Source organism: Rhizobium sp. FKY42 (assembly GCF_005222835.1).
In the GTDB taxonomy this organism is placed as follows: Bacteria; Pseudomonadota; Alphaproteobacteria; order Rhizobiales; family Rhizobiaceae; genus Neorhizobium.
On sequence record NZ_STGA01000059.1, the window covers coordinates 1 to 48,705 of the forward strand.

A 48,705-nucleotide genomic window follows, 5' to 3' on the forward strand; every position below is an offset into this window, starting at 1 on the left:
CCGAGTGATGCGCCGCAAGCCAGGGCAGAAACCGCACAGGCGTCTGGTACGGGTCCATGATCTGCGCATAAGGCACTGGCAAATCATCCGACATTCCCGCAGCCAAAGCATACTCAAATGCCCCGGAAGAGGATGGGAGAAGCGGTTTTACCTCAGCCATCATCTTCTCCACTGCGAGCTTGCCGCAAGGATTCAGCGATAGCTGAAACATTCAGTTTCGGAGCCGAAGAAATGTTGATCACAGACGTAATTGATTGCTGGGTGCGAGCAGAAGCAGCAAAATGCAGCAACCGAAGGAACGCGGCATCATTCTCCATATCTTCCAAAAGCTCCAAATCCTCGCCTGATAGACGAATGAGCTCTATCTGTTGGGCATATCGTTCAGCCATGCGCTTCACAGCAGAGAGATCAGCAAGCTGCTGCTCCAGGCTGTATTCTGGCTCAGCACTCATGTTCGCACCTCCGGCGTAATCGTCAGGCCAGTCATCACCGGCACTTTGTAGGGATCAGGGAATATCGAGACCGGCGACAGGTCACGCACCCGAATGACATTCGAGCCATAGGCGCTACCCGCCAGCAAACCGTCTGGGATTTCGCCGCCGATGATGGTGCGTGACAGTGCGGCCGCACGCACCCGCGCCTCCGCTTCCGCCACCAGAACCGAGGGAGCCGGACCCATGCCCGGAACCTCAATCACCAGCGAGACGGTATATTCCACCCGCGTGGCAGCCAGCACCGAAACGGCAACGCCCTCCGGTACTCGGTTGACCGAGCGAACCGCGCTCCGAACCGTCGCCAGCTCCTCAGACGTGGGCACTCGCCCCGATGGGCCGATGATAATAACATCCGTATCGCCACGCCGACCGTGAACATCAAACCCGTTCACCCGCGCATCCCAAAGACCAAGCGCCTTGTCTTCGGACTGAGGCCATGCGCCCCAGGCATCGAAAAGATATCGTCCGGCAGAACCGGCAGCAGGGGCGTCAAACGAGAGCAGATATCGCTGCAACAGCGACGCATCGCCTTCCAGTATGGCGGGAGCGTTCGCCGTTGCCTCAACGATCGTTAGCCGCTCAATATTGCGGCCAGCCACCAGGGCATCGAGATTGCTGCCCGTCGAAAGTGGCGCCAGCAAAGCCTTCAGCGCATCGTTGACGCGGTTGCGATCGAGGTTTCGCAGATAGCGCCAGGCTCGCGCCACGACGATTGCCGGGTGCGTTTCAAGCTCCGCCTCTGTGAAGTCCTCCAGCGTCGGGTCCAGCTGCTGCTGGGCTGCCCATTCCAAAAGGAAACGGGCCTTGAAATCGGCCTGAAGCTGATCGAGCGAGACGGCTTCAATCGCCTGCGGCGCTGGCAGGCGCGACAGGTCGATCGCTGTTGGCGCATAGGTCATTGCAGCGTCACTCCGCCATTAAAGCCCAAGCCGAACGTTACGACACGCTCGACCGTGAAATCGCCAAGATGCCCGCGCGGGCGGAAATCGGCTTCGATGAGGAGGCCAGCCTGCCCCATTCGGAGCTTTTCAGCGGAACCCGTGACCAGCACGCGCCGGACCTTGAACCTCGGTTCCCACAGGTCGATTGCGGTGGCGATGAGCTGCTTCCAGGCGGCAAACAGGGCAGGCGTTACCGCCCGCCCCAGAAGCTCGACGACACCGCCGCCGAATTCCCGCAATAGCGGCACATCGCCCATGCGGGTCGAGAGGATGAAAATCACCGCCTGGGTGGCGCTATCGAGGTTGCTGATCCGCTTGCCGGTATGCCGGTCAATTCCCGCCATCGGGGGCTTCTGCCTTCGGCTTCGGGTCGATCAGACGTCCGAGCGAAAGATCATAGAGCGCCTCGGCAGGCGTCAGCTCCACCGTTTTTCCCTCGACCTTCTTGCCATTGATGAGGGTGACACCCTCGGACACCTGATAGGTGGTCACGCCGGTTCGTTCGCGGGCAGCGGGGGCTGCCACGGTTTTTTTCGCCATTGCTGGGCTCCTTCGAGTTAGTTGGACGGCACAGCCGTGTCTTCTACGCCCTTGCGCACACCGCCGTGGATGTGGGTCGAGCCGATGTTCTTGCCGTCATGGGTGACCTTGCCACCCTCAATCTTCATGCCAGCGCCGCTGATCGTGATCGTGACACCGCCTGCCTTGATGACCAGAGCACGATCCTTGATCGAGATCCGCACGCCCGCATCCTCGAAGACATTGGCCTCCAGATCGTCACTCGGCGTCTTGTGCTCATCCGAATAGCCGCCGCGCAGCAAAAAGCCCTGACGCGGATCGCCGCCCGGATTGATGGCCATGGCGATCTGGTTTTTCTTCAGCGGGATCGAGGTCTTGCCTGTTTCGGGATGCGGCAGCCAGGGCGAAAGCACCGGCTTGCCATCAGGACCGGGACCGAGATTGAGCCGGTAGCCCTTTGCCGCGTCCAGCTCCTCCACCGTGCCCACCTGCACCATGCGGGCGACGGTGTTTTTCAGCGCCTCCAGCTCCTGGCGCATTACGAGGATGTCGTTAATCACTGCCAAACTCCATGGGCTGCATGCCACGAACGTTCAAGCGGGCGTGCGTAAACGGCACCAGCTCATCAATATCCAGCGGGCCAAGGCCAATGGTTGCCATATCCTTGCGGGTGGCAAAAAGGCGCGATTGCAGTTTGCGCCATTCCGGCCAGTCTCGACCTTTGGCCAACAGCGCCCGCCAATCGGCTGCAAGCTCTGCATACTCCGGATCTGCCGCCATCAGGGCGAGCCCGCGCTCGATCGCCTCCGGAAGCTCATCACCGGGCAGTGGATCTGGCAGCACATCAAGATCGATCTGTACGAAGCGGGCGGCATGCTTGCGCTTGGTATCAGGATCAGCCGCTCGCGTATCCTTGACGCTATGGGTAGCCAGGACCAAATCGCGGAAAACCTCGGCCCACTCGCTTTCCGGCGTGTGCAGCACATGCCGCCACTGCCGGTCGAGAATATTGAGCGCGCCCTCCAGTGCGGCATCGGTTTCACCGATGCCCTGGCGGATGACCGTGCCATTATCATCCTTGACCTTGCGGGCCGTCACAACAGCCGTCTGGATCAGCACACTGAGTGAGGTGTCGCGTCCGAGCAGGCCAATACCGCCGGGGGTCTGGTCTGATTGATCCGCCGTTTCGACCGAAACGACGATGACAGGCACTGCCTGCTCTTCAGCGAGACCGGAAATCCGCTCCATGCGGCTATCAAAGACACAATCACCGGCCATGGTCTGGTCGCGCAGGGCCTCGACGATGGACAGCTGTATCAGCTGGCGCACAATGCTCATGGGTCAGATCCTCGACAGGTCACACACCACATTGCCGGGGTACGGCTCATAGGTGCGGTCAATGCGGTAATGCTCCACCGCCTTTGTAATGGGATGGGTGCGGGTGAGATGGCACCCGGTATCCGGGGGCCATATGAGATCAGCCTGGGCGAAAGACACGGTGCGATGGTCGCTCATGAATTTCGCGTGGCCGGGACGTTCGCGGCCACCGCCCAGCTGCTCAAGCTGCGGCTCGGCATCCATCCGCCCCTTCAAGGTCTGGGGCGCGCGATCGGGATCCGGCCGCATCCCCATTTTGCCCTCCTTCATGGCGGTGAGGGTCACTTCCTCGCCCATGCGCTCCCGCGTCATGGAAGGCAGGAAACCGCGAACGCTTTCCAGATCCATGGTGGTTCAAGGCTGCTGCTGAGAGGCTTCCGCCTTCAGCTCATCGACCGTGGCGGTGAGCAGAGCATCCCGGTCTGCTTGCGGCAAAGCGTTCCAGTCCTCAATCGAAAGGCCGGATTTCTCATGTGCCTTTGCGACGATCTCGCCAAGCGGCACGCTCTTGCCCGGTGCGATCTCCACCTGATCGGGCAGGATGTTGGAGCCGATGAGGGTCACGATGCCAGGATCCGGCTGATCTGGCGTTGGAGCAGCAGCAGGAGCCGGCTCTTTCGACTTTGGCGTCGAGCGGTTGTTCGTGGAAGCCTTGGGCTTTTCGACAACAGCTGATGGCAACTCTGCCGGGATCGCAATCCGATCCTGAATAAGGCTTTTGCCGTAGAATTCTGGAACCTCGATCGGCTCGCGCGCATCGCAGTGCCGATCCTTTGCAAGGTTCAGGATTGCGGCAGGAATAATTCCGCCTTGCAGGAAGGCGATGGTCATTTTCTTGGAAGCCATGGTGTGATCCTTACCGTTGGCATACTTGCAAATAGACATCAGGATGCCGCGAGAGGGGCGGCATCCTGATGCTCACAAGCGCCATTCAGGCGAGAGTGAGTTTGCGCAAAACCTGCGGGCGGGTGCAGAGCGAAATGGCGTTCATCTGAACTTCCAAGTCGTAGCCCTTGCCGTTCCGCATCTCGATCAACTTCGCATAGAAGGGCAGGCCCGGCGTGTTGACGGTCTCGTTGTAGTCAGCCGGTGCGAAGCGCGTGATGAACAGGCCAGGAACACCCTTCGGAATGACGCGCGCTTCGTCCGATGCGAAATAAGGGGAGCCGAGATCCGCCGTGGCCTTCGCGCCGGTTCTGTACCGCTCCCAGGTCGCGCCACCCCACTCGAAAACGTCAGGTACATCCTGGCGCAGTACTGCGGCTCCGTTGTTGTACAAGAATGTTTCGCGCACGGACTTGTGTCGCCACAGGGCTCGATGAAAATCGCGCCCGGTCCAGACATGCAGGCCGTCATAAGGCTCATCAAGGGAATCCTCGATCGAGTAAATGACGTCCTGAAACCTGTCACTGACTTGGGTGCTTTCTGTCGACAACTGCATCGAGACCGGGGCCGGAACCGCAATGCCAAAAGCATTGTAGCAATTGGCCAGGATCTTGCCGTTCTTCGAAAGAATGACACCTTTGACACCGCCGACGCGCTGGTGTTCCAACGTCATCGAGAGGTCCGCCGCGTGGCGCTGCGCCTTGCGATTGACGCGGCGCGTGACGGTTTCAAGCGTGCTTTCAGTACCGAACTCGCGCACGTTCTGGACCTCATCTGCCAGAACGGAATCGTCACGCTGGTAATGTGGAACCTCAACCGCGATCTTGGTGCGATCGTCGTCGCCGGTCGTTTCACCAGCACCGCCGCGTGCAGTCGGCTCAACAAGAGCAAGTTTGCCGTCGCGCAGCTCAACAGAAATCATTGTCGTGCTGACGCTGTCTTCCTCGAAGATACCGCTCGCAGAAACTTGGCCGGGACGGTAGGGCACGGAGTTGACGGCGGCTGTCATGCTTTCCAGGCTGAAGGGGTCGCCGGTATGAACATTCACTGTGGACATTGAAGCGGTCTCCTTATCGAGCCTTGATGTTGACGGCGCGCAGCTGGGTCAGCTTTGCCGTTTGTTTGGTGGCATCATCGACGCTCGCGTCGAAGATCAGCATCGGGCGCTTGACCTCGGCATCGTTGGCGATGATGACGGCAGGTACATCGTCGTTGGTTGCGTCGACCTCGTAGCCGAGGATTGCGATGGCCGTTTCCGCGCCTTCCTTGCCTGCAACCTGTGCAGCGGGTGATGGAACGAACTTGCCGGATGCAGTGATCTTGCCGAGCACTGTACCAGCCTTCACCTTGCCGGACCCAGCGAGGATCACGACGGTGTCTCGCGAGAGGTAGCCGTTTGCTTCCGTCAGAAGAAACGCGAGATCGCGGGGGGTTTCCGTGAATTTGCTCTGCATTGCTTACGCTCCCTTCAAAGCGTTGCGGCGCATTTCGAAGATGCTGGATGCAGAGATCTTCGGTTGTGCGGAGTTAGCTGAGGTGCCGCCCGGCTGTGCCAGTGCCGCCGCATTGAGGCGCTGCTGCTCGTAGGATACGGCTGGCGCTGTTTTTGCTGCCGGGGCAGGAGCCGGAGGCGGTGGATCGCTTGCAGGTGCGCTGGAATTCGCGCCTGCCGCAGGAACATGGGTTGCCACAAAGCTGACGACTGCATCCGCTGTCATGCCAGGGGCGCTTGCAGCAAGATCGAAAGCGGCGCTCATGCGGCCTGCATCCCCCTTGATGCCGTCTGCGGTGAAGACTGTCATCAAGCGATCGGTTGCGGCCTGTGCGCCATCCTGACCACCGGGGGCGGCGGCGCTGGGTGTTGTTGCGGGCGAGGCAGGAGATGCCGCGCCGGTCAAAGTCTGGATACCAGACATGATACCTCCGGGGGAGTTTGCCTCGGCTTGAGGCGGTTCGGAAATGGACGCGTTGGCGTCCGGCTCACCTTCGATCTGTTCGAGGGCATGGGTTTGCGCTCCGGAGCCAACGGCAAGCCGGATTGCAGAGAGAAGACGGGCCATGGGGTTAGCTCCTGTTGACTTCGTTGACGAAGGCTTCGAACGCCTCCAGCGGATCCGCGATCGCATCGACCAGACCGAGCGAAAGCGCCTCGCTTGCGTTGTAGACATCGGCTTCGGTGGCGAGCGCCTTTGCCTTGGTGATGCGCCCGCGCCGCCCTGTGGCAACCGTTTGCGCGAACTCCAGCCGCATGGCATCGGCCATTGCCTGCCAGCGGGTCGCCACAGCATCGGGCAAGGCCTCGTAGGGATTGCCATCGGCCTTCTTCTTGCCTGCCCGGATGATGGTGAGGCGGATGCCCTCATTCTCAAGCGCCTGGCTGTAATCGGCGTGGATCATGATCACGCCGATCGAGCCTGCGCCGCCAAAGCGCGGCATGATCACGCTGCGCGCCTGAGACGCGAGCAGATAACCAGCCGAATAGGCAAAATCCGTCAGGATCGAGATTGTGGGCTTTTCCGCAGAAAGGCGCGCAATGTCTCTGGCCGTTTCAAAACCGCCATTGACCTCGCCGCCATAGCTATCGGTTTCGAAGGCGACGCCTTTGACCTCTTTCGACTGACGGGCCAGGGCGATCTGCGCCTGAAGGCCTTGATAGGAGGTCTCGCCGGAATAGCTGCCCACCCAGCCGCCTTTATGGACCAGCGTGCCCTCGATCGGGATGATCGCGACACTGCCGACCATATCGAAGGGCAGCAGGTTGTTGGCTGCGAAGCGCCTTTCCATTCGGTTGCCGACCTTGCCGGCAAGCGGTCGACCATTGGCACCGGCCACATGATCCACCGCACCGGCCGCATTGGTGACCACGATGGTATCGCCAGCAATGCGGCTGCCGAGGCCATGTAGAAAAGCCGCGGCCTTTCGTTCGTCATACATCAGCGGGGTGTTGAACACCCGCTGCGAGACCTGCGCATATCTAAAGCTCATGGCCTGTCCTCAATAGCGGAATTTCCAGCGTCGGCCACAGGTGCGAGTGCCCTGCTTTTCCGCGCAGAGGCGCTCGTATCGCTGGATTTCCTGCTCCAGCAGCGCCGGTTTTGCGGGGGTAAACCGCACGCTTTCCTGCGTGGCGGTGGACTTGATCGAGAACTCCTCGACGTTTTCGCCCGCTGCCAGTTTGGTTTTGACCAGGCGCAGCGCAGCAAGCACCTGGCACGGGTCATCGACATCGACGGGAGCGCCGCCGATTTTCTGCATGTTTGCCATGGTGGATCAGGCTTTCTGCTTTTGCCGTTGGTTGTCGTTCTGCTGTGTCGCGGAGGGCCTGCTGCCAAACCCGCGTTCAAACGGGCTTTGCATACCTGCCTCCTTGTAGCGGGCATCCCAGCGGGCGCGGCTTTCGAAGACTTCTTCCGGATCCTGCCCCAGCTCGGCGCATTCGGCTTCCAGCGTCGAGGTGCCGTTTGCCAGCCGTTCACTGGCCGCATTCGCCCGCTTTTCGTCGTCTGCCGTGGGCTTTGATGGCCCGTGGCAGATAGCGTACTGGATCGCATTGCGGTTTGCCCGATAGACATCCGCGCCGCCCTTGAACGGTATCTCGCCTTCCTCGATCATTTCATCGAGCCAACTTTCATAAGGCAGCAGCACATGGGGTGCCGCGATACGATCCGTCCTGCGCTGCGCGATCGGCCAGAGCGACGAATTTTCCATGTTCGTTGAGGCGTAGCTCGCATCAGTATAGTCGAGGGTGTAACCGCCATAGGACATGCTGAGCGCACGGGCGACTTCCCGATCGAGCTTGGCGAGGAAAGCCTTTGTATCTGGGCCTACGCCGCTGATGTTCTTGAATTCAAGATCTTCACCAGGCGCGAGGTGAGACACGCCGGAAAAGCCAGGCCCCATCTTGATTTCCGATTCCGCAGCACGATCGAGCTGGGCCTTGAAGTAGTCAAGCACATCGCCCGCCACCTCCTTGGCGCTGGTTGCACCAAGGCTATCGAGGTTTTCCAGAAACTCGAAAGCCTCTGCGCTGGGCTTCTCGCTCTTGATGATGATCGAATAGATCGTCTGCAAAAACAGAAGCTGCGCGGTCGCATCATCAGAATTTTCCGCCATCAGGAACTTGCGGAACGTTGGCGCTAGCGGCGAGATGCCGCGTACATCCTCCGCCGTAAAGGGGTCGAAAGCATGCATGAACATGGGGCGGCCTTCGATATCGCGGGCAGCATAGTCCCGCTTGATCGTCAGACCGTCGCGGCGCTCTTCGCAGCGATAGGCAATCGGGCGGTGATAGGCATCATGCACCACGCCCTGGTAAAGCCCCTCGATCTCATTGGTGTCCTGCACCAGTTTTGACGGGGTGAACACCAGAAACTTTGTGCCGGTGCGGGTGCCAGGCAGGCGCTGGCTGCGGGGCAGGTAGACGATGACGCCCGTGCTTTCGCCAAAGGCCAGCCAGTTGCGCAGGCCAATGTCAGTCTGCTGCGGATTGGTGAGCTTTGCCCGCAGATCGCATTCCAGCGGGTTCCACGCCCAGACTTTGTGCTTGGCCTTGACCAGCCGCACCCATTCGATTGCCTCCTTCTGGGAGTAACCGAAGCGAGTCAGATCCGGCTTCGGGTTGAGCGCCAGTTCGACGCCCACCGTATCGGCCAGGATCTGATCTGCAGCACCGCGCAGTTTGCCGCTGTTTTGCAACATGTCCATGGCCAGCCCGGCCGCGCGGGTCCACACCCGGCGAATTTCGTCGCGGTGCTCGCGCAGCGAGGCTGGCCGGGCTGCGATCACGCCCGATTGCGTGTCGCGCATATACGCCGCACGGGCGCGCGGCTGCGACGGCAGGCCCTGCGGCCGGACGGATGGCGCGGGAGATGACCCGGCTTTGACCCGAACGCGTTGCTTTTCCGTCATTTGCGTTTCTTCCACCTGTTTTCACGTTTCGCCGGGGCAGGTTTGCCCGGCTGCTGCTGCACCGGCAGCGGTGCTGCTGTGGGGTCTGCCTTGGCGGCAAAGCCGAAGAGACCTTCCTCGAAATCGAGCTGGGCCTCTGGCATCGGGCTTTCCCGCTCTGCCTCAAGACGATCCCAGATCGCGTCCGGCATATCGCGAATGCCGTAGAGGATAGCTGCGACCTCGGCCTGGTTCATGGTGTCGAGAGCTTCGTTGGCTTGCGCCGCATCCTTCTCCCATTTGTATTCGGTGTGGCCGTCTTTCCGTTTCTTCGGCACGCGCCGCTCGGCGGTAAGCATCCGGAAATATTCGTCGTCCAGCCCTGTGGGGAACCCGACGAAGCCGCGCTCCAGCGGGTCGATTTTCCCAACATTGCGGTACAGCGCCATTTTCAGCACCGAGCCGTTGAAGGTGTAGAAACGGCGCGAATACTTGTTCACCTTGCCGGTGCGGTGGTTACGCTCCTTCTTGACCCGCTGGGTCAGCGGGGCCAGATCGCTATTGGCACCACGCACCATGACCAGCTTGCTGGCTGGATGACGCCGAACCCATTCCCACACCTCTTCGGTGAAGGCGTTACCGTCGATCGCCACACGATCGAGGCCAATCGGTCGGCCGACGCTGTTCTTCCAGGTCTGGTAGATCAACGCATCGAGCCGCTCCTGGCAGACCGGGTCCGAGATGTGGCCGGGAATGACGAAGTAATCGACCACGAAGCGACGGAAGTCGCGTCCGAAGGCCACGATCTGGCATTCGACGCGGTCGATCTGGCAGTCGATCCCCAGAGTGAGCACCAGACCACCGAGCGGTATCCTGCCCTTGGCATAATCCGACTTGGCGGCACGATCGCGCAGCGTCTCCCAGGGCGGAGCCTCGCCCGCTGTGACATAGGCCCGCCCGACCGTGTCGTTCAGGAATGTCTGCTCGGATGCAGGATCTCCCTTCGCGCTCAGCCACTCGCGGGCGATACGTTCCCAGCTCTGCAGGGCCGAGATGACCGACCACAGATAAAACGATCGATGCTGGCGCTTGGCTTTCGGATTGTGCGCACGCCACTCACCGGCACGCGCCATTTTTACGCGATGATGCTCCTCGATCTCGGTCCCGCATTCGATGCAGGTGAAATGCGCCTTTTCCGGATGGGCTTCATCCAGATTGGCGAGCATGTTTTCCCATTCCAGCGTCTGCATGTGCCCGCAATGGGGGCAAGGCACATAGAGGTGTTCCTGGCTGCCATCCTCGAAGCTGCGTGTGATGCGGCAGCCCGGCATGACCAGTGGTGTCGAGATCTTGAACACCTTCGCGAACTCGTAAGCCCGCGAGCGACTGTCGGCTTGTGTTTCCGGATCACCCGCCGAGTTGTTCTCGAATTTCGAGAGATCGTCCTGCACCTGCCGGGGCACGGACACCTGGTCGATCGGCGCGTTTGCGCCCATGATCAGCATCGCACCACGGCCATCCGCCCGCTCCTTGTAGAGCAGGCTGTCGTGACCATCCCGGCTTTTCATCGGAAAGGCTTTGGCAAGTGAAGACGTGTTGCGCAGCATGGGCGCAAGTTTCATCTTCGACCAGTTTTCCGCCTTGGTGACAGTCGGCCAGACATACAGGAGGTCGCCGGGGTCCATGGCCAGCGAGCCGAGGGTGAAAATGTTCGCCAGCACCGTGCCGCCAAGCTGCGCCGATTTCATCAGCGTCACAATGCGGCAGGGGTCAGAGGGCGAGAGCGCCTTCAGGATTTCGTTGAAATACGGAAAGTTATCCGGGTTGTAATCACCTGGGAACGGGCTTTCACGCTTCGAAAACTTGATGTTGTCGATGGCCCAGGCGAGGTAATCCACCTCGGCGGGGGGCTGCAGGACTTCAGCCATGACATCATAGGCCAGGCGTTCCGCATTGGCCGTGTGGACGATCATGGAGGTCATTCAGTTCAGGGTCTCCGCTTCTTCGACCTCAATGGCCGTTTCAATGGTTTCTGGCAGGTCCGCCATTTGCTTGCGGGCCTGTTTCGCCGCGTTCTCGCGCAGCTTTCGAAATTCCCGCTGCAGCAGGTGCAGCACATCGCGCTGCGGAATCTTGAATTCCTCGGCCATCGCGTTGGCGATTTCCGGCATGCCGCCCTCGAAGGTGAGAACGATCTTGGTGGCGAGCTGCACCATGGAGGCGCGAGAGGCCTCCGTTTCCGTCAGCGTGCCCGCCGCCTTCATGTCGGTAATGGCCGCGTTGCGGTTGATGCGCTGCAGCTGCTCAAGCTTTTGCTGCTTGATCTCTAAGTCCAGCTCTTTCGGCTTTGGCTGCGATCCATCCGCCTCGCTGCGCCCGCGATAGGTGCCAAGTGGTCCAAGCCGCGCCGCTGGATCTTCGTCCAGGCGCGTGTCGAGCCCGTTGCCCATACGTTGGCCGATGTCGAGGCCCATGCGCAGATCCGCCTTGGCACGCTCAACGATGATGCGGGCATTGCGGCCATGGCCGTGCAGCGAGGCGGCGGAAATCTTGCCCTCCGCCAAGTATTGGCTCACGCGACCGGGCGAGACGCCGATCAGTGCCGCGAATTCGCCCTTGGTAACAGAGGCTTCCATCCGACTTTACCGATCTTGTTTAGGTTTTTAGCCGGTCTTTAGAATTTTAGGCTTCGTTTTTAGCCTCAGACTGGCGAGATTTCGGGCCGTTCTCCGGCCGCAGGGGGTCGGAAAGGGGTACGGTCCCTAACCCAGGGGGGGTGCATAAGGCATGCCTAATGCAATTATAACATGCAACCAATAGGCGCGTCAACAGAAAAATGCAACTAAAGCAATTTTTTTCTGTTGAGGCCACACTCAATCGAAGAAGCCGGGCACCAGCCGCTCGATCTCGTGGATCACACGCGGCGGCAGATCCGTCTCGACCACAGCCGTGAAGGCCCTGGCCGTTTCGCCCTTGAGCATTTCCGCCGGGATGACGACGCCGGAATCGTTGAACTCTAAAGGCGTCCGCGCCTTACCCGCACGGTTGTAGACGTGCCCATGCAGAGCCGCTTCCTTCTTCGTCAACACCGTTGCCGCCGTTTTTCGCTCAGGGAACTTTCCGCCCTTGGTGAAACGACCGGGAAACAGTTTCCGAACGCCGAAAGGTGCAGCCGTCACACCAGCCCGCGTTTCGCGCGGCTTGAAATACTTGAGCGAAATGTCACCGCCCTTGGACGAAAGCGTATAGGTCAGCGATCCGCGACCCTCGGTAAACGTCTCGATGTCAGCGCCCGCTCCCCATGCCCGACCAGTTCGAACCGCCTTGCGGATCACTTTTTGCGAAAGCCCGGTCTGCTTTGCGAGAGCCCGAATGACACGAGTGCGCGCCTTGTCGCCGGTGTGATTGACGGCGCGCTGCAGCACCAGGTGCTTCGCATGGCTATCGAGCCGCTTGAGCGCGTTGTCCATTCGCTGGAGACCAGACACATCCGCCCACTTGATTTGCAGAGCCATGGTGACCTCACATTTGCGGGTGTGCCGCCATTACAGCGGCGGGTTTCATGGCCGCCTCCATCTCTAGAAACGACGAACCCGCCGAGCGATTTGCTGGCGGGTTCGGTTGGCCTTTTTTGGGATGTATAAACGCTATGTCAAGCGACCGTCGCAAAAAAGGGGTATTGGCGAGATTTTTTTATATCGATATTTCAAAGGGTTGAGCCATGTTTGCCGAAGTGTGCATTTTCGACCATGGCTCAAGATCTGCGTGAAAGGGCTGGATTCGATGGGCGGCGAGACGCGGTCTCAGATCATCTGCCAGCGCATCGAGTGCCGTCTGCCACATCTGCCATTCCAGGCGGGACAAAACATCGGTGCGCATGGAGTGGATCAACTCGAATTTGCGGTATGCGCCCTTGGCCGGACGCCGCTTGCGACGGTCAAAACCGTCCACCTCGCACCAGTAAGTGCGGCCAAAGCTGTCACGCGCCCGCTTGCGAACGAACCATTTCGGCTGTCCGTTACTGCTGACGATCGAATATTCCGGACGCGCCACCCGCCATTCCGGACCTTTACCCAGAAGCGCCGCCGAGATGATGATACCGATGGCGCGACGGCCTCGCATCATTTCCGGCGTTAAGCGTAGTTCCGACACAACGCTTTCTACCTCCAGCTCAATCAAGCCATATTCATCGTCGAGATCCGCAAAGGGCTGCCAATCTTCCGGCATATCGAACTCAAACCCTTCCAGACCACGAACGGCATCACCCACCAGCAGCGCATCCGGGTGAGGATCACCGTCTTCCACAAACCCCGGAATGACACCGTAGCTGTTAGGCGTCCGGTCAATCATCGTTCCAAGTTCCGCCATTCGTTCGGTAAAGCGCCACGCCGCAGAGAATGAGCCACTACCACCAGCATCCACCTTTCCCAGCTCGAAAGTGAAAGCCCATTTCAGCAAGTCCTCAATGGAGATGGATTTCATGGTGAAATTCCTTTTCAGATAGTTCTGAGAGTTTCAGGACGGTTGTCCTGATAGTTATTGTTATTGATTTCAGTGGGTTAGATAGTTCGGACAGTTTCGCAGGCTTTATGCCTGAATCTTTTCCCGCTCCCCCAAACCCCTTATGCAAAGGACGCGCGGAAACTATCCGAACTGTCAGCGCCTATTGTTTTTGCTCACCAATTCCGCTCCGAACTATCCGATGAACTATCAGCGCAACTGTCCGGAACTGTCAGACAGTTGCGAGGAAAACGGACAGTTTCGACAAAGCCCGAAAAGGGGCGCGGGGGTGCGGGCATCACAGGAAGCCCTCCGGAATGTCCTCATAGGGTGGCGCTGCGAACCTTCCTGGCGGCGGATCGGAGACTGCCGGGCGTGCAGCGGGCACATTGACCAGGCGAATGCCACGATAATTGACAAGGCCACTCTGTCTGTCCTTGTCGAATTTGCGGCCCATCTCGCGCCCGAATGAAGTCCAGTTCATGGGCTTGCCGCCCTGGTCGAGCGTGAAAAGCTCATACGCTCGGTAAAGATCCTTGCCGGTAATAGCAGGCGCGTCCGGGTCTTTCTGGATGCAGCGGGCAACAAACGCAGCCGTCCGATCCATGTCGTCCCGATATTCCTGCGTAGCTTGTTTGACGGCCTCGGGAATGACCAAACCCTCGCGCAGGTAGATCTGCACACCCTCGATCAGCCAGTTCAGAATGCCGGGATATTCCGGCACGAAGGACGCAACGACCTCCTGAAATTCGCGCCGATCCTCCACCGCGATCTGCTTCGGCCAATGGATGACGGCCATGCGCCGCCAGATCCCGTCATCTGTACCGGTGATCTTCGGATAGCCGTTACCGGACATCATGGCGATGAATTTCGGCTCAAAATCCATGTAACCGGAGAACAGGTTGCGGGCTGTAATGCCTTCGCCACCCGTCAATTCCTTGACGAGGTTTTCTCGCAGCGGCTCACCTTCCGGCAGCTCTTTGACGCGCAGCAGCCGCTTGCCGTAGAGGCGCACGATGTCAGGGCTTGCACCGCCAGATGAGCCGCCCTCGCCCATGATACTGGTGGCGGGCAGCGTCACGGCCGCATCGCCCATCATCCGGCAGAGCGTTTCCATGTAGACGGATTTTCCATTAGCCCCGCTGCCATAGTGGAAGAATAGAAACTGCACGGTGACGCCCAGCATGCCGAGGCCGGAACTGACCTGGACGAGCTTGCGCACCTCCGAATCCGGCAGTTTGCTATCTACAAAGGCCAACCAGTTGGGGCATGTCGCTTTGGCATCGTATTTGACCGGAACGACAGAGGTGATGAAATCCTCGCGCCGGTGGCCCTTGACCACATCGAGGTGAAACTCCTTGCAGTATTCGATAAACGGCGGTGCGTCTGGGGTTTCCTCCACGCTTTTGTGGCGCGGGTTTGGCTTTTTTGCCGTCACGCGGCGAAAGGTCAGCGTGGCGTTTTTGACCGCAACAGTCCATTTGTCAGCGTTGAAATCATCCGGCTTGCGCATGATGTGCGGCGCGATGCAGGACAGCATGGCATTGAGCCGCGCAACGTTCTTCGAGCTGACACCATGATCAAGCCGCCGTTTCACGGCCTTTGCATGCGCTTCCGTCACCTTCTCAGCGGCAACGATGAGCCGCTTTTCCTGAGCCGATCGCTCTTCTTCCTTCTTCTTGAGGGCCTCATCCGCCAGATCCAGCAGCGCCTGCTGGCTCTCCGTGGGTTTGATATACAGCGCCTCTTCGGCAATGCGATCACCCAGCTTTTGCGCAATCGCCAAGGCACGCGGCTTTCCATTAGCCACATCCCAATGGGTGCCAGCCCAGACGCCAAACAGCGGCTCCTTTGATTTCTCTTCCGCCACGACGACCAGGTCATCGCCAAAGTGCAGCTTAAGGCGGCGGGCATTATCCGTGTCGGAGTGATCCAGCTCGGCGCAAAATTCCACCACAGCCGGGTCGGCCAGCGTTTCCGTTTCGCTGGCGGCGGGGTCATCATCCGCCTCTTTCGGCTTGTATCCTTCCCGCTGCGCCTCCGCCTGGCGCAGTACTTCCGCCACCGCTTCCGGTGGCCCTTGTGGCTTTTTCTTTTTTGTCATGCATCACCTGCTATCGCGGCGCTCAATGCGCCGGACCAATCCATGCCCTCCGGGGGCCACCAGATTTCGATGTCGAGATCGTCGCGCGCCAGCCGCGCCTTTGCCCTGGCCATGGCCGAGGCGGTCCAGATCCGCTCGCTGTCGCCATCGGCTGCCAGCACCAGCTCGCGCACATGCGCGGCCACTTGCAGCGCATCGTCGGGAGCTTGATCCTTTTTGGGTACAGGGCCGGGGATTGGCCGCTTTCGCGTGCCGCCATTGGCAAGGCGCGTGACGACGCTTTCGTGAGTAAATGCGGAATCGGGGTCGGCAGGCCCTGCCAGATTGCCGATATCGCCAGCCGAAAAGTAAAACGTATCGTCGCGAAAGCCCTCAGCGCCCGCCACCGCAATCACGTTTTCAATGCCCTCGCCACCCAGCCAGCGCGTGGCCTCTGGCTCACCCAGCAGCGGAATAAAGCCACCCGTCTTGTGGCCGCGCATCTTTTTCGTGGGCAGCCGCTCGTAGAAACCCGCCTCGATATCAACGGGGGTCGGGGTGCGATGGCGTCCGGCATTCGGCAGCAGTGGCTTGCCCGCCTTGGCACCCTCTTTCGAAAGCCCCCACAGCACAGGCCGGGAATTGCCCTTGCCATTGCGCAGATCTAGCCAGGTGATGTGACAGCCAATGATCCGGTAATCGGACGAGACGATCGGCGCAATCATGGCCGGGCCGGAATGAACCTCCAGCGGTTTTCCGCGCTCATCCTCGCCGTGGTAATAGCCGAAGGCCGAGCGGGCGCGCAGATTGACGAAAACGCCGTCCGGCACGGTGAAGCGGGTGCGGGCAAACAGATAATCGCGCAGATAATCCATGGCGCGCAGATTTTCCCGGCAATCCGTGGCGTTGATCCAGAAATTGCGGGCTTTTTCAATTTCCCGCTCACGGTAGAGGTTGCCCTCATCCTCGCGATCCTTGCGGTTTTGCGCGGCCTTTGCCTTGGCGGCATCGATCCGCTCAAGACGCGCTGCCCGCTCCTCTTCCGTTTCGCGCTCGCCTCCTGCCGGAATAGGCTCATCCAGCACGGCCGAGCAGGCTTCCAGAAATCCGGCACGGCTTTTGACATCGAGGTGCAGCATGTGGGCCGCAAGACCAATGCCATCGCGCCCGCCAGCACCGCAGCCACGGCAAAGCCAGACAGCTTTTTTCCGATTGACCGCAAAGCGATCATTGCCGCCACAGCGAGGGCATGGGCCTTCAAATTCCGGCTTGCCCTTCCGGGGTTCAGGTACCTTCAGGCGATCCACTGCTTCGGCAAATGAGACAGCCCGCGCCTGTTCAACGAATTCTGTGACCGCGTCAGACATTCAGGTTTCTCACCCTAAAAACTTCAGAGCAAAAGGACATTTTTGTCCTTTTGCTGTTGACATGAGGACAAAAATGTCCCATAGTGTTCTCATTGAAACGGAGACAGTCATGGATAAGCGAGACCGCTTCATCGCTGAACTGAAAGAAGAAGCCAAAGCCTTGGGCCTCTCTTTCCGGGTCAACAAGTCCAAGGGCAAAGGCGGGCACGCAACGGTCTTCATAGGAGACAAGTTCACCACCCTCCCAAGCCGGGAAATTGACCCGAAAACGGCAGCAAAGATCAGAAAGGGGTTGGGGCTGAAATAAGCCCCAACTTTTCTCGGCTTAGATAGAGACTGAAGCAGATAGTGATGATGGAGAAGACGATGGAAACCTATACCTATGCAGCGACCTTCGAGCCAAACGGGACGCCGGGTGGCTTCGTGGTGACCTTTGAGGATGTGCCTGAAGCCATCACAGAAGGCAGCAACATGGCTGAAGCGAAAGAAATGGCGGCGGACGCGCTGGGCGTTGCGTTGCTGACCTATCTTGAATTGGGTCGCCCGCTGCCCGAAGCGAAAGCGAGCGGTATAATGATCACACCAGATCCGGATGTCGCGGCAAAACTTGCGGTCATTCAGACCTTCACTGAAAGCGGCATGACACAGGCTGAACTGGCGCGTCTTATGGGAAAGGACGCGAAAGAAATACGCCGGATTCTGGACTTCAATCACGCCACCAAATTGCAGGCATTGACGAAAGCGCTTGCCGTAATGGGCAAGCGCCTGGTCGTGGGATTGCAGGCAGCCTAGTCGGGCGACATTGACTATTGAGCAAGGAGAAGGGTGTGGCGTGTCGCGGCACCCTTCCCTGTTTGGCGGCATCATCCCGCTGCCCTCGGTTGCGGTGATGGGGTTCTGTTTGCCGGTCATGCTGCGGCTCCAACCTGCTCAACTGCCAAGTGATTGCAATTTGCGGCTACCAGCGCCCGCGCCACCGGCGGGCAAACGCTGTTACCCACGCAGGAAACCTGCACCTCCTTGGAAAACGGCACCCACAGCGGCCCGCCATTGTGGCCGACGCGCGTTTTGTCGAAGTAGCCGTCGATCTTGTAATCGCGGGGAAAGCCTTGCGCGTTGTAAAGCTCGCGAGGCGTCAGCATCCGCATGCCGATGTCGATCACCACGAATGGCACGCCGTCGATTTCCAGCGTTACGAATTCGCGCTCATCCCAAACACCATAGGAACGCAGGAAATCCGCCACCTGGCGCGCCCGTGCGGCCTGCGCATCGGTGAGCGGCGGGACCGCGACAACACCCTCGACATGCGCATGACGCGGCTTGCACGTCGCGGTGCGCATCGGTTCATCGGTTCGCGAGCCCTCGCCTGTCCCGTAGTAGCTTTGGAGGTAAGGGGTAATCAGGCGAGACTTGCCCTGCCCTTCCGGCATCACCGTTGCGGCTGGCTGATTCAGACCGTGGCCTGTCGAGGTGCCGAAGTCCCGCGTGATGTAAGCGGCGACGACATTCTGATGGCTGCCGGTTTGCGTGAGCGTCGAGGCTGGCGCATCCATAGGCCGACCGGGATTAACACCGCCTATGCGCCGGCTATCGTTGTTGTGCTGCGCCATCCACGCGCAGAACATGCCGTTCTGGTCTTTTCGGCTGGCCGTGATTGTGTGCGCCGGTTCGTGCATCGAGCGGTTAGCACCGCCCTGTTGTGCATAGGTAAGAACCGGAGCAATCAAAGCATGCCGATTTTCACACGGAATAACGCGCACAGGTTCATCCACAGGCGATGAACGATCTTTGCCGCCGTTACCTGGGCCATAATAGGCCGAGAGGTGCGGTGCGATTTTGCCGACATCATCCAGACTAACCAGATACGGCCGCGCCGCCTTGAGCACGAACTTATCAAATCCATAGGCAACGCGCGCCAGCGAATTATCCGCCAGCGGACGCACGGCGCGAACCCCGTACTCCTCGAAGATTTCCGCCGAGCTGGCGAAAATCGAGGGGCAAGGCAGGCTGTAATCAAGCTGATCACCTACAATCGGCCACGGCTGCTTGCGCCCTGCAATCACATCCGGATCGTCCGGACGGCCATGCGTTGGTGCAGGCCAGGCAATCGGCAAACCATCGAAACGGATGATGATGAATAGTCGCTTGCGGATCGTCGGTGCACCGTAATCGTATCCGCGCAGCTCCTTGCTTTGCATCTTGCCGCCGAGCTTACGAATGGCCTTGCACCATTTCTGGTAGGTTTCACCCTTGCGGTCAGGGTCAGGCCGCAGCCCTTTCGCCGTCTCAATCAGCGGCCCGTAATCCTTGAATTCCTCGACATTTTCCATGATGACGACATCGACCTTGCCGCCGCTCTGCTGGATGCGCTCGATCCAGCCAGGAATGATCCAGCAGAGATCGCGGATATTCCGCTCAACCGGCTTGCCGCCCTTGGCCTTCGAGAAATGCTTGCAGTCAGGCGAAAACCACGCGAGGCCGATGTGTTTGCCACGCAAGTGGTCCAGCGGATCGACCTTGTAAACATTTTCAGAAAGGTGGATCGTGTCTGGATGGTTCGCTTCATGCAGCGCCAACGCCGCCGCATTGTGGTTGATGGCATAGTCCGGCGACCGGCCTAGCGCCTGCTCAATGCCTGTTGATGCGCCGCCGCCGCCCGCGAAACTATCAACAATGTAAGGGCCATTCGGCCCGGTTGCCGACATGGCTGCCAGCGCGACACCCGCGAAAAGACTGCCTACATGCGCGTTCATTTTTCACTCCGCATGTACCGTTGGTGGGGTGGGTTTGCCCTTGCGGCGCTGGACCATTGCAATCACCTCGTCGAGATCATCGCTGGTCAGGCAGAAATCAGCGTTTGGATTTTCTGGCGCGCGAACGAGAACGGTGATCTTTGCGCCTGCTTTAAAGTTGGAAAGGATCTTGTCCATCAGGTCAGAGACACGCTCAGTTGTGCGCTGCAGGGCCTCGCTCATCAGTGCATTCCCCCGTCGATAATCACGGTTTTGGAGCTTGGCGTTCCGGCGGCGAGGTAGCCCGCGATCTGGCGGGACAGCTCTTTGTCTACGAGATGCCGCATCTGCTTTCGGGTCCGGGGATCACCGATGGATGAGAGACTGTTGGCAAGGTTCACCACAAGAGCGCCAATGACGGCATTGAGCATTGGCGGGTCGCAGCCATCGGCTGCATCGTGCAAAGCCTTATCAACGGCCTTGACCAGTATTTCGGTCTGCCGCGCCTGCTCGGATCGGTATGCCCTTTCGGTCATTGTCATGGCTTACCCTCCGCATTGGTAAGCCCTTGGCTCGCTTGGGGCAGATGAACGGGCGCGAATACCGGAAAGAGCCGGACGCCATCGACTTTCGAATAGGGATACATCGCGTCGTAAGGATAGCTCTCCGGAAGCTCATCCTCGAAGATCCAGCCAGCAATATGCGGTTGCGCCTTGAGCTTTTCGATCTCCTGAGTCAGTACCTGGCCGAAATCCACGCCTGGATCGCTTGCGCTCTCCGCAAGGCCAAGAAGGTTGATCACCATCTCACCTATCCGCCGGTGGCGCTCGGCAAGCTGATCATCCGGACGCCGCGAAGCGTGCGCGCTCGTGATTGGAGTGCCGATCGGAAAGTTCTGGTCCACGATAGAGGCTCTCTGGCCTCGCCAAATTATGTCTTCAACGGCAAAGCCGAGGCAATGTGCGCCATCTTTCTGGCCAGCTATCTCCCTTTCGCCAACACCATGAGGGGCTTGGCAAACATTAATCAGCGCCTGCACCATTTCTTCGCAAAGCTCAGCATTAATTGGCCGTCCAATGAATGGGCGTAGCGCATCAAGAATGAGCCGCTCCACCGCCCCGAAAGGATCAAAGAGTTCCAGAGGCTCGTTTGGTCCCAGCCGTCGGTCGCCTTGCTCTGCATCTTCACTCATTCCACCACTCCCTTTGCCACGGCCACGGCTGCCGTGGCGTGCAGCACGGTCCAGCCCTCATCGGTAATCTTCCACTGGTCGCCACCGGCAGGCGCAATCAGGCCGTGACCGGCGAGATCGTCGAGCAACGCCTCAGCCAGGATCGGGCGGATGGCGAGCTGTTGGCGCAGACGCATCGCATCGAAGGTCTTGCACCCGGCAATCCAGATCAGCGCCCGCGCCCGTTCTTCCTCGACACGGTCGGCAAGTTCCCGGCGCGGTGTCTCGCGGGTAAATTCATCATCCACCTTGGGGGCACGGAATGTCATCGGGCTGACATGGCCGCATGCGCCTGGCGCAAGGGCCGGTGCATCCTGCTGCTTTTTCCAATCGACACGGATGATGCGCGGATAGCCGTCGCCATAGGAGCCATCTTCGTTGCGCTCCCAGATAAACCAAGCCGTGTTCATCTGGCTGCTGGCCTCGTCGCCGTCCCAGCCCTCGCGATGCATCATCGGCAGGCGGCGGGCGTTGAGGTAGACGCGCGAGGGAGGGCATTCCTCCATCACAAAAATGCGGTCCGGATCCTCGCAGCCGAACATGAAGTTGGCGTTCAGCAACAGCGCCATCTTGCGCGGTTTGTGCTCCCGCAGGGCATGCGCCACGAATTTATTGAGGATGTCTTTGCCATAAGGCGGGTTGGTGACGATATCGACACCCTCGGAATCGCCCGCCACGGAAAGCAGAAAATCCCCCACGCCTTGGCGCTCACCGGAAAGCGTGGTGGTGCCATAACCCACCAGATCTGAGATCAGGACGCTGTAGCCCGCCTCTTCCATCGGCTTTGAGATATTGGCCTTGCCGCAGGCCGGTTCCTTCACCACGCCAGAAAAGCTTTCCAGCGAAAGCAGGGTGCTAATGCCCTCGATCGGCGTGAAATAAGCGTTATTGCCACGCTCCTCTTTCGAGCGGGATTTGGTGCCAATGGCGTGGCTGATGCCGGATTTGCTGGGAGCCAGCCCCTGCGCAATCAGATTGTCGATCGAGCGGCGAATGAAACCCGGCTCTAGCGTTTCGCGATCGCGCAGCTTGCGGGCCGCGTGGATCTGGTCGCGCCGCAAGCCGATGCTGAGAGCCGTTAAAGCGTTGTCGTCGCCAACGCTTTTTTTCGGGCGACCACGCGCTACCTTGCCCTCGGCAGCCAGCCGGTCCCACTCATCCGCAATGCGGATCTCAGACCGAGAGACAAGCTCCAGCGCATCACCCTGAATCCGGTAGCAGGCGGCGAGCGCCTCGGCCATGTTGAGACGTGCCGCCGCTTCCGAAAGCGGCTTGATCGAGGAATAGACCAGATCTGCAAGCTGCTTTGCCGCCTGCAAATCACCGGCATCGAGCAGCGCCCGCGCCTGGTCAACGCTAGCCTCCAGATGTTGCGATGTTTCGGGCAGGCGCGCGATGGCGTTCATAGTGCCGCGCCTTCGTTCAGGCGCAGCGCAAGCTGCTCACCCTTTTTGGTCAGCCTGTAGCTGGATGCCCGTCCGCGCTTGCGCTCTTCCGTCAGGCGGATATGTCGTTGCTCGACCAGCCAGTCGATTGCTGCCTCCGCAGTACCGGGCGTAAGGCGCGCATCGAGTTCAATCCGCCCGTAGGAGGTAACAATCGGATCTTGCTTGGACTTCAGCATCCAGACCAAGGCCCGCGCAGCGTTGACCGGCGCACCGCAACCGCGCGCCGTTTCGGGCGTGAGGCGTCCCTCATCATGCTCTGGTACTTCAGAGCCTCCCAGCGTCAGGTGATGGCGCTGGGAAGCAAGGGCCAAAAGCTCGCTTTGCGGTAGCCCGGTTGCACGCTCGATATCTGCAAAGGAGACTCCTCGCTCTCGCAACAGCAGCACCAGTTCCGTCTGCTGCGCAGGCGTCAGCACCGTCATGCGGGCCGGTGAGACTGCGCAGAGATCGACGGCTGAGAAAATCGGAAGATTGGTCATGTCCACCTCGGTGCGGCAGGCTTCTGCATTGCGGGTCTTGCTGGCGGGGGTGCGGGGGGCGCTACTGGCGGCGGCGGTTCCGGCTCCGGTTTGGCTTCCGGCTGTGGGGCGGGCTCGCCCTGGACAGGATCCGTTTCGGGTTCAAGCGCCGTGAGTGCCTTCTTGGTCTGCCAGGCGCGGATCTCGGCAAGCACATCGAAATGATCCCCGATGATCTTGACCTCGCAGCGCCGCAGGATCCACGCCTCGTTGCGCAGATCGAAAGGCACGAACCAGACACCCACCGCCCGCGCACCATCGGGAATCGCAGAGATTTCGGGGATGGTCGAAACGATCTTTGTCCAGGCGGGCACCTGATCGAGACCATGTCCGAAGAAATATTCGGCAGCCTTTGCTGGCGTATCGGTAACGATATAAAGGCGATATTGGCCGGTCATGCCTGCCTCGCTTTGGCAAGCGCCCGCTGCTCGGCAGCGTCAATGATGGCGCAGACTTCATCTTCCGGAAGATCCAGCGCCTGCGCGATGCAGTAAGTGCTGCTCTGCCCTTGTCGCCACAGATCCAGCACTTTCGGGCGCTTAAGGAGCTGCGAAACCGTTGAGCCGGAATCGAGTTTAAGAGGCACCGTCATAGCGCTCGCTCCCGCGTCTGGTCATTCCAGAGCCGCGCCGCACGCTCGCAGCGTGCGGGGCAGACGGTGCGAACGGCAATCACGCCATTATCCAACGCAAACACCGCGCCGCACTCAAACCGCGCAACAGATGAGCCCGCAGAACTTTCCCGCCTGGGCGAACCGCAGGCGGGGCACTTGTGCCGGCTCATCAGGAATTGCATGCGGCGGGTCATGTCAGGCCTTTTTCTTGCGGAAGTTCTTGAGCCTGTTGCGCAGGCCACCCTTGGCCTTGATGGCGGCGGTGCAGCGTTGCAGGGCAGATGCCGCGCGCTGCAGAAGCTTGACCTTTTTGGCCAGCGCATCGGCCTTTGCGGGAGTGATTTCCTCATCCGCAAAAACCGCCGCGCCATGTTGCTGCACCTGGGCCGATGCCATGGCAAAATTCGCCATGGTGGCCATGACGCAAGCCTCATCATCCACCACGGGCTCCACCGGATCGGAAAGGGTGCGACCGGTTTCGGCGGCAAAAATCGCGGTGATGATGGCCTCGCCACAAATGCGCTCCAGCACCGGAAAGGTCAGGTGCCCCATCAGATCGGGCGCATGCTGGTTGTTCCAGCGACCGACCTGCGCCCTGGAATAGCCCGTCAGCAAAGCCACCTCATCAATCCCGCCGCAGCGTTCAATCAGGTCGCATTGTCCAGCCTTCAGGGCATAGAAAAGAGCGTTTTGCATATCGGTCTCCGCAAGGCTGCAAGTGAGAAAACCCAGCCCGCATTTCTCATGGCGCGGTGCTGGCAAACCGGCGATTCTGCCCGCGATCGAAAGGGGCAGTGCCGGAATGGTTCGGGAAAAGATCACGCTCAAAAACCGCAAGGCACCGCTGCCCGGTGCGATTGCGCCAGACGAGATCGAGGCCAGGGTTGGGGTCAGCACTGCTGACGATAGGGAAAAGGGGCCTCGGCTGACGGGGAGGATGACGCCAGACCGAGGCGTGCGCTGGACTGCCGCAATCCGCGCACGGTTTCCGGCAAGCGCGTTCAGGCCAGCCGGAAAGGGAAAAAAAGAACCAGCCAGACCCTGGGAGAAAAGGCCTGGCTGGCAAGGTGGGGAAGCAAACGTCACCCAGGTGAAGCAGAAAGGCCAGCTCATTCTGCGGCCTCGACGACAGGAGCAGGCTCCGGCCAATATTTGGGCAGAAGACGAGAACGACTGATGCCAGTGAGCTTTTCGATTTCCAGCGCGCGTTCGGGGGTGAGCCGACCATTTTCCCAGCGCATGACTGTCGAAGGCAAAACAGGCGGATCAAAAAGCTTGCCAAACGCCTCCAGCGTCATGCGGGGCGTCTGCGCAGTGCGATATTCCGTGATGGGCGAAGCGTTTGGCATGTGCCACATATTGCTTACTAGGCAAAATTAATCAAGCAAGCATTTGCCTAGCGGATGATGGAACTCTAGAACTTGAAGATTTAATTTTGCATGATGAGCAAAAAAACTGGCCGACCCATTGCCGACACGCCTATCGTGCGGGTGCATTTCATCCCCGAACTTGCAGAAGCTCGGGGGATGAACCAGTCAGACCTTGCGCATGCAGTGGACGTAAATCCATCGACTGTGAGTGGATGGTATCAGGGCTCGATCCCGACTCCCGCCTTACAGAACCGATTAGCAGAGCTATTTGAGATCGATGTGCAGAGCTTATTCCGCCATCCTGCCGATGATGAAGTTATTCGCTCGTTGTCTTTTCTGGAAGCGCAGCAAAAAATTGAACTTGCCGGTATTTTGAAACAATACGACGGCTATGAAAAGAATACAGTCATACGAGTTCTTAGAAGTTTTGTAGCAGCTACCAGCTGAGTTTTGTCCGAGCGAGGAAAGAATTTCATCTCTTGGGCTGATTTAGGTCGTACGGCTCACGCCTTCCTGATCTAGTCTGGCATCGATCCAGCGGAGACATCAGGACAATAGCCGCCGCGTTTTCACCTTTGCGAGAGTGATGAAATCACCCTCATCGTGAAATCTCCATTCCCCACCTCGTGATTGAGATAGGTGCTGCAGGAGTGCTTGCACTGCGTCGTGCTTTCCTTCTCTGTGCTGCCTTGAGCTTTCAGTAGCCTCAGCCCCAGATCCCCCTACGCCGATGCTGATTCCACCCGCTAGAACTTTACGTCTCGTAAACATTTCAATCCCCGATTTCAGAAGCTTAGGTAGATTGAGGTCGTATGAGTTTTCAAGAGTGTTTCGCTCAAAGCGAGAAAAGTACCAATAAAATCAACTCTGTACCAAAATCCGGAAAGCTACATTATATCATATCTTTAAACATGGATTTTTAAGTAAGGTATTTTGAAAGTATAACCCGCAGTTATAATTTTTTCACACATGAGTTGTGTCTAAAACTAACGTTTTACCTGTAGATTTAAGGGGTCTAACGGTGATCCCTCATGAACAACGCGCTTGAAAAGATTGCTGATAAAGTAACGGAAATGGATATCCGTACACGGGCAGCCTATGATCTTGCGCTCGGCTGCCTGAGCTGTCACGCGCTCAGGACGTGCGACTATGGGCGACAAGCCGTTGCGCAGCCTGAAGTGCTAAAGGCAATCTTTCCGGATAATCCCGCACAATCTTAGCCAGGGAGTGAAAGATGCTGCCCAGCTGCGCCAGCTCCTGGGCTGTGCCGGTCTTTATCAGGCGATTGGTCGCTTCGAGCGTTGGATCGACAGACATCAGGTCCGTCACGCTGCAGCCCAAAACCGCAGCCAGGCGCTCAATGGCCTCCTGACTAAGGCCGCCTCGGCCATTTTCAACGTTTGAAAGATGCTGCACTGTGTACCCCGCAAGGGCCGCCACTTGCTTGAGCCTGTAGCCCCGAAACGTTCGCCATTCCTTGAGATAGATGCGCATCATGATGGCTTTTGACAGGCACATTATGGCTGATTTGTGCCTCACGCAATAGGCGATTCTGACTTGCGAATCCCGTTTAAATAGAGAATGACCGAGCCGCCTTAGCCTACTACACAAATCTTGTTTTGCGTGTTAGGCAAAATTGAGGATTGACCTTTTTTGTTTAGTAGGCAAATTTAGGCCTGCCGCAACCCTAACGGCAAATCAGCGACGATCGGCGGCAGGCCAAACCCCACCTGCCGCCGGTCAACCCAACCAGACCATCAGCTTTTCAAGCGGCCGCGCATGCCGTGCGCCGCAAGTGATTTCTTTTGCCGAATTTTGAGGAGTTTCAAAAATGGCCCTACGCGCGAAGACACCGAACCCGATCGACGTCCATGTCGGTTCCCGCATTCGCCTTGCCCGCACCATGCTGCACATGAGCCAGGAGAAGCTGGGCGAGAGTGTCGGCATAACCTTCCAGCAGATCCAGAAATACGAGAAAGGCACCAACCGCGTTGGCGCCAGCCGCCTGCAGCAGATTGCCCAAGTGCTGAACCGCAGCGTTTCCTTCTTTTTCGAGGGAATGAGCACTGACGCCACCGCGCCGGAAAGTGATGATGCTACTGCCCTCCTGCATTCGAAAGATGGCCTGCGCCTGATTGCTGCTTTTGCCCAGGTGAAGGATGCGGAAGCGCGCCGGGGCCTGATCAACGCCTTCATTGAGGCGGCACGGCTGGCGAGCGCGGCAAATGTAAACCTTTCCGCAATCGACCATTTGCACCAGCAGCCATCCGCCGCTCCGACCACCGCCACGCACTGAGGCCGCACCATGACCGGCATCCCGACCACGGTAGATAATCCTGACGAGTGCAGCATCGAGCAGCTTTCGGCCATGCTCATCGACGAGGTGGCCAAGGGCGATCCGGTCAAAGTTGCCAGCCTTGCAACGACGATCCAACAGCGCGGCGGGCGCATTGTCTGCCCCGTCGCCCTCGTCGTGCCAGAGCTGACAGACGAGCAGATGGACGCGCTTAACAAGCTGCAGCCCATCGGCCAGGTCCACATCATGGGTGAGCCTACGCCCTCATCACATGTGGCGACGCTTGAGAAGGAAATCACAGACCTCAAGCGCGAACTGGCATCCGCCAAGCACGTCGCGAAAAACGCGACGTCGAATTGTGATTACTGGAAAGCGCAATATGAAGCGCTTGACGCCAAAGAGACCCCCGCGCCCCAGACGCATGTGAAGTCATCAAAAGCAGAGCCACGCTTTGCAGTTGGTGACATGGTCGAGCGCATATCTGGCGGCACTTGGATGGGCATGGCCGTTGGCGACAAGGGCGTCGTTGCCGCTGTAATACCTACCGCTAATAATTGGCATGACCTCAGGATAGCTGGCTTTGATGGCGTCTATAGCGATTTTAGATTTCGTCTAGCCGAAAACCCCACGCCTCAAACGAATTTGAGCGATGGCAACGAGCCCCGATACACCACAAAGCGGCTGCGCGATGAAATCGCCAAAGCTCAAGCCTATGGCCGACAGCATGCGATCGAGGAAGCAATTGTGATAGTTGGGGAAAACGACGTGGTGTCGGCAATCCGCAAGTTACGCACCCTCATGACCACTTCGCCGCTTGAGGCTGCCACCCCCTCACCCCAAACACATGTGAATGGGTGGCAGCCGATTTCCGATGTGCCACGAGACGGCAGGAAAATTGAAGTCATCGACGCGGCGGGGAGACAAAGCACTCTGTTCGCCAATGCCGAGGCGCATAGTCACTTTCAGATTGCCTATACAAAATGGCGCGACGTAACCCCATCGCCTCAGCAACATGTGAGGCCAGAGGACGCTTGCCCATCTTGCAGTGGGAGCGGTCGTTACGATGACGCGGCAATTAGGGCCTTTGATGGCGCTACCGCTTGGCAGCCGATAGAAACCGCACCGAAGGACGGACGTCACGTCCTCCTTTACTGCGACTACTACGGCATTGGTCGCTGTGCGTGGGAAAGCTGGCGTAGTGTCTGGCGTTCAGACGATCCGAACCACGGCATAGGCTTTCCGCAGCCGACACACTGGATGCCCTTGCCAGATTACCCGACAGGCTCGGTACGAGCCGAAAATGCACGCCGCGCCGCCCTCGCTACGGAGGGCAAGGCCCATGCTTAAGCTGCAACCCGAAAACACCATTGTTGATATACCTGACCTCAACCGGTTCCAGATTGGCGATCATGTGGTTGTTGACGCGACCGAGCATTTCGACCGCTTCGAAGGGGTAATAATTGGGATCGAGCTTCGACGCGTATATGGCGCTGACCGCCTAGAGCCGTGCATCACGCTTCTACACGACGGTTACATTACCGATGAATTCAAGCCGATGGACTGCCGGAAGGTAGACCCATCACCCCAACCGAGGGAGCTGGGTAGATGATGAACGTTCTTCGCTTCTTCAGTAAAAATCGGTTCAGTCACTTCGACGCGATGTTTCTATGCATTGTGTCCTACCAGCTTGCTCTTGACCGCTTCCTTGAGGGTCTAGGCCTCATCGTTATTGCCACGACTGTGTCTGCAATCCTCAAGCGCGCCACTAGGTCCAAGGAGGTAGGCCATGACTGAAGAAAATTTCCCCGGCCTGGAGCTGGCGCAGATTGTGCTGGATGCCGCAGCGGTTGGCCTCATCCCTGATACAGCCGTAAAAGCAGCGCACAAGGTTGTGCTTGCCGCCCACAAGAAGGCGCTGCAGGACAGCCTCAATGAACATCAGATTACCCTCTGGCTGCCAGAGCCGGATGTTTTTGCCCATCAGGCGATCGGCAAGCTGATTGAGGAGATGGGCGAGGCCAGCGCGATCGCAGCCAGGATCCTCATTCAGGGGCTTGATCAATCCGATCCGAAGAGTGGCATCCCGAACCGGCAGGCTTTGGCCAAGGAGCTGGCCGATGTCGCGGCATCGATCGGCTTTGTCCAGGGCATCACCATGATTGACCGGATGCCGGAACGCACAAGCGAAAAGCTCACGGGGTTTGCAAAGTGGGTGGAGCTGCTCAACGAACACCAAGCCGCGCCGGAGGCTGACGCCAATGGCTGACCATACACCGATCGAATGGACAGACGCCACTTGGAACCCGATCACGGGTTGCTCTGTCGTCTCCCCCGGTTGCACGAACTGTTACGCCATGAAGCTGGCCGGAACCCGCATGAAGAACCACCCCAGCCGCGCAGGCCTGACGAAAGACAGCAAGGCGGGACCGGTCTGGACTGGCGAGGTGCGGTTCAACGAGCAGTGGCTGCGGCAGCCACTGCAATGGACCAAGCCCCGCATGATCTTCGTCTGCGCCCATGGCGATCTGTTTGCAGAGGGCGTGCCGGATGAATGGATCGATAAGGTCTTCGCCATCATGACCCTGGCACCACAGCATACGTTTCAGGTGCTGACCAAGCGCGCGGAGCGTATGCGGGAATATCTGATGGCGGCAGATTTGCTGGACCGGCTGACAATGACCGCATGGAAGACAGATCAGGAAGAAGGTGCCAGCTGGGCTGCTGATATCCATTCCGGCCATTGCAATGGCTTACCCCTGTCCAATGTCTGGCTTGGCGTTTCCGTCGAGGATCAGCCACGCGCCGATCAGCGCATTCCTGCCTTGCTCGATACCCCCGCTGCGCTGCGCTGGATCTCGGCAGAGCCTGTGCTCGGCTATCTGGACATCGAACAGTATTTGCGCGTGATCATCCGGAAACCGCAAAGCGTCGGGAAAAGTACCAACATCAACTTTGAAATCGTTCGCCATGCCCTTGACTGGGTCGTGGTCGGCGGGGAAAGCGGACCAGGCGCTCGCCCGATGCATCCGGATTGGGCGCGCTCACTCCGCGACCAGTGCGCAGCGGCTGGCGTGCCATTCTTGTTCAAGCAATGGGGTGCATGGGGCAAAGCCACGCCTGCACCTGCCGGAACGGCGGGAGATTACGCCCTTGCACCAAGCGTGCCGGAGAGTAGGGGATATGGAAAAAGCGTTTTTCCGATCGACGCTTTTCCGCTTCAGATCGAGGGCTTGATCAGCCCTCCAGCCGTTCTGCAGCGCATTGGCAAAAAGGCAGCCGGTCGCCACCTGGACGGCGTGCTGCATGACGGCTTTCCGGAGAGACGCGCATGAGCCGGCTCCCTACCCTTCTGGCCGTCAGCGCCTTCTTGATGGGGCTTGCACTGATGGCATCGGCGTTTTTCTATGCCACCCTGCCCCAGCCACCGATCCAGTGAGAACGCCACGTCGATGACAATTCAGGGCAGACAAGCACCGACTGAAATTCTTCGGTTGCAGAATCGGTCAATGGATGCCTTACATGTAAGAATGACAAATTCTACATCTGATTTGAGTCGCAAATACGTAGCTGCCCACCGGGCGCGGCTGAAAGCTGCCGGTCAGGTGTCTGTTACGACAGTTTTGTCGGCCGAGACTGTTGAACAGCTCGACCGGCTCAAGGAGCAACGTGGCGTGTCATCGCGTGCGCCGCTGATCGAGGAAGCTGTGAGGGCTTATATTGAAAACTTGAGGGCATAAACGAAAAAACCCCGCCGTTGGCGCGGCAGGGGTTTTTGAGACTGTAGCGACCTGTGTTGAGGAACAACGAGGAACACTCATCTAATTTCCTCTTCAACATAGGTGAGATTTTCAGAACCCGCAAGATGCTATTCTTGCGGGAACGCTAAATCTTTGCCTGCCGTCTCGGTCCTCCTAAACAGGAGTTGGGAACAACCATGTCGGGATTGATGAGGGCGGCGCTTTCGAAAGCCTCGCCAAGGCGGAGCCATCGCTCCGGGGAGCGCGTGCGCCGTCATTCTAGGCTCAAGGGCCATTGCGAAGGCGGGTTCTGGAAGCCTCTCACCAAGAAAGACGGCTGGCGCCTGGTCGTGCTGGCTGAAGAGTATGACCGGCTGCGCAAGGAGCCAGGCAAGAAGAACGGGCCACTGGGCACGGTCGCGATCCAGATCCTGCGCTACATGATCAACCGCATGCACGAGAAAACGGGCCAGCTCGATCCGTCGCTGCAGACAATCATGACAGCGACAGGCAGATGCAAGGATGCGATCTGCAAGGCGCTGAAGCGGCTGCAGGAGCATGGCTTCATTGAGTGGCTGCGCCGCTATGTGCCGACTGGCAATGATGGCGCTGGCCCACAGGTGCAGCAGACCAGCAATGCCTATCGCCTGATGCGCCCGCACAAGGCCGAGAAGGCCGTGCAGGCCGCAAACGCCCCTGCCCCCGATGACCAGGCGCTGCACGCACGCCAGCAGGCCGCTGAACGCGCGCTCTACGAAATCGAAGAGATAGGCGGCCGCCACATCGTCGAGGCTTTGGCGACGACAACCAGCACCACAGGGAAATGGGCTCGCGACCTGCTTGATTTATTGAAGGAGCGTGAGTCCGTTAAACGGACAGAACCCCAACTTAGATATCTTTTATAATAAGCGGAGGCCGCTTGCTCGGGCCGCTGACGCGCCCCTGCGGCCATTCCGAACCGCGTTATGTGCGGTTCGGCGGCACCAACTAAGAAATATAGCCACAACATCACCTGTGGCTAGCGGAGCAATGGGCTTATGAAGATTTCAGGAGAGATGCGGATAGAATGGCATTCCAAGGGCATCACAAAGATTGATGGATAGACGGCGGTTTGTACAAATTAAGCACACGCAACGAAAGGGACATTTGTTGGCGTATTAGGTGCTGCACTCCCTGCTTGGCCAGAGGTCCATCTATCCGACAGGATGCGGACACAAACCAAGCTTGGCCTGCGCTTGAAGCATTGACCCGTCTGTATCTGTTCATACTTGGCTAAACGCGCTATATGTTGGATAGAGGAAAGACGATGAACCAGAAGCCCAAGAAAAAGATCGTAGTTCGCACCGCCCGCAACTCTCGCAAGGGTATTGGTGGAGGGTGGGCCTATGCCGCGGCGGCGAGTAGGCTTATCGGGGCATCTTACTCAAAAACTTCTGGACGCATAAAGCGCCGTGCGGTGAAAAGTGAGCCTTTGAAGGCTTCGCCTATAGAAGGCGATATTGATCCGGCAGCTTTTGTTCAAGAACTACTTGAGACCGATAAGATCATCATGGACTACCTCGCCCTCTAATGGCTGAGCCGCGTTGGTTGACGGCCGATCAGGTCATAGCCTTGAATGCAGCGATCCTGATCAGCACACAAGAAACACACTTCGTCAGAGATTTAGCCGCCTTGGAATCTGCGGTCGCTCGACCGCTTAACCGCTTCCATTATTTAAGTGATGAAGCGTTATCCAGCCTAACTGCTGACCTGATTTATGGTATCGGCAAGGCTCATGCTTTCGAGCAGGGAAACAAACGGACAGCTTGGGCAGCCGGCAGAATTTTTGCGCGCCTGAATGGCTATAACATTGTCGTGCCGAAGGAAATCCAAGAGCCGGTAGCGAAGAAGATCGAACAGATTCTTACCGCGGAAGCTGATGGTTCCAGACTGATCAGTTGGATTGAGCCCCTGCTGGTCAGGTCGAGCTAGAGCCGCTTTCTACCTGGGGGCGGTTCCGGCAGGGTGTCTACAGATGTTGATGGACCATATATGGCCGCTTTGCCGGAGAGTGGAAAGCCAGATATGTCTGCTTTCTAGAACGGAATGTCGTCCGATAGGTCAGAGGGTCTATCGGGAACAGCCCCTGTGGGAAGTGGGATGTTGGTGACGACGAAAAGATTGAGAATGTCGTCTCGATCCATGAAAAGGATTTGCGCTCTCTTGCTCTGGTCCAACTTCCCCCCGATCCAGTTACGCGCTTGCTTCGTAATTTCGCCACCAGCAATGATGAACGCATGGTCCACTAGAACGCGCCTGCTCAACTCGGGGTCAAAGATCTCATGACCGAGCATCATTGACACCTGATTATAGATCTCCGCCACATTGGCGTTACCGCTTTTGGTTACGCCGGAGGAATCGATCTTGCCCTTTTTTGCTTGGATGCCGAAATAGATTACATGCATTGTAGGCAGCGTAAATCGCATCCAGATATCTTTGCCGTACTCCAGTTGCTTATCAGCATGCCCGGCCGCGGTGATACGGTGATAACCAAGCTGCCGGAACATCGGCAGTAAGACCTCTTCAATTAGGTCGTCTTCACTGCATGTGTTGAGGTAATCCGATAACTGCGCTCGCTTCTTAATTTCTTCTGGAGCAAAAGGTCGGTGTGGGTTAGATACTTCAGTGATTTTATTAGTCTTGATGTGCCTGAACTGTAGCGTTGCGCTCTCGTCAAAATACGCTTCGTACCCCTCTTTTCGAAACGGCACATTTAAGACCTCAAGCGCCTTCGCTCGGTCGGCGTCATCGCCTTCCGCCTCTGAACGATCCATAAGCGTTCTGAACAAATGGACGAACCTTGGTGGCAACGCATTCGGCCCTGAAGATGGTTCTGACAACAGTTCTTGGAGTCTGTCTATCGCCCACATATAGCGAGTGCTGCCGTCGTGACGGAAAGGTAGGTCGCAATCCTCGAAAAACTGGCTGATATAGTAGCTGGAACGGTAAGGAAAATGTTCCGCGTCTCCTATAACACAATCCGCGAGCGCCCTTATGTTCTTGGATCTAAACATTGTGTCTCCACGTTGTCGCCAGGCCGAAATACGATTTCACTACGGGAAGTTGTTCATCTCATAAGGAATAGCAGCAGCAAAGCCCCATTGATTTTTTTTCATCCTAAACAGGGCCAGTCGGCGCGACACTGCGATTTTGGCCAACTCGAAGAAGCAGCCTTGCAGGAACATTAGCGGGCTCGGGTCCGGCTGGGGGCGGAATAACACTCGAAGCCAAACCGCAAATCCTCTGCCATGCGAGCGGCCTGACGCTTCCGATAAGGAGTACTTATCGGGGGAAAGCGGCTTGCTCCGTGGAGATCTGTCGAGCGGACAGAAAGGGGGCTTTAGCGTCCCGATGTCGGGTTTCGATACGTATTTTCAAATGATTAGCGCGCCGCCTTTGTGATGAGCCAGATGTTCGATGCACCCTGATTTCCACAATGCAGACAGCGGAGCTTCGGGCGCAGATCTTCCAGCAGCGCAAGCTTGCCAAAGCGCCGCGCCAGTCGTTGCCGGTCAACAAATCCCTCGCGCGAACAGTGGCCACAAACACCCTTGAGGGCGTACCACTCAGGGATCGTCTCGATCGTGGCAAGGCGACCGGTTACAGCCAGGCTGTAATCGTCTGGGAGCAGGTTTATGCCTCGCCGGTGCCTCATGTTCTCTTTGTGTTCTTATTTTTTGGCTGCCGTCAATACTCCTGTGCGGCAGCGCGCAAAAGAGGATTTCCAGTGCATCGCGTTAACGTGCGTCAACGTTGACGCATTAACGTTATTGCGCGTTAAACATGAAGCATGTTAACGCTCCTTAAAGCATTAACATGCACCATGACGCTACATAATGCTTCCAGATCAGGAGACAGCGATGCCCGTCATTGCCGTAGCAAACCCCAAAGGGGGCGCAGGTAAATCAACCACAACACTCGTTCTGGCGACTACGCTTGCTCGCCAAGGCGCGAGCGTCACAATACTGGACTGCGATCGAAACCAGCCCATTGCTGGTTGGAGAAGCGGCACATCCACCAATCCAGTGGTGGTCGATAGCGCAACCGACGAAGAAACCTTCAAGGCCAAGCTTGATCTTCACCGCACAAAGCAGCAATTCGTCTTCGTGGATCTGGAAGGTACGGCCAGCCGCCTCATGTCCCGCGCGCTTTTCCGGGCGCATCTGGTCATTATCCCGATCCAGGCTAGCCCGACAGACGCGGAGCTGGCCGCAAGGGCAATCCATCTCATCAAGGATGAGGGGGAATCCTTCGACAAGGTCATTCCGTACAGAGTGCTTTTCACGCGCACCTCACCCGCAATCCCAACTAAGCTGGAAAAGGCCATTCTTGCCCAGCTGAATGGTGGAGAGATTCCGCTCTTTCACAATCACCTGAATGAGCGCGCCGCCTTCAAAAGCATGTTTTACCATCAGGTAGACCTGACGGAGCTTGACGAGAGCGAGGTCAACGGACTGCCGAAAGCGCGAGAGAATGCAATTCAGCTCGCGGGGGAATTGATCAATCTGGTGACTGAACAGGAGAAGGCGGCATGAGCGGCAAGGATTTCGGCTTTGGCAACAAATTGACTGCCATTAAACCCGATACAGATCCGGCACCATCGGTGCCTCAGCACAAGATCGACGAGGTTGCTGCGCGTCACGGCTTTGTTTCCCGCGAACCGACGCAGAAAATCAGTCGCCGTCGCGAGGCAGAGCCATCGGCTAACCTGAACATCCGCCCGCCCATCACCACCTACAACCGCTTTGTGAACTGGTGCATGGAGAACCGCTACAGCTATCCAGAGGGGCTGAAGGAGTTGATGGATCGTGCCAATGTTAATTGACGCATTTGCGTTGACGTGCGTTAATCATGCTGCATCGTAGAGATGTAAGACGCATAACTGCGGTTGCCATGGCCGTCGTCATCAGTCTCGCGGCAGCATCTCTGACCGAGGCGCGAATCTACGCAATTGACGGAGACACGGTCGATATTGATGGCGAGCGCATCCGCATCGCCAATATCGACACACCCGAAATCGATGGCGCGCAGTGCGCAGCCGAGCGCCAGCTCGGCCTTCTGGCAAAGGAGCGCATGCGTGAGCTGGTGAGGGAAAAGCCGCTTCGAATCTTCCGAGGGGATCACGGCAGAAAAGTCGATCGGCATGGGCGCACATTGGCGAGGATCGAGGTCAAGGGCAGGGACGTAGGAGAAACCTTGATCCGCGAGGGCTTGGCACGAAAGTGGACCGGCAAGCGCAGTCCGTGGTGCGGCGGTCGATAGTCAAAATTGTAAAAAAATGAAATGCCGCCCGAAATCCTCCGAGCGGCCTGATATGCTTCAGCTTAGTGGCAAATTCGCAGGCATTGGCTTCTTGCCATCCAGAATGATGACCTCGCCCACGTCTTTGCCGGATCCGCCTGTGATCGTGTAAGTCAGCCCCACATTGACCATGGGGAATGCGGCGAAGGTTTCCCGCACGCCTGGTGTGTCGTTGAGCGAAACCATGAACCGCCCTTTGATGCGGCCGAGCCGATCTGCCAGGGCGGCAAAGCTTTCCCGGCTGAAAACGTTTTTTCCGTAATCGTTCTCGCACCCCCAATAGGGCGGATCAAGATAGAACAGCGTCTCTGGCCGGTCATAGCGGTCGATGAATTCCGACCAGTCGAGGTTTTCGATGACGACGCGGGAAAGCCGTTCGTGCACTGCCTCGAAGATAGGCCCGAGCCGGTTGATATCGAAGCGGGCAGGGCCGGTCGTATCCACGCCAAAGGAACGCCCGGAAATCTTTCCACCGAAAGCCAGACGCTGGAGATAGAGAAACCGCGCCGTGCGCTCCAGATCGGTCAAAGTTACAGGATCTGTATCCTTGAGGCGCTCAAATTCGCGCCTGGACGTGATCTGGAATTTCATGACCTCCATGAGTTGCGGATAGTGCCGCTGCAGGATCCGGAACACTGTTGCCACGTCTCCGGAGCGATCATTGATCACCTCGGAACGAGGAATGAGGGTGCGGCGGAAGAAAACGCCGCCCATTCCGACAAAAGGCTCGGCATAAAGAGAGTGGGGAATTTGCTCCAGCAGTGAGGCAATGCGCTGGGCAAGTTGCTTTTTGCCGCCGAGATAGGGGGCAGGCGGGGTAACAGGTCTCACACTTGTAAAATCAAACAGGTCCATTGTCAGGGATCATTTATTCTGCCATTGGCCGCTCGCCTGCAGGCGCTAGGGCGTGGCAATTAACCCCGGTGTTTGCCAGGCGGGGGGAGACTGCAATCAATACCCGCCGTTGCAGCTTGCAAGAGCTGCGGCCGCCCTATGCCGGGCAGCAGGAGAGGGCCGGACGGCGCTGAACCGTCCGGCCGCATTTGAAAAAAAAGCGTTGGTGCGGCCAACGCTTTCCTGTGTCACATCACTCGCTGGCTGGCTTTTTCCCGAACCACCTTGAAAGTGTCACCTCTGCACCACGCGGGCCGAGATAGGCCCCCATGGCAATCAGCCCGGTGGAAGCCGGTTGCTGAAGATTGAGCCAGGAGGCAAGCCCCTCGCCAATCAGGGCCATGCCAAGCGCGATCGGCAGCTCGTAGACGATCTCGCGGCCAAGAAACTTGCGGAAGCCCTTGCGCGCCTGTTGAACGTGCCACATCACCCGGCCAAGGGCTGCCCCCACCAGCGTTAGGCCAGCGCCGCCCAGCCAGGCGTCAATCATCTCCGCAAATGTGCGGTAGTTTTCGCTCATGGCTTCACTCCGCAAATCCTCTCCAGCTTCTCATTCTCGGCCAGGATTTGCCGCTGGGTCTCTTCCGTCAGGCGGTCATGCCGGGAGGGATGCACCGCCCGTGCAATGTCGCAATAACTGCCGTCAGTCGCGCAGCCACCGAGAGAGCCGATCATCAACAGCAGCGCCGTCAGCCTTACGCACTTCATCCTCAATTCCCCTTGCATTCCGCACTGCCTTTGCATCAGCCGCCTGTTGATCCGCCTTCGCGCTGGCTTTGCCGCCAGCGCGTCCGTAAAAGAAGGCACCCGCGAGAACCGCGAGGCCCGCGCCGAATGCCACGGCATAGGCTTTAAGTCTCAGCCACATCAGACCGGCACCTCTTTGCCCCGCAGCGTGTTCCAGCGGCGCTGTATGAGATCGCGGTTCCGATAAGCCACATAACCAAGCGCCAGGACCACAGCCGCGCCCGCGATCCAGCCCCATGGCAGGCCGGTGGACCAGGCGGCAACAGCCGAACCAATGCCGGTGCTGGAAGCTTTGGCGACAGCCTCACGCGCAGCGCCCGCATCGCGCCGGAGCTGCGAGAGCGTGGCAGGGCCGATCACGCCATCAGCGACCAGGTGCGGGTGGGCCTTCTGGTAGGCAATCACCGCCTCCTTGGTCTTGGCCCCCATCCACCCGTCGATGGCGCCGGGATTGAGCCCCGCCGAGGTGAGCAGCTCCTGCGCTTCCTTGACCACCGGATCAGGCGCGCGGACCGGCACCTCGGTGGCTCGGCGCGGCACGCCTTCAGGCGGGGCGGAATCAACTCCAGTATAGACGCCACGCTCAAACAGCATCGCCTCTTCCTTGCGACGGCGCACCAGTCCCGGCAGCTTTTTGCCGCCAGCGGTGCTGTAATGGGAGGCAAGATAATCCGCCGCGGCCTTCAGCTTTCCGGCACGCCACAGCGTAGCCCATTGCCAATCCATCACGGCAACGCCGAGGTTGAAGGCGGCAGAGCAAGCCGCATCTGCCTGATGCTGGGTGCGATCGGCAGGGCTTTTGGCAACAACGGCAGGCATGTATTCCAAGGCGATCACCGCATCGAGAATGGCGTCGGACTGCGCAGCCGTCAGTTTGGTTTTCCCCGGCACAAGCTTTGTGATGCCAAGCTTCGCCAGTTCGCGGCGGCAGCTATCGCTGCGGAGCGTGAAGCCTGTGCCGATCGTCGGGATCTTGCGCGGATCCAGATAGCAGGTGAGCGGATTGCCTTCGTGCAGGCGCACGAAAGCCCTCCCTTGAGGGGAGATCGATGTTACAGGCAAGGATGCCTCCTATAGCAATGTTGGGAGATGCGCAGCGCGCACGGTTTTGCGGCTATAACGCCGCAGGTCTGCCCGCGTGGGAGGCGCGGGGAGAGGGGCTTACTTCGCGCCGGGCTCTTTCAGCTCGGCGGCGGTGGTTGATCCGCCAGAGCGGTTGGCGCGGTGATTGACACTTTCCATGCGCCACGGGCCGTCGATGTCGGGCTTTGCGCCGGAAAGGTTGAGGATGCTTTCAGCCTGCGCTTGCGGAGCGAGATCGAGCAGAATATTGCCACCGCCTTTTTCGCGCTTGGCCTCGCCCTTGCGGCCTTTGATGCGCCGCTGCGCCTGGTCCTTGTCGGCAGATGGCAGGCGGATAACATTGGCGCTGTCGGGAGCATCGTCACCGGCATCGATCTCGATCTCTTCCTCGATCCACTTGGCCGCCTTGCGGTCGAAATAGCGGGACTTTGCCTTTTTCCAGACGCCGCGCCCGGTAAAGGGGGCAATGTCCCAATTGATCACATTGCCGCCCGTATCGGCCACGATCGCGTCGACAGAGGGCAAGGAACTGGAGCCGCGCTTGACAAGCACGGCCTGATTGCCCCGCAGCTTGAAAGTGCCGTGGATCTCGCGCGCCATGCGCTCGCCAATGTCCAGAAAACTTTCGCCATGGGCCGCCCAATAGGGAGCCTTGATATTGGCAAGCGCCGGATCGAGGCGGATGGAATAGCCCGCATTCTTGGCAGCCTGCTCCAGAAACTCGCCCAGCGTGGCATCGTCCTTGTGAAAGCTCTGGATCTCCTTGGCCTTGCCGCGCGTATCGAAGCCCTTGGCGCTCACGGGAATCAACCGCCCGCCACCGCGCGAGCCGGTGCTGCGGGCATTCTCGATGACACCTGAAAAGACCTCATAGCCTTTCAGGATCACGCTGATATCCAGCCCCTCCATGTCGAGGCGGATCTGGCCATCGGTATCGTCGATCGTCAGCGAGCAGGCATCACTGGTGATGCCTGCCTTGTCGGTCACGCTGATATCGATCAGATAGGGGCGCAAGATGCCGGTGCGATCCGCGCCACCGATATGGACCTCCCACGGAATAGACCAGACGGCGGGCTGGGAGAGGTCGTACAGGACGCCGTTGATAAACTGCTGCATCGTCAATCCCGAAAGAGGCTCTTTTGCTGCACACGGACCTCCTTTTGCGGAGGCAGATCCGGAATGGTGAAGCTGGCACCAAGCGGCAGCACCGCACCCAGCTCTGCAAGTCCGGGGTTCAGTTTCAGCGTTTCATTCACCAGCTCGCGCCCGCGCACGCCATATTTGCGGTGCAGCACCAGCTCGACCGTCAGCCCCTCACCGCGCACGGTAAATGTTTCCGGCATCAGAGACCTCCCAGCGCCTTAAAGAGCGAGAACAGCCCGCCAATGACATTCAGCGCATCGCCCTGCTGTTCTTCCGCCTGCTCAAGCGTGATGGTGTAGGCAATCTCGAAGCCCACGCCATTGCGCTGCACTTCGCGGTGCTCTTCATCGATCTGCTTGATGGCGTACCAGCCAGGCCGGGTGCCATCGCCCCGCATCAGCGGAAAGCGAGTCCCGGCGCGGCGCATGGCGTGGAGCACTTCCAACTGAGGGAGCCCGCCGATCCGCGAGGGCAAGGCCGTGCCGCTGATGATGATATCATCCTCGCCAATGCCTGTGCGCTCCTTGCGCTGGAGACCGCCGATCACCGGCTTTGCCACAAGCCCGCCGCTGGCCGATCGGCGCACGGAATCGGCGGGCAGGGGCCGCGTGTCGAGCACGACAGCACCAAGAATATATTGCATGATTTTCTCTTTCTGAGGGTAGACTCTCAACCGGCAGTTTGGTTTTCATCTCCCTTTCAAAAGGGGGATGTTTGAATGATCAAAAAGGTTATCGTCGCCGTCACGCTTGCATTTGCGTGCGCATCAACGGCCATCGCATCGTCTGCTGAAGACGCATACGACAATGAACGGGACATAGCCCTGGATGAAGCTACACGGGAAGCCTTCCTGAAAAAGCACGAAAACTGGAAAGCCAAAGACGGTTTCAGGCCGCCAGTAACCTCATGCATGGGTGATGATCCCATGTGTGAGCCATCCAGAGCAACTATGTTTGTGGATGCAAAATACGCGTACCAAGGGGTCTATCAGGCTCAACGAAACCTGGCCTTCTGCCTCGATGATGGGTGCTATGGCGCGGCCATACCAAATCGCAACCTCTCCTGCGCCTGGCGTATCGTGATTGCGGCGTCCGGCAATACGAAGGTCGACGCTCTGGACCTGACCAGTCTCAAGGCATGCCTTTCACAACTTGATGCAGCAGGGTTGGCCGCTGCTCGCACACAGGCAGCGGCCATCTTCAAAAGCGTTTACAAGCGCAACATTCCCGGCCCTTGGCGCTAATTGCCGAACCCGTTGGTCGAGGCCTGCACGCCGCTCATGCCGCTATTGTATTCCTGCTGCATAACCTGAACAACAGCGTGCGGGTCCTGCGCTCCATTAACCGTGACATTGAATGTCACATTTGGTTGCGGCATGTTGGCAATCGTCACAGGCCCGGCCAGCGACACGGATGGCGTGCCGGATAGGGTTACGGCAGGCGTGCCCTGAATGCTTACGGTGCGTCCGATATCGAAATCGTCGGCCTGCTTTCCGGGCAGGGTGTCCGTGCTCCCGCCCAACCCTGCCTGTCGGGAAATGCGGGCATCCGCCATGATGATTCTGGCGAGGGCGCTAACCGGCGCTTGTGTTGACGAGGCAGGAAACGCTTCCTTTTGCCACTGATACGCTGCACCCACAGGGTAGTTCGGATCGTCATGATATCCGGATAGCCAGCTCATATATTCGTCGACACTCAAGCCTCCACGGTTTCGATCTTGCCATTGCGAAACTTCGCGCATGCGCCTTTGCCACCATGTTGTTCCATCCCCACCTTTGTTTGCCGCCGCGACGATATCAGGGTCATAGGTTCCGCGCGACGTCCACGCCCGCGTCTCCTCTTCACCTTCCCTCAGATGCCGACGCCGCCTTTCATCTTCCGTTTCTGCTTTGGGACGCCTCAGGGGAGTGGGCACATCGGATACTGGAAGATCAAAGGGGTTGAGGTTTCTGGCACCACCCGGAAACTCGGCAGGAAGAAGCGTTTTACGCCCACGGCTAAGCATCGAATCCCTTTGCGCAAGCCATTCATAAACGCTCTTGATCTCTCCGTTCCCCTGCTGAATCAAGGCTTCCCTGTAGGCGTCCTTAAGTTCCTGATTGCTGGCGGAAGGCTTGAGCTTTTTGTAGCGATCTCTGAATTCACCTTCCTGTTGGGCTTTATCAGCAATCGTCTGTCCGGCTTCAGCGTCCTCCAATGCGTTCTTGTCTCGCAGCCATTGGTTGACTGTATCGAGTATTTTATTGGCCGTAGGTGCGACAGTCTTTCCGGATTGAATTGCCAGCTCTTCCATCAGCGTCTTCAAACGCTGAACCTTTGCGGCACTATCCTCCGCTATCTGGTCAAAATCGCGCAAGGTAGAGCCATCAACATTCTTCAGGCTTCGGGTCATGTCCCTCAAGGCATCACGCTGCATAATGAGCGCACGCACGCCTTGCTGCATCTCCCTATCGCCAAACAGCAGCGGGATCCTGGAAAGATCACCCTTGAGCGCCACCTGCGTCATATCGAGAAAGACATCCAGAACATCCTTGCCACTCTTGCGGGCGTCCTTCAGCGCCTTGGCTATGTCCACGCCCATTTCCTTGAATTTCGTGCGTGTTTCTTTGGTTTCCATTTTCTGGAACACATTGGCGAGGTTGGTGGCCGCACCTTCGGCAGTGCCGGATTGGTTGCGCACGATCTGCAGCATGGCCACCATTTTTTCGAGGCCTTCTGTGCCTTCGTAACCAAGCGCCGAAAATGCGGGCAGAAGCGAGGGCAGGTATTGCGCCATATCCTTCAGCTCGAACTTCCCTGCCTTGCCGCCTGCCACCAGGATATCGAACGCTCTCTGCATATCGGCGGCACCAATGCCGAGAGAACCGGCCATGGCATCGGCTGTCTTTCCAATATCTGCAACCTCGGCACCAGCCGCCTGCGCGGTCATGGCAACCGATGGCAGAAAGGCAAGCGAATCCTCCATGGATCGACCGGACGCTACCAGCGCCTCCATTCCTTCGGTGACCTTGTCGATCGGCATATATGCATCGTCTGCTGCCTTATGCAGCTGCCGCATCGTGCCGCCAACCGTGGAAAATCCCTTATCTGCGGTAATAGCGATGCGATTGATGCGCCGCTCTGCATCAGCGTAAGCACTAAAGCTTGCGGCTTGGCCCGCCACCATGACCGCACCAGCAGTCGCAGCCCGCCCCGCCCACATCATCATCTGCGCCTTGCGCTCCTGGGCAGCCTGTTGCTGGGCAATCATCAGGTTTTCCTGCGCCCGATGCTTACGGGAAAGATGCGCCCCGCGCTGGGCAAGTTCCAGCTCGCGTTCTGCCCTTTTCAGCCGGTCCAGATTGCCGATGGCGGTGCTGATGCCAGCGCCCGTTTTGTCTTTTAAGTCTACGACCATCGTTGCTGTGAGTTTGCCAGCCATCGGTTAGCCCTCGCTGACAAACTGCGGAACGATATCATGGAAAAGCTGGTGTACTGCCTCACTGTCCGGCCAGCGAAGCGCCTTGATCACCAGCGGATCGAGGTCGGCCAGACGCGCCAGAAACGCGCGACGGGAGGCGAGATCACCGTTGACATAGTCGTCGATCTCGCCCTGCGAGGGCAGGCGCAGCGTGATTTTGCGCAGCCATTTGCCGTTGACCTTGAGCGGCACCAGCAGCGCGTGAGAGCGCGCACCGGCTTGTGTGTTGACCTCAATCTTGAGGTCCGGCTCCAGGAGGGTGGCCGGTTCGATGTCATCAGCCGGCACGATGGGCGAGAGGTCGGAAAAATCGAGATCAAGGGCGGTCATGGCTCACCTTATGTCGAGAGATGGAGGTGTGGGCGGCATGGTGCCGCCCACTTCGATTACGAGATACCAATCGCTGCGCGATCCTCGGCGGTGATATCCACGCCGTTGACACGAATGATGCCTTCGCGATTATCGGCGTAGAACCACTCTTCGCCATCGACATGCAATTCAAGATGCTCGATCTGCTTGATGGATGAGTTGCAGCCCTTGAAATCACCGGGGGCTGCATCGTCCGGCGTCCATTCGGTAATCACGCCTTCCACATCCATGCGCACCGACACGCGCTTGCCTTTGTTGTTGCGCATGGCAGCCGCGAAGGTCCAGCTGCCCTGCAGGCCGGGCATCAGATCCTTGTCAAAGCCGTTGACCATGATGCCAAGCTGGATTGCTTCGAGCTTCGGGAAAAAGAACTCCACATCTAGCACGCCACCGCCAGAAGAATGCGGAACGGTTTTGTACTTCAGAGCGCCAAGAACGACCTTTTGCAGGATCGTTGACCGGCTATCCTCTGCCGCCGTCGATGGGCGAAAATCGACCATAGTCATGATGAGCGATGACTTTTGCGCCATGGCTTTACCCTTTCAAAAAATATGGGAAAGGCCCGCACCAAGGGCGCGGGCTATGAGGGAAATCAGGCGGCAGCAGCCAGGCCGGTGATGATATCGTCGAGCAGTATTTCGTTGGCTTCGCGGTAGCGGCGGATGGTGTGCTCCGCCAGTTTGAAACCGGAGACCGGCTCCATGGCGATATCCAGCGCCAGCCTGCCCAGGCGCAGATTTTCCGGGCTGTTCTGGTCCTTCCGGAACATCTTGGCCTTGGGTGCATAGCCCAGAATATTGCCATCCACCTTGTGGTCGCGCAGCATGAAGGCAATCGAGTTGATCCACGCCTCCACCATCGGTACATCAATCGTGTTCTTGCCGAGATACTCACGCGCAAGCCGGATGAGCTGCGTGGTGATGTAATCCGTGCCGCGCACCTGGTGGATCTGCTCCCACAGCGTGCTGGTCTGGGCGTTATCCATGCCGATGAAGACGAACCCGCCGTCAGAGACTGCACCATCGACCTCGGTTTCGCCCTGGTCGACGATGGCGATATTCGAGGCAAGCAGGCGCTGACCTTCGACCGAAGCATCCAAGAGATTGAATGCAATATCGCGAGACGTACCGGCCAACTTGTAAATCGCCCGGTTGCAGAAAGGCTTGAACGGCAGACCCTGATTTTCATTATCGACGCGGATCATCAGGCCCGCCACACGCGGAGCCATGGGCCGTGTGACGACATTTGCGCCCTCGTACACCCGCGCCGCGACACCGATCGGCATAATGCGCTCGCTGCTCAAAAACTCGCGATCGGAAACCGCAGCCTCATAGGAAAGATCACTCACATCGACCGGGGAGACCGCGAGGATCTTGCCGAGATTGGCCTCCAGCGCCGTCAGCACGGGGCTGGCCAGATTTGGCGCTGGCCGGAAGGCCGTGCGACCGGCGATCACGATGCGCGGCGTGGCCTTTGCCTTGCGCGGCACTTCTGCCAGGGAATTGACCACTTCCGCAATCGCCGCAGCCGTGAGAGCAGGCGTTGCCTTTTCCGGCACGCGCCACACGGTGACATCCGCGCCGCGATTGAGGCTGTCGAGCTGGGCGTTGATGCCGTTGACCGCATCGGCGGCAAGGCCCGTGCCGAGGGCTGCAAGCCCCTCCGCATCGGAGGAGGAAAAGCGGCGCGGCTCGTCCGTGCGAAACTCAGAGGCCGACGCGTCCTCGGACGTATCGATGATGAGAACTTTCGAGAAGTCCGCGCCGATAACGGGCATAGGCTCCGTCATCACGCGGGTAAAAGTCATGCCAAAGGCAGGTGAGGTCATTTTGATGTGTCTCCGGAAAGACGCGCCTGCCCTTCGGCGCTGGATTTTGGGCAACAAAAAACCCGCCTCGATGGGCGGGTTTCAGGTTCGGTTGGTGGAGCCGGTTACATCGGCTCGATGCGGTGGGTTAGCATCACCGCCGCCTTGACCGCAGCGAGGCGTTCGAGGGGCAAATCAAGTATGGTCAGCGCACCGACCGCGCTATTGCGGCGGCCTTCGCGAATGGCTTCCGCCGCCTGGTCTACCGCCTCAAGAATAACGGCGGCATCACGCTGCATGACGCTGATAAGGTGCTGAAAAGCTGCGAGTTTCTGTTGTTCTTCGGTCATTGTTTTCGTCTCCGTTTGCAATGACAGTGTTTTCGCTCTGGTCGGGCAAAAAGCCCAGCAATGCCAGTGCTTTAATCGCGCGGTTGAAAACTGGTTTTGCTCGTGTCCGGGCATGTGCGCGGATCCGAGCAATGGTTTTGCTGAGGCGTCAGGATTGCGCCGCTGCCCACATCCACAGCGCATCGATCTGCTCTGGCGGTAGGCCCATGGCAGCACCGATCTGGTTCACCAGCGGGTTGTCCCGCCTGTAATTCTGCGTATCCTGCCAGTCGATCAAAGCCGCCTCGCGCTCCAGCGGATCGGCAATTGTGCCGATCTGCGCTTCGACCTCTGCCGACGTGACGCCGATCGACAAGAGCCCGTTGCGGAGCTGCTTGCGCGTGAGCGTTGGGAAGAAGGGCGTCGATGGATCGATGACGGGTGGCGTGTCGGGGATTGGGTCTGGCGGCGGAGGCGCAACCCATTCACCATCGATCAGCCGAGCCATGTAGACCATGTCCGGTGTAGCTGGCACGAAGAGGGCTGCGATTTCCGGCATGAACACGGCGGCAGGGTCAAACTCGACGACTTCCGCGATGGTCTGGATGCCGTCCTGTTCAATGATACGTGCAAACATGACGGTCTCCCTCAGAGCGAGTACCAGATGATGACAGCGCCTGCGCCACCGTTGCCGCCGTTGGCGCTTGTAGAGCTGCTGTTTCCGCCGCCGCCACCACCGCCACCATTGCCGCCGTCTCCGCCCGCATTTGATGTGTCAGTGCCGCCGCCACATCCGCCGCCGCCGCCGCCGCCGAACCCGCCATTTCCGCCCTTGTTGCCACCCGTACCGCTCGATCCACCGCCGCCGCCACCGCCGAACCCGCCATTGCCACCAAAGGCAACATTGGCTTGACTAATCGCCCCACCGCCTCCACCGCCGCCACCAGGCCCGCCAGGGGCGCCAGATGATGTTTCGCCGGTCGATGCTCGCCCGCCGCCGCCGCCGCCGCCCTGTATTTCACGCAGCGTTATCCAGGGGCCTCCCCCCGCACCCGCCTCGGCTGAGAGGTATTCAGTGCCACTTCCTGCAGGCCGCGCTCGCCCCCCACGCGCCTGACCTAGCGAGCCAGATCCGCCAAGGCCGGGTTCGGAAATGGAGTCGCCGCCATCGCCGAGTGCGCCACCGCCACCCGCGCCTTGGTTAGTGCTTGCATCGCCGCCGCGCCCTCCGATACCACCGCCGCCAGCCGCTCCAGAGCTGTTAGCGTTTCCGCCGCGACCGCCCCATCCGCCGCCGCCGCCTCCGCCAGCGCCGGAGGCAGATTGAATACCGCCAGCGCCGCCGTTGCCGAATATAGAGCCAGAAGCGCCTCCCCCGTTCCCACCCTTAGAGGTGGTGCTGGGTCCGCCTGCGCCACCAGCGCCGCCATTCGCAGTCCATCCGCCTTGCACGGAGGCATGCACAGTCCCAGTGCCTCCTGCAGCAGGCGTTGCACTATTTACAACGCCACCAGCGCCACCTGTGCAGGTCAACAAGGTTGTGCCAGCAAGCATAACGGAAGTTGTGCCGCCACCGCCGCCAGCCGTATTGTTTGCCTGAGCACCAGCGCCACCAGCGCCGTAGGTAATGTTGAGAGTTTGACCCGGAGTAACGTTGATGACGCCACCGGCAGCGCCGCCACCCGCACCGCCATTCGACGTGGAGCCGCCGCCGCCAGAAGGTCTTGCGCCGCCGCCACCACCACCCACGGCCATGATTTCAAGCTGGGTGACGCCGGTTGGAACGGTGAAGTTACCAGAGGTCAGAATGACGCGGCGGATGTACGGGATCTTGCTGCCGCCAGACATGAATTGGGAAACATTGCTCATTGCAGCATCCACGTTGTGCCGTTGTACCAGATCAAGCAGGTGAGACCGGGGACATTGAGGTTGAGATCTTCGGCGAGACCCATGATGGTCTTGCCGTTGCGGGCGACGTTGGTCGCGGTCGTGTAGGAAAGCACCCCGCCATCAATCAGGCGGATGGATGCGCCTGCTGCCGGATTGGCAGGGAGCGTGAGCGTGATGCCTGCTGTAATGATGCGGTAAGCCTTGCCAGCCACCAGATTGGCGTTGGCGCTGAGAAGTAGCGCCTCAGCGGGCAGCATCTGGATCGCCGCAATGGCATCATTCCGCGCCGTGACCTCGTCAGCCAGCAGCGAAACCACTTCCGCGAAAGCAGCCTGGACATTGGCCGAGGTCAAACCTGCTATTGCCGACAGCGTAACATTCGTTGCGACGACGCCGCCTGTTTGTAGGGCTTGAAGCCGATCCTCTGCCAGGCCGATTGCCGTTTCTATGGCAGTCAGAAGATCCTGAACATTTTCGATCTGAGGAGCCACGGCATTGGCAAGCAATGCCTGCGCTGCGGCGATTGCGGCGTTGGATACTGCATCCTCAAAGCCGTCTGCTGCCGTTTCGACGGCGGACAGACGGTCTGCAAGGCTCGCATGAACCTCATTCCACAGTTGCGAACCGATATCGTGGTCGTCCGTGA

At 58.8% G+C, this 48,705-nt stretch carries 65 protein-coding genes and 1 pseudogene; 17 read left to right on the forward strand and 49 right to left on the reverse strand.

Features of this window, described 5'->3' with window-relative positions:
* The 21 genes from E8M78_RS24080 to E8M78_RS19155 form a co-directional block, all read right to left on the reverse strand.
* Positions 1-211, reverse strand: a 211-nt coding sequence (locus tag E8M78_RS24080) for a phage tail protein (protein WP_348640128.1), incomplete at its 3' end; no start/stop codon positions are given.
* The gene (locus E8M78_RS19060; protein ID WP_137136554.1) at positions 153-452 is read right to left on the reverse strand and encodes a hypothetical protein; all 300 of its coding nucleotides are present in this window, start codon (positions 450-452) and stop codon (positions 153-155) included. The genes E8M78_RS19060 and E8M78_RS24080, both read right to left, overlap by 59 nt.
* Positions 449-1,393 (reverse strand): baseplate J/gp47 family protein, encoded by a 945-nt coding sequence (locus E8M78_RS19065; RefSeq protein ID WP_137136555.1) that lies wholly within the window; start codon positions 1,391-1,393, stop codon positions 449-451. Before E8M78_RS19065 ends, E8M78_RS19060 begins: the two co-directional genes overlap by 4 nt.
* Entirely contained in the window at positions 1,390-1,779 is a 390-nt protein-coding gene (locus E8M78_RS19070) for a GPW/gp25 family protein (RefSeq protein WP_137136556.1), read from the reverse strand. Before E8M78_RS19070 ends, E8M78_RS19065 begins: the two co-directional genes overlap by 4 nt.
* Complete coding sequence (locus tag E8M78_RS19075) at positions 1,766-1,975, reverse strand: hypothetical protein (RefSeq protein WP_137136557.1); 210 nt, start codon at positions 1,973-1,975, stop codon at positions 1,766-1,768. Before E8M78_RS19075 ends, E8M78_RS19070 begins: the two co-directional genes overlap by 14 nt.
* Positions 1,976-1,992: 17 nt before the next feature.
* On the reverse strand, positions 1,993-2,514 hold the full coding sequence (locus E8M78_RS19080) for a baseplate assembly protein (protein ID WP_137136558.1): 522 nt from the start codon (positions 2,512-2,514) through the stop codon (positions 1,993-1,995).
* Positions 2,507-3,292, reverse strand: a complete 786-nt coding sequence (locus E8M78_RS19085) for a hypothetical protein (RefSeq protein ID WP_137136559.1) — start codon at positions 3,290-3,292, stop codon at positions 2,507-2,509. The genes E8M78_RS19080 and E8M78_RS19085 overlap by 8 nt, the downstream gene beginning before the upstream one ends.
* A gap of 3 nt (positions 3,293-3,295) precedes the next feature.
* A complete protein-coding gene (locus tag E8M78_RS19090; protein WP_137136560.1) occupies positions 3,296-3,679 on the reverse strand; it encodes a hypothetical protein in 384 nt (127 codons plus the stop codon).
* A 6-nt stretch (positions 3,680-3,685) separates the two neighbouring features.
* Positions 3,686-4,177, reverse strand: coding sequence for a hypothetical protein (locus E8M78_RS19095; protein WP_137136561.1), 492 nt, complete (start codon positions 4,175-4,177; stop codon positions 3,686-3,688).
* 85 nt (positions 4,178-4,262) lie between these two features.
* Complete coding sequence (locus tag E8M78_RS19100; RefSeq protein ID WP_137136562.1) at positions 4,263-5,273, reverse strand: major capsid protein; 1,011 nt, start codon at positions 5,271-5,273, stop codon at positions 4,263-4,265.
* Between the two features lie 13 nt (positions 5,274-5,286).
* Positions 5,287-5,670, reverse strand: a complete 384-nt coding sequence (locus E8M78_RS19105) for a head decoration protein (RefSeq protein WP_137136563.1) — start codon at positions 5,668-5,670, stop codon at positions 5,287-5,289.
* 3 nt (positions 5,671-5,673) lie between these two features.
* The gene (locus tag E8M78_RS19110; protein ID WP_137136564.1) at positions 5,674-6,276 is read right to left on the reverse strand and encodes a hypothetical protein; all 603 of its coding nucleotides are present in this window, start codon (positions 6,274-6,276) and stop codon (positions 5,674-5,676) included.
* A gap of 4 nt (positions 6,277-6,280) precedes the next feature.
* Positions 6,281-7,201: a S49 family peptidase gene (locus E8M78_RS19115; RefSeq protein WP_137136565.1), complete on the reverse strand. Its 921-nt coding sequence runs from the start codon at positions 7,199-7,201 to the stop codon at positions 6,281-6,283.
* Positions 7,202-7,210: 9 nt separating this feature from the next.
* Positions 7,211-7,480, reverse strand: a complete 270-nt coding sequence (locus E8M78_RS19120) for a hypothetical protein (RefSeq protein ID WP_137136566.1) — start codon at positions 7,478-7,480, stop codon at positions 7,211-7,213.
* A 6-nt stretch (positions 7,481-7,486) separates the two neighbouring features.
* The gene (locus E8M78_RS19125) at positions 7,487-9,124 is read right to left on the reverse strand and encodes a phage portal protein (RefSeq protein ID WP_137136567.1); all 1,638 of its coding nucleotides are present in this window, start codon (positions 9,122-9,124) and stop codon (positions 7,487-7,489) included.
* A complete protein-coding gene (locus tag E8M78_RS19130; protein WP_137136568.1) occupies positions 9,121-11,085 on the reverse strand; it encodes a terminase gpA endonuclease subunit in 1,965 nt (654 codons plus the stop codon). Before E8M78_RS19130 ends, E8M78_RS19125 begins: the two co-directional genes overlap by 4 nt.
* Positions 11,086-11,739, reverse strand: a complete 654-nt coding sequence (locus tag E8M78_RS19135; RefSeq protein ID WP_137136569.1) for a hypothetical protein — start codon at positions 11,737-11,739, stop codon at positions 11,086-11,088.
* A 237-nt stretch (positions 11,740-11,976) separates the two neighbouring features.
* Complete coding sequence (locus E8M78_RS19140; RefSeq protein WP_137136570.1) at positions 11,977-12,618, reverse strand: hypothetical protein; 642 nt, start codon at positions 12,616-12,618, stop codon at positions 11,977-11,979.
* A gap of 178 nt (positions 12,619-12,796) precedes the next feature.
* The gene (locus tag E8M78_RS19145) at positions 12,797-13,585 is read right to left on the reverse strand and encodes a hypothetical protein (RefSeq protein ID WP_137136571.1); all 789 of its coding nucleotides are present in this window, start codon (positions 13,583-13,585) and stop codon (positions 12,797-12,799) included.
* A gap of 316 nt (positions 13,586-13,901) precedes the next feature.
* On the reverse strand, positions 13,902-15,707 hold the full coding sequence (locus tag E8M78_RS19150) for a DNA primase family protein (protein WP_137136572.1): 1,806 nt from the start codon (positions 15,705-15,707) through the stop codon (positions 13,902-13,904).
* A complete protein-coding gene (locus tag E8M78_RS19155) occupies positions 15,704-17,053 on the reverse strand; it encodes a primase-helicase zinc-binding domain-containing protein (protein ID WP_137136573.1) in 1,350 nt (449 codons plus the stop codon). The genes E8M78_RS19150 and E8M78_RS19155 overlap by 4 nt, the downstream gene beginning before the upstream one ends.
* Positions 17,054-17,162: 109 nt before the next feature.
* Here E8M78_RS19155 and E8M78_RS19160 point away from each other — a divergent pair, with 109 nt between their 5' ends.
* Both E8M78_RS19160 and E8M78_RS19165 read left to right on the forward strand, forming a co-directional pair.
* The gene (locus E8M78_RS19160) at positions 17,163-17,360 is read left to right on the forward strand and encodes a hypothetical protein (protein WP_137136574.1); all 198 of its coding nucleotides are present in this window, start codon (positions 17,163-17,165) and stop codon (positions 17,358-17,360) included.
* 59 nt (positions 17,361-17,419) lie between these two features.
* A complete protein-coding gene (locus E8M78_RS19165; RefSeq protein ID WP_137136725.1) occupies positions 17,420-17,845 on the forward strand; it encodes a type II toxin-antitoxin system HicB family antitoxin in 426 nt (141 codons plus the stop codon).
* Positions 17,846-17,961: 116 nt separating this feature from the next.
* Here E8M78_RS19165 and E8M78_RS19170 read toward each other — a convergent pair whose 3' ends face one another.
* The 10 genes from E8M78_RS19170 to E8M78_RS19215 form a co-directional block, all read right to left on the reverse strand.
* On the reverse strand, positions 17,962-19,806 hold the full coding sequence (locus E8M78_RS19170; protein ID WP_137136575.1) for a DNA cytosine methyltransferase: 1,845 nt from the start codon (positions 19,804-19,806) through the stop codon (positions 17,962-17,964).
* Positions 19,807-19,809: 3 nt separating this feature from the next.
* Positions 19,810-20,028, reverse strand: coding sequence for a hypothetical protein (locus tag E8M78_RS19175; protein ID WP_137136576.1), 219 nt, complete (start codon positions 20,026-20,028; stop codon positions 19,810-19,812).
* On the reverse strand, positions 20,028-20,327 hold the full coding sequence (locus E8M78_RS19180; RefSeq protein ID WP_137136577.1) for a hypothetical protein: 300 nt from the start codon (positions 20,325-20,327) through the stop codon (positions 20,028-20,030). Before E8M78_RS19180 ends, E8M78_RS19175 begins: the two co-directional genes overlap by 1 nt.
* The gene (locus E8M78_RS19185; protein WP_137136578.1) at positions 20,324-20,977 is read right to left on the reverse strand and encodes a hypothetical protein; all 654 of its coding nucleotides are present in this window, start codon (positions 20,975-20,977) and stop codon (positions 20,324-20,326) included. The genes E8M78_RS19180 and E8M78_RS19185 overlap by 4 nt, the downstream gene beginning before the upstream one ends.
* Entirely contained in the window at positions 20,974-22,422 is a 1,449-nt protein-coding gene (locus tag E8M78_RS19190) for a hypothetical protein (protein ID WP_137136579.1), read from the reverse strand. The genes E8M78_RS19185 and E8M78_RS19190 overlap by 4 nt, the downstream gene beginning before the upstream one ends.
* Entirely contained in the window at positions 22,419-22,943 is a 525-nt protein-coding gene (locus E8M78_RS19195; RefSeq protein ID WP_137136580.1) for a hypothetical protein, read from the reverse strand. Before E8M78_RS19195 ends, E8M78_RS19190 begins: the two co-directional genes overlap by 4 nt.
* A complete protein-coding gene (locus tag E8M78_RS19200) occupies positions 22,940-23,380 on the reverse strand; it encodes a hypothetical protein (protein ID WP_137136581.1) in 441 nt (146 codons plus the stop codon). Before E8M78_RS19200 ends, E8M78_RS19195 begins: the two co-directional genes overlap by 4 nt.
* Positions 23,377-23,574, reverse strand: a complete 198-nt coding sequence (locus tag E8M78_RS19205; RefSeq protein ID WP_137136582.1) for a hypothetical protein — start codon at positions 23,572-23,574, stop codon at positions 23,377-23,379. Before E8M78_RS19205 ends, E8M78_RS19200 begins: the two co-directional genes overlap by 4 nt.
* A 216-nt stretch (positions 23,575-23,790) precedes the next feature.
* The gene (locus E8M78_RS19210) at positions 23,791-24,708 is read right to left on the reverse strand and encodes a hypothetical protein (RefSeq protein WP_137136583.1); all 918 of its coding nucleotides are present in this window, start codon (positions 24,706-24,708) and stop codon (positions 23,791-23,793) included.
* Entirely contained in the window at positions 24,705-24,944 is a 240-nt protein-coding gene (locus E8M78_RS19215; RefSeq protein ID WP_246658398.1) for a helix-turn-helix domain-containing protein, read from the reverse strand. The genes E8M78_RS19210 and E8M78_RS19215 overlap by 4 nt, the downstream gene beginning before the upstream one ends.
* Before the next feature lie 90 nt (positions 24,945-25,034).
* Between E8M78_RS19215 and E8M78_RS19220 the strand changes: the two genes are divergently transcribed.
* Positions 25,035-25,412, forward strand: coding sequence for a helix-turn-helix transcriptional regulator (locus E8M78_RS19220; protein ID WP_137136585.1), 378 nt, complete (start codon positions 25,035-25,037; stop codon positions 25,410-25,412).
* A gap of 687 nt (positions 25,413-26,099) precedes the next feature.
* Here E8M78_RS19220 and E8M78_RS19225 read toward each other — a convergent pair.
* A complete protein-coding gene (locus tag E8M78_RS19225; protein WP_170973481.1) occupies positions 26,100-26,462 on the reverse strand; it encodes a helix-turn-helix transcriptional regulator in 363 nt (120 codons plus the stop codon).
* A gap of 334 nt (positions 26,463-26,796) precedes the next feature.
* Here E8M78_RS19225 and E8M78_RS19230 point away from each other — a divergent pair.
* The 10 genes and pseudogenes from E8M78_RS19230 to E8M78_RS19275 all read left to right on the forward strand — a co-directional run.
* Positions 26,797-27,153: pseudogene (locus E8M78_RS19230) on the forward strand (helix-turn-helix transcriptional regulator); the annotation flags it as partial.
* Between the two features lie 117 nt (positions 27,154-27,270).
* Positions 27,271-28,608 (forward strand): DUF551 domain-containing protein, encoded by a 1,338-nt coding sequence (locus tag E8M78_RS19235; protein ID WP_137136588.1) that lies wholly within the window; start codon positions 27,271-27,273, stop codon positions 28,606-28,608.
* The gene (locus E8M78_RS19240; RefSeq protein WP_137136589.1) at positions 28,601-28,870 is read left to right on the forward strand and encodes a hypothetical protein; all 270 of its coding nucleotides are present in this window, start codon (positions 28,601-28,603) and stop codon (positions 28,868-28,870) included. Before E8M78_RS19235 ends, E8M78_RS19240 begins: the two co-directional genes overlap by 8 nt.
* Positions 28,867-29,055, forward strand: a complete 189-nt coding sequence (locus E8M78_RS19245; RefSeq protein ID WP_137136590.1) for a hypothetical protein — start codon at positions 28,867-28,869, stop codon at positions 29,053-29,055. Before E8M78_RS19240 ends, E8M78_RS19245 begins: the two co-directional genes overlap by 4 nt.
* A complete protein-coding gene (locus E8M78_RS19250; protein ID WP_246658399.1) occupies positions 29,048-29,527 on the forward strand; it encodes a hypothetical protein in 480 nt (159 codons plus the stop codon). Before E8M78_RS19245 ends, E8M78_RS19250 begins: the two co-directional genes overlap by 8 nt.
* Entirely contained in the window at positions 29,520-30,593 is a 1,074-nt protein-coding gene (locus E8M78_RS19255; protein WP_137136591.1) for a phage Gp37/Gp68 family protein, read from the forward strand. The genes E8M78_RS19250 and E8M78_RS19255 overlap by 8 nt, the downstream gene beginning before the upstream one ends.
* Before the next feature lie 117 nt (positions 30,594-30,710).
* A complete protein-coding gene (locus E8M78_RS19260; RefSeq protein WP_246658400.1) occupies positions 30,711-30,998 on the forward strand; it encodes a ribbon-helix-helix domain-containing protein in 288 nt (95 codons plus the stop codon).
* Between the two features lie 197 nt (positions 30,999-31,195).
* Entirely contained in the window at positions 31,196-31,903 is a 708-nt protein-coding gene (locus E8M78_RS19265) for a helix-turn-helix domain-containing protein (RefSeq protein ID WP_137136592.1), read from the forward strand.
* Positions 31,904-32,304: 401 nt separating this feature from the next.
* On the forward strand, positions 32,305-32,568 hold the full coding sequence (locus tag E8M78_RS19270) for a hypothetical protein (RefSeq protein WP_137136593.1): 264 nt from the start codon (positions 32,305-32,307) through the stop codon (positions 32,566-32,568).
* Positions 32,568-32,969 carry a type II toxin-antitoxin system death-on-curing family toxin gene (locus E8M78_RS19275; protein ID WP_137136594.1) on the forward strand — a complete coding sequence of 134 codons (402 nt, stop codon included), beginning with the start codon at positions 32,568-32,570 and terminating at the stop codon, positions 32,967-32,969. Before E8M78_RS19270 ends, E8M78_RS19275 begins: the two co-directional genes overlap by 1 nt.
* 104 nt (positions 32,970-33,073) lie before the next feature.
* Here E8M78_RS19275 and E8M78_RS19280 read toward each other — a convergent pair whose 3' ends face one another.
* Both E8M78_RS19280 and E8M78_RS19285 read right to left on the reverse strand, forming a co-directional pair.
* Entirely contained in the window at positions 33,074-34,051 is a 978-nt protein-coding gene (locus E8M78_RS19280; protein WP_137136595.1) for a restriction endonuclease, read from the reverse strand.
* 368 nt (positions 34,052-34,419) lie between these two features.
* Positions 34,420-34,692, reverse strand: a complete 273-nt coding sequence (locus E8M78_RS19285) for a hypothetical protein (RefSeq protein WP_137136596.1) — start codon at positions 34,690-34,692, stop codon at positions 34,420-34,422.
* Between the two features lie 205 nt (positions 34,693-34,897).
* Between E8M78_RS19285 and E8M78_RS19290 the strand changes: the two genes are divergently transcribed.
* From E8M78_RS19290 to E8M78_RS19300, 3 genes are read left to right on the forward strand one after another with little or no spacing between them, the layout of a single operon-like run.
* Positions 34,898-35,572 carry a ParA family protein gene (locus E8M78_RS19290; protein ID WP_137136597.1) on the forward strand — a complete coding sequence of 225 codons (675 nt, stop codon included), beginning with the start codon at positions 34,898-34,900 and terminating at the stop codon, positions 35,570-35,572.
* Positions 35,569-35,862 (forward strand): hypothetical protein, encoded by a 294-nt coding sequence (locus E8M78_RS19295; RefSeq protein ID WP_137136598.1) that lies wholly within the window; start codon positions 35,569-35,571, stop codon positions 35,860-35,862. Before E8M78_RS19290 ends, E8M78_RS19295 begins: the two co-directional genes overlap by 4 nt.
* Before the next feature lie 26 nt (positions 35,863-35,888).
* Positions 35,889-36,299, forward strand: a complete 411-nt coding sequence (locus tag E8M78_RS19300) for a thermonuclease family protein (protein WP_137136599.1) — start codon at positions 35,889-35,891, stop codon at positions 36,297-36,299.
* Positions 36,300-36,356: 57 nt separating this feature from the next.
* On the opposite strand, the gene E8M78_RS19305 is transcribed toward E8M78_RS19300, so the two are convergent.
* From E8M78_RS19305 to E8M78_RS19335, 7 genes are all read right to left on the reverse strand, one after another.
* Positions 36,357-37,193, reverse strand: coding sequence for a DNA adenine methylase (locus E8M78_RS19305; protein WP_137136600.1), 837 nt, complete (start codon positions 37,191-37,193; stop codon positions 36,357-36,359).
* Positions 37,194-37,425: 232 nt separating this feature from the next.
* Positions 37,426-37,752 (reverse strand): phage holin family protein, encoded by a 327-nt coding sequence (locus tag E8M78_RS19310; protein ID WP_137136601.1) that lies wholly within the window; start codon positions 37,750-37,752, stop codon positions 37,426-37,428.
* A gap of 123 nt (positions 37,753-37,875) precedes the next feature.
* A complete protein-coding gene (locus E8M78_RS19315) occupies positions 37,876-38,100 on the reverse strand; it encodes a hypothetical protein (RefSeq protein WP_137136602.1) in 225 nt (74 codons plus the stop codon).
* Positions 38,100-39,041, reverse strand: a complete 942-nt coding sequence (locus tag E8M78_RS19320) for a peptidoglycan-binding protein (protein WP_137136603.1) — start codon at positions 39,039-39,041, stop codon at positions 38,100-38,102. Before E8M78_RS19320 ends, E8M78_RS19315 begins: the two co-directional genes overlap by 1 nt.
* A 99-nt stretch (positions 39,042-39,140) precedes the next feature.
* Positions 39,141-40,178 (reverse strand): late control D family protein, encoded by a 1,038-nt coding sequence (locus E8M78_RS19325; RefSeq protein WP_137136604.1) that lies wholly within the window; start codon positions 40,176-40,178, stop codon positions 39,141-39,143.
* A 2-nt stretch (positions 40,179-40,180) separates the two neighbouring features.
* Complete coding sequence (locus E8M78_RS19330) at positions 40,181-40,405, reverse strand: tail protein X (protein WP_137136605.1); 225 nt, start codon at positions 40,403-40,405, stop codon at positions 40,181-40,183.
* On the reverse strand, positions 40,405-40,848 hold the full coding sequence (locus E8M78_RS19335; RefSeq protein ID WP_137136606.1) for a phage tail protein: 444 nt from the start codon (positions 40,846-40,848) through the stop codon (positions 40,405-40,407). Before E8M78_RS19335 ends, E8M78_RS19330 begins: the two co-directional genes overlap by 1 nt.
* A gap of 75 nt (positions 40,849-40,923) precedes the next feature.
* Between E8M78_RS19335 and E8M78_RS19340 the strand changes: the two genes are divergently transcribed.
* Positions 40,924-41,448 carry a hypothetical protein gene (locus E8M78_RS19340; RefSeq protein WP_137136607.1) on the forward strand — a complete coding sequence of 175 codons (525 nt, stop codon included), beginning with the start codon at positions 40,924-40,926 and terminating at the stop codon, positions 41,446-41,448.
* Here the strand turns inward: E8M78_RS19340 and E8M78_RS19345 are convergent.
* The 8 genes from E8M78_RS19345 to E8M78_RS19380 form a co-directional block, all read right to left on the reverse strand.
* Positions 41,445-43,625 (reverse strand): phage tail tape measure protein, encoded by a 2,181-nt coding sequence (locus E8M78_RS19345; RefSeq protein ID WP_137136608.1) that lies wholly within the window; start codon positions 43,623-43,625, stop codon positions 41,445-41,447. The two genes, E8M78_RS19340 and E8M78_RS19345, sit on opposite strands and share 4 nt — an antisense overlap.
* 3 nt (positions 43,626-43,628) lie before the next feature.
* Positions 43,629-43,994: a hypothetical protein gene (locus E8M78_RS19350; protein WP_137136609.1), complete on the reverse strand. Its 366-nt coding sequence runs from the start codon at positions 43,992-43,994 to the stop codon at positions 43,629-43,631.
* Between the two features lie 56 nt (positions 43,995-44,050).
* On the reverse strand, positions 44,051-44,563 hold the full coding sequence (locus E8M78_RS19355) for a phage major tail tube protein (RefSeq protein WP_137136610.1): 513 nt from the start codon (positions 44,561-44,563) through the stop codon (positions 44,051-44,053).
* Positions 44,564-44,625: 62 nt separating this feature from the next.
* A complete protein-coding gene (locus tag E8M78_RS19360) occupies positions 44,626-45,861 on the reverse strand; it encodes a phage tail protein (RefSeq protein ID WP_137136611.1) in 1,236 nt (411 codons plus the stop codon).
* A 104-nt stretch (positions 45,862-45,965) separates the two neighbouring features.
* Positions 45,966-46,190, reverse strand: coding sequence for a hypothetical protein (locus E8M78_RS19365; RefSeq protein WP_137136612.1), 225 nt, complete (start codon positions 46,188-46,190; stop codon positions 45,966-45,968).
* A gap of 148 nt (positions 46,191-46,338) precedes the next feature.
* Positions 46,339-46,806: a hypothetical protein gene (locus E8M78_RS19370; protein ID WP_137136613.1), complete on the reverse strand. Its 468-nt coding sequence runs from the start codon at positions 46,804-46,806 to the stop codon at positions 46,339-46,341.
* A gap of 11 nt (positions 46,807-46,817) precedes the next feature.
* A complete protein-coding gene (locus E8M78_RS23600; RefSeq protein ID WP_205910270.1) occupies positions 46,818-48,038 on the reverse strand; it encodes a hypothetical protein in 1,221 nt (406 codons plus the stop codon).
* On the reverse strand, positions 48,035-48,705 hold a 671-nt coding region (locus E8M78_RS19380), incomplete at its 5' end, for a hypothetical protein (RefSeq protein WP_205910262.1). The genes E8M78_RS19380 and E8M78_RS23600, both read right to left, overlap by 4 nt.

Bases quoted from the DNA above. Each gene is read 5' to 3' on its own strand.
- E8M78_RS19060 (WP_137136554.1), bottom strand. From the start codon at position 452: ATGAGTGCTGAGCCAGAATACAGCCTGGAGCAGCAGCTTGCTGATCTC.
- E8M78_RS19065 (WP_137136555.1), bottom strand. From the start codon at position 1,393: ATGACCTATGCGCCAACAGCGATCGACCTGTCGCGCCTGCCAGCGCCG.
- E8M78_RS19070 (WP_137136556.1), bottom strand. From the start codon at position 1,779: ATGGCGGGAATTGACCGGCATACCGGCAAGCGGATCAGCAACCTCGAT.
- E8M78_RS19075 (WP_137136557.1), bottom strand. From the start codon at position 1,975: ATGGCGAAAAAAACCGTGGCAGCCCCCGCTGCCCGCGAACGAACCGGC.
- E8M78_RS19085 (WP_137136559.1), bottom strand. From the start codon at position 3,292: ATGAGCATTGTGCGCCAGCTGATACAGCTGTCCATCGTCGAGGCCCTG.
- E8M78_RS19090 (WP_137136560.1), bottom strand. From the start codon at position 3,679: ATGGATCTGGAAAGCGTTCGCGGTTTCCTGCCTTCCATGACGCGGGAG.
- E8M78_RS19095 (WP_137136561.1), bottom strand. From the start codon at position 4,177: ATGGCTTCCAAGAAAATGACCATCGCCTTCCTGCAAGGCGGAATTATT.
- E8M78_RS19100 (WP_137136562.1), bottom strand. From the start codon at position 5,273: ATGTCCACAGTGAATGTTCATACCGGCGACCCCTTCAGCCTGGAAAGC.
- E8M78_RS19105 (WP_137136563.1), bottom strand. From the start codon at position 5,670: ATGCAGAGCAAATTCACGGAAACCCCCCGCGATCTCGCGTTTCTTCTG.
- E8M78_RS19110 (WP_137136564.1), bottom strand. From the start codon at position 6,276: ATGGCCCGTCTTCTCTCTGCAATCCGGCTTGCCGTTGGCTCCGGAGCG.
- E8M78_RS19115 (WP_137136565.1), bottom strand. From the start codon at position 7,201: ATGAGCTTTAGATATGCGCAGGTCTCGCAGCGGGTGTTCAACACCCCG.
- E8M78_RS19120 (WP_137136566.1), bottom strand. From the start codon at position 7,480: ATGGCAAACATGCAGAAAATCGGCGGCGCTCCCGTCGATGTCGATGAC.
- E8M78_RS19125 (WP_137136567.1), bottom strand. From the start codon at position 9,124: ATGACGGAAAAGCAACGCGTTCGGGTCAAAGCCGGGTCATCTCCCGCG.
- E8M78_RS19130 (WP_137136568.1), bottom strand. From the start codon at position 11,085: ATGACCTCCATGATCGTCCACACGGCCAATGCGGAACGCCTGGCCTAT.
- E8M78_RS19135 (WP_137136569.1), bottom strand. From the start codon at position 11,739: ATGGAAGCCTCTGTTACCAAGGGCGAATTCGCGGCACTGATCGGCGTC.
- E8M78_RS19140 (WP_137136570.1), bottom strand. From the start codon at position 12,618: ATGGCTCTGCAAATCAAGTGGGCGGATGTGTCTGGTCTCCAGCGAATG.
- E8M78_RS19145 (WP_137136571.1), bottom strand. From the start codon at position 13,585: ATGAAATCCATCTCCATTGAGGACTTGCTGAAATGGGCTTTCACTTTC.
- E8M78_RS19150 (WP_137136572.1), bottom strand. From the start codon at position 15,707: ATGACAAAAAAGAAAAAGCCACAAGGGCCACCGGAAGCGGTGGCGGAA.
- E8M78_RS19155 (WP_137136573.1), bottom strand. From the start codon at position 17,053: ATGTCTGACGCGGTCACAGAATTCGTTGAACAGGCGCGGGCTGTCTCA.
- E8M78_RS19160 (WP_137136574.1), top strand. From the start codon at position 17,163: ATGGATAAGCGAGACCGCTTCATCGCTGAACTGAAAGAAGAAGCCAAA.
- E8M78_RS19165 (WP_137136725.1), top strand. From the start codon at position 17,420: ATGGAAACCTATACCTATGCAGCGACCTTCGAGCCAAACGGGACGCCG.
- E8M78_RS19170 (WP_137136575.1), bottom strand. From the start codon at position 19,806: ATGAACGCGCATGTAGGCAGTCTTTTCGCGGGTGTCGCGCTGGCAGCC.
- E8M78_RS19175 (WP_137136576.1), bottom strand. From the start codon at position 20,028: ATGAGCGAGGCCCTGCAGCGCACAACTGAGCGTGTCTCTGACCTGATG.
- E8M78_RS19180 (WP_137136577.1), bottom strand. From the start codon at position 20,327: ATGACAATGACCGAAAGGGCATACCGATCCGAGCAGGCGCGGCAGACC.
- E8M78_RS19185 (WP_137136578.1), bottom strand. From the start codon at position 20,977: ATGAGTGAAGATGCAGAGCAAGGCGACCGACGGCTGGGACCAAACGAG.
- E8M78_RS19190 (WP_137136579.1), bottom strand. From the start codon at position 22,422: ATGAACGCCATCGCGCGCCTGCCCGAAACATCGCAACATCTGGAGGCT.
- E8M78_RS19195 (WP_137136580.1), bottom strand. From the start codon at position 22,943: ATGACCAATCTTCCGATTTTCTCAGCCGTCGATCTCTGCGCAGTCTCA.
- E8M78_RS19200 (WP_137136581.1), bottom strand. From the start codon at position 23,380: ATGACCGGCCAATATCGCCTTTATATCGTTACCGATACGCCAGCAAAG.
- E8M78_RS19205 (WP_137136582.1), bottom strand. From the start codon at position 23,574: ATGACGGTGCCTCTTAAACTCGATTCCGGCTCAACGGTTTCGCAGCTC.
- E8M78_RS19210 (WP_137136583.1), bottom strand. From the start codon at position 24,708: ATGAGCTGGCCTTTCTGCTTCACCTGGGTGACGTTTGCTTCCCCACCT.
- E8M78_RS19215 (WP_246658398.1), bottom strand. From the start codon at position 24,944: ATGCCAAACGCTTCGCCCATCACGGAATATCGCACTGCGCAGACGCCC.
- E8M78_RS19220 (WP_137136585.1), top strand. From the start codon at position 25,035: ATGATGAGCAAAAAAACTGGCCGACCCATTGCCGACACGCCTATCGTG.
- E8M78_RS19225 (WP_170973481.1), bottom strand. From the start codon at position 26,462: ATGATGCGCATCTATCTCAAGGAATGGCGAACGTTTCGGGGCTACAGG.
- E8M78_RS19235 (WP_137136588.1), top strand. From the start codon at position 27,271: ATGACCGGCATCCCGACCACGGTAGATAATCCTGACGAGTGCAGCATC.
- E8M78_RS19240 (WP_137136589.1), top strand. From the start codon at position 28,601: ATGCTTAAGCTGCAACCCGAAAACACCATTGTTGATATACCTGACCTC.
- E8M78_RS19245 (WP_137136590.1), top strand. From the start codon at position 28,867: ATGATGAACGTTCTTCGCTTCTTCAGTAAAAATCGGTTCAGTCACTTC.
- E8M78_RS19250 (WP_246658399.1), top strand. From the start codon at position 29,048: ATGACTGAAGAAAATTTCCCCGGCCTGGAGCTGGCGCAGATTGTGCTG.
- E8M78_RS19255 (WP_137136591.1), top strand. From the start codon at position 29,520: ATGGCTGACCATACACCGATCGAATGGACAGACGCCACTTGGAACCCG.
- E8M78_RS19260 (WP_246658400.1), top strand. From the start codon at position 30,711: ATGACAATTCAGGGCAGACAAGCACCGACTGAAATTCTTCGGTTGCAG.
- E8M78_RS19265 (WP_137136592.1), top strand. From the start codon at position 31,196: ATGTCGGGATTGATGAGGGCGGCGCTTTCGAAAGCCTCGCCAAGGCGG.
- E8M78_RS19270 (WP_137136593.1), top strand. From the start codon at position 32,305: ATGAACCAGAAGCCCAAGAAAAAGATCGTAGTTCGCACCGCCCGCAAC.
- E8M78_RS19275 (WP_137136594.1), top strand. From the start codon at position 32,568: ATGGCTGAGCCGCGTTGGTTGACGGCCGATCAGGTCATAGCCTTGAAT.
- E8M78_RS19280 (WP_137136595.1), bottom strand. From the start codon at position 34,051: ATGTTTAGATCCAAGAACATAAGGGCGCTCGCGGATTGTGTTATAGGA.
- E8M78_RS19285 (WP_137136596.1), bottom strand. From the start codon at position 34,692: ATGAGGCACCGGCGAGGCATAAACCTGCTCCCAGACGATTACAGCCTG.
- E8M78_RS19290 (WP_137136597.1), top strand. From the start codon at position 34,898: ATGCCCGTCATTGCCGTAGCAAACCCCAAAGGGGGCGCAGGTAAATCA.
- E8M78_RS19295 (WP_137136598.1), top strand. From the start codon at position 35,569: ATGAGCGGCAAGGATTTCGGCTTTGGCAACAAATTGACTGCCATTAAA.
- E8M78_RS19300 (WP_137136599.1), top strand. From the start codon at position 35,889: ATGCTGCATCGTAGAGATGTAAGACGCATAACTGCGGTTGCCATGGCC.
- E8M78_RS19305 (WP_137136600.1), bottom strand. From the start codon at position 37,193: ATGGACCTGTTTGATTTTACAAGTGTGAGACCTGTTACCCCGCCTGCC.
- E8M78_RS19310 (WP_137136601.1), bottom strand. From the start codon at position 37,752: ATGAGCGAAAACTACCGCACATTTGCGGAGATGATTGACGCCTGGCTG.
- E8M78_RS19315 (WP_137136602.1), bottom strand. From the start codon at position 38,100: ATGTGGCTGAGACTTAAAGCCTATGCCGTGGCATTCGGCGCGGGCCTC.
- E8M78_RS19325 (WP_137136604.1), bottom strand. From the start codon at position 40,178: ATGCAGCAGTTTATCAACGGCGTCCTGTACGACCTCTCCCAGCCCGCC.
- E8M78_RS19330 (WP_137136605.1), bottom strand. From the start codon at position 40,405: ATGCCGGAAACATTTACCGTGCGCGGTGAGGGGCTGACGGTCGAGCTG.
- E8M78_RS19335 (WP_137136606.1), bottom strand. From the start codon at position 40,848: ATGCAATATATTCTTGGTGCTGTCGTGCTCGACACGCGGCCCCTGCCC.
- E8M78_RS19340 (WP_137136607.1), top strand. From the start codon at position 40,924: ATGATCAAAAAGGTTATCGTCGCCGTCACGCTTGCATTTGCGTGCGCA.
- E8M78_RS19345 (WP_137136608.1), bottom strand. From the start codon at position 43,625: ATGGCTGGCAAACTCACAGCAACGATGGTCGTAGACTTAAAAGACAAA.
- E8M78_RS19350 (WP_137136609.1), bottom strand. From the start codon at position 43,994: ATGACCGCCCTTGATCTCGATTTTTCCGACCTCTCGCCCATCGTGCCG.
- E8M78_RS19355 (WP_137136610.1), bottom strand. From the start codon at position 44,563: ATGGCGCAAAAGTCATCGCTCATCATGACTATGGTCGATTTTCGCCCA.
- E8M78_RS19360 (WP_137136611.1), bottom strand. From the start codon at position 45,861: ATGACCTCACCTGCCTTTGGCATGACTTTTACCCGCGTGATGACGGAG.
- E8M78_RS19365 (WP_137136612.1), bottom strand. From the start codon at position 46,190: ATGACCGAAGAACAACAGAAACTCGCAGCTTTTCAGCACCTTATCAGC.
- E8M78_RS19370 (WP_137136613.1), bottom strand. From the start codon at position 46,806: ATGTTTGCACGTATCATTGAACAGGACGGCATCCAGACCATCGCGGAA.
- E8M78_RS23600 (WP_205910270.1), bottom strand. From the start codon at position 48,038: ATGAGCAATGTTTCCCAATTCATGTCTGGCGGCAGCAAGATCCCGTAC.